The organism is Faecalibacterium tardum, from assembly GCF_040096515.1.
GTDB classification, from domain to species: Bacteria; Bacillota; Clostridia; order Oscillospirales; family Ruminococcaceae; genus Faecalibacterium; species Faecalibacterium tardum.
In genome coordinates this window covers 1-57,671 of sequence record NZ_JBBMEO010000003.1, presented here as the reverse complement: position 1 = coordinate 57,671, position 57,671 = coordinate 1, and the positions used below count along the sequence as shown (strand labels likewise).

Sequence of the window (57,671 nt, the reverse complement as noted above, 5' to 3'; positions counted from 1 at the left end):
CACGCCGGTCAGACCATGCACGGCCATATTCATCAGGCAGAGCTTGGCATTGTACTCCACCTTTTCCTGTCCGTAGAAGGTCATGGTGTTGTTGGCGATCATGCCCGCATGGTTTACAAAGTCGCCGGTCTGCACAAACATACCGCCGCTGCCGCAAGCCGGGTCCAACAGAACGCCGTGGGCAGGCTCCAGCACATTGACGATCATTTTCACCAGCGATTTCGGCGTAAAGAACACGCCGTCATCCTGTGCCACGTTCTTGGCAAACTTATTCAAAAAGTACTCGTAGATACGGCCGATCACATCGCCGCCCACATCGTCCAACGCATCATTGTTGAAGATGCGCAGCAGTTCCCCCAGCAGTTCATCCGAGAAGATGGTGTAGTCCTTCGGCAGAACGCCCTGCAGCTGCTCGCTCTGCTGCTCCACCAGTTCCATGGCGTTGTTCACCACTTCGCCCAGACTGTTCAGCGGGTTACCCTCGATGCCGGTCAGCCCCTGCTCCGGGATGTTGGCGGGCAAATTGACCAAGTAATTGTACTGCGCCTCCTTGGGCAGAAACAGTGCACTCTTCTCGGCAAAGTCGCTTTGCTCCACCGGCAGCACCCGACCGCCGCGCACGGGACGGTCTTTCAGGATCTCCTGCTCTGCCAGTTTGAAGCGGCTGTACGCATACCGCAGAAAAATCAGTCCCAGTACCGGCATACAGTATTGGTTCGAGGTGAGTTTAGAGCCTGCACGCAGCAGATCTGCCGACTCCCACAGGTCAGCTTCCAGTTTTTTGACGTTCACATTATTTGCCACGAGGGGGTTCCTCCTGTTGTTTGGATTTTCATTTTCTATTGTATCACATTTTTCTGCAATGTTCATCTTTAATCATCGCTATTTTCTTTTTTGGCTGGAAAAGTTGTTTACCAATGGCTGACAATGTGTTAGAGCCATAAACTTTCTCATTTGGAGACGCTAATCCTGCATCCAACGGATGCAGTTCAAGGGTTTGGGTGTCCCCAACAAGTATTTTGCAACGCAAAACAAGCAGATGCATGACAAATGATCAGCGACAGTCTCCCCCTGAACTGCAATAAATCCCTGACTTCCACTTTCTCCTTTCATCTGGCTCAGAAATAAAGGCCTTCACTATGTACACCGAAATCGGGCAAAAAGGAGACACTTTTCACGTTTCTTTTACAAAATTTTAACATCCAAAGCCTTATCCAAATCTATTCACCCTACCCTTTATGTACATAGCACCTTGTGAGATAGCACGAAAAAAGCCGATAGGCTTTCGACCTACCGGCTGTTCGTCTGCTTATATTCAACTTTCGACAGTTTATATTGTAGCACCGATTCGCTTACGATGCAATGCGTTTTTTCTCCAATATAAGCCGTTTTTCTCCGTTTATAAAGTATGATTATACAAGCACATATTCGGCTGCTTTCTAAAAAGGTCTGCAAAGCAACTTTTGCGGTTTGCCATACAGAAGATACTGAATACAAACCGTCCCCTCTTCCGTTTTCACCTTCACCTGTTCTACATGTTCAAATATATCGCGCAGACGGCGGTACTCTGCCCGCTGCGCATCCGTGTAGTGGGACGGCATATCCGAGGTAAGGAACACATTGCCCAGCAGGGCATTGACCGTGGCAAGGGTGCGTTTTTGCTCTGCCGTTAGCTTGCAGTTTTCCTCCCGGAGGAAGAACACATCCGGGTCGCTGCCATAGGCACGGCCATTGAGCTGCCGCCGGAATAGCGTGTTGTTGATGGCCTGCTTTGTGGACACCCGCTCCCGGTGGAACAGGCGCATATACCACACATCGTCCCAGTCCAGCCCTACGTCACAGCTGACACGGCAGTAATCCACCAGCCCGAAAGCCGGCATCACCGGTACGCCGCAGCCGAGGATCTGCTTTTGCCCGCACCAGCTGCGCAGCAGCTCCATGGCACGGTACATTCTGCCCGCCCGGCTCTCGCGGGCGTTGCCAAAGGGGGCAGCACCGTACAGAAAATCCAGCTTGACAAGGTCGAAGCCCCAGTCGTTCAGCACCCGGTCAAACACCCGGCGCAGATAGTCCAGCACCGCCGGGTTGTCGATATCCAGCGCATAGAAACTGCTCCAGTTGCTGCCGCAGCACCACGGTTTGCCGTCCACTTTCAGCAGCCAGTCCGGGTGCTGCCGGAAAAGGGCAGAGTCCTTTTCGCACACAAAGGGTGCAAGCCATAGCCCAGCCTGAAATCCGGCGGCGTGAATTTCCTCCACCATGCCTTTCAGCCCGTGGGGGAATTTCTGTGCATCTGTTTCCAGCCAGTCGCCCACCTTCGGCTCCCAGCCATCATCGATCTGGAACAGGTCTCCCGGGCAAAGCAGGCTGCGGCAGCCGGTCAGGTCCTCCCGGATGGTATCCTCGGTGATGTTCTGATAGCGGTTGTACCAACTGGAATAGCCTGCCAGCTTCTTTTCAGTCCGGGGCTTGATGCCCATAGCCTGAAACCAGCCGTCGAACACCTCCGTCTCGCTGCCCTCGGCAAAAAACAGGTCGAACAGAGCAAAGCTGCCGCCGGGATGCTCCACCCCGGCGCAGTCACGCTCCAGCGTCAGCAGGGCTTCGCCGCTGTCGTAGCGGAGGATGGTGTAGCCCGGCTTCTCGTCCAGCGATGCCACCAGCCGGAACTGCTTGCCCTTGCGGAAATAGCAGTAGGAAAAGCCGTGGCTCTGCCCCTTTTGATGTCCGTAAGGCGCAAAATGATAATCGCCGTAGCGGTCAAAGGCATATTTTTTACGCAGAAAGCCGGGGATGTGGTCGGTGCCGCGCAGCTTGCCGTTCCGGTCCAGCTCCGGGCTGTAGGTCCATGTCTGGTAGCCGTTCATGAACAGACGCTCGTCTGCTGCCATCGTCCACGGCATCTCGGCACGCACCGACTTCAGCGTCCCGGCGGGCAGGTTTGCCGTCAGATGCAGCGCACCGCCATTCTCCGTGACCGTGCAGTTGCCTGTCTGTGCGCCGCCGGAAGTTTCCGCGTACCAGTGCAGCGTTTCAGTCATGGTTCGCTTCCTCCCCGTGGAGCTGTGCGCTGATCTCGGCAGCGCGGGCATCGGTCAGAACAAATTTGCGCTGGAACAGCACCAGCACACCCGCCAGCACCAGCATGGGCAGTACGGTCATCATCAGGCGCAGACCCAGCAGGGTCCCGGCGCTTTGTACTGCCACCGGGCCGGTCTCCTCCGTGTTGCCCACAAGACCGATGAGGTCCAGCCCGATGCCGGTGAGGAACACCGCCACACCGGAGGCTGCCTTGACCACAAAGGTCTGCATGGAAAAGATGACGCTCTCCTCCCGGCGTCCGGTCTTGAGCTGGCCGTAATCCACACTGTTGGAAAGGAACAGGGTGGTCAGCACGGTCAGCATCCCGTTGCAGGCAAACACGACAACGCCCGGGATGCACAGCAGGGCAAGGCTATGGGAAAGCCCGGTCAGGCAGAACACCAGCAGCGTGCCGTAGCCGCACAGTGCCAGCACAAGGCTCAGGTGAAATACCTGCGTGCTGCTGAACTTTTTGCGCAGCAAGGGGTAAAGCACCATCATGCCAAGGATCTGCGCCGCACCGCCCACGGTGGAAAACAGGGTGTAGGTGGCTTTCCAGCCTGCACCGCCAAGGTCGTATTTGAAGAAATAGATGATGAAGTTGGAGGTAAGGTACAGCGCCGAGTTGATCAGCACGATGCTGCCCACCACTACCATAGCCTGATCGTTGCGGAACAGGGCGGAGAACATCTCCTTTACGGTGGCGGTCTTCATCTCACTGGGGGTGGTTTCTTTCATGGAAATGCAGCACACCAGCTCTGTCATTGCAAAAATTACCGCTACGATCAATGCCACCCAGCGGAAGCCAGCGCGCTCGCTGTCGCCGCCAAGGGCTCCCACCAGCAGCATGGTGAACATGGCAATGAGTGCCGAACCAACGCCTGCACAGGTGCGCCCCACCATAGAAAGGTTCTCCCGGTCTTTTGGGGTGCGGGTCACGGCGGGGATCATGGACCAATACGGAATATCCATCATGGTATAGGTAACGCCCCACAGGATGTACACCACGCTGAAATAGACCATCAGCGCTGCTTCGTCCAGCACAGGGGCGGCAAACAGGGCGTAGAGCACCAGCGCATTGAGCAGCGTACCGGAAAAGATCCACGGACGGAAACGTCCCCAGCGAGTGCGGGTCTTTGCCACCAGAACGCCCATAAAGGGGTCGTTGAAGGCATCGAAGAACCGGGCAGCCATGAGCACCAGTCCCACAAAGCTTGCCGAAAGTCCCAGCACGTCCTGATAATAATACATGACATAAGAAGCCGACAGGGCGTATACCATATCCTTGCCCACGGCACCAATGCCGAATGCGGTTTTTTGTTTCAGGGTCAGTTCCATACAGCGTCCTCCTTTTCAATGGTGAACCGCACCGCAACGGGCTGGGTCTGCGGGGCAGAAACGGTCAGCAGGGCTTCTCCGGCAGCGCCCACGGTGCGCAGATAGGTTCCGGTCATGCCGCCTTCGGCCACCGCCGTCTGCGGGCCCACAAGGGCGGCGCTGCCCTCCACCGCAAACTGCACCGGGAACTGTGCGTAGGGAGCAGGAGTGCCGTTCTCGTCCAGAATGCGCACCCGGACAGCGGGCATATCGTAGGTATCCTGCTCCCGCAGGGTCGTCCTGCTGACTTTGACTTCCAAGTGCAGCTTTGCACTGGGGCAAAGGGTCACGCTGCGCACCACGCTGCCGTCCTGCACGGCATCGAACCGCCAGCGGGTGGCTTCGCCGCCCCAGTTGCCAACGTACTTGCCGTAGAGCGCCACGCCATCTTCAAAGCTCATTTTGTAGCGCAGCATACACCAGCCGAATTTGACCTTGTAGACCAGTGGCAGCCCTGCCAAGCCGTATTTCCCGGTGGCCAGCAGGCAGTCCCGCACAGCGGCTGCCTTGGAGGGAGAAAAGTGTTCCTGCGTTTCCAGCAGCTCGCCGATGGTATCGTCCATCACAAAGGGCGGGTGGGGCAGCGCTGTCCACTGGCTGCGGCGCAGGGCGGTGACGAACACATCGTTTTTGTAAAGCTTTACCTGCTGGGCATTGCTGAAAACGTAGGCCGTGCCCAGCTGCCCGGCGGGGTTATCGCCGATGTCCATAGAGGAGCTGACCGCCAGCACCGGGTCAGTATCGCCCTGACTGGCATAGACCGCCGCCGCCAATTTGGGGTTGCGGAAGCTGTCCAGCACGCCGTGGTAGCAGATGCGGTCCCCAGAGCCGAAGTCCTTGTGGGTCTGGTAATCGAACATACACCAGCCAAAGCACCCGGCGTGCTCCCCACTAGCATAGGCGGCGTTCTGTACCCGGACGTGCCGCAGGGCGTGTTCCTGTCGATGGGGACCATCGTCAAAGGCTTTGGTTGGGTACATATGGCCGTTGCACTCCGAGATGAGCAGCGCCTTGCCCATATCCGGGGTCACGTCCTTTTTGGGCTTTGCGCCGGGCGTTACGCCGTTGTGGGAAAAATCGTTGTAGGCGTAGACGTCCTCCAGCAGATGGCTCTTTTCCAGATACCGCACGCCGGAGGTGGCACGGCTGGGGTCCAGCTGATGGGCGATTTGATTGGTGCGGGTGTAGAAGGCATCGTCGTCCACGCTCTCGTTGATGCGCACGCCCCACAGGATGATGCTGGGGTGATTGCGGTTCTGCAAGAGCATCTCCTGCAGCATCTCGCAGGCGGCGTTCTTCCAGTTGTCGTCCCCGATGTGCTGCCAGCCCGGCAATTCAGTGAACACCAGCAGGCCCCGGCGGTCGCACTCGTCCAGAAAATATTGGCTTTGGGGATAGTGGCTGGTGCGCACGGCGGTGCAGTGCAGCTCCTCCTGCAAAATGCGGGCATCCTCCCGCTGCAGGCTTTCCGGTGCGGCGTAACCGATGTAAGGAAAGCTCTGGTGCCGGTTCAACCCCCGCAGAAAGGTCTTTTTGCCGTTGAGGTAGAAGCCATCCGCCTTGAATTCCGCTGTGCGGAAGCCAAAAGTCACCTGTTTGCGGTCGATGGCTTGTCCGGCTGCGTTCAAAAGCTCTGCAATGGCATGATGCAAAACCGGATGTTCTGTATCCCACGGCTGTGCATCCGGCACAGAAAGCTGGATCTTCCCGGTTTCTGCTGCCTGCGCGGTCTGCTCTGCCAGCAGGGCGCCGTCTGCGGTCTCCAGCCGGATGCGGACCGCCGCGGCTGCGGGCGCAAGCTCTGCCGTCCACTGCACCACAGCGTCATGCAGGGTGGGCGTGTAGACGAACAAATCGGTCAGGCGGCTTTCGGCGGTCGCTTCCAGCCAGACCTCCCGGTACAGCCCACCGTAGGTCAGGTAGTCGATGACAAAGCCAAAGGGCGGGATAGCGGGGGCCTCCCGGGTGTCCAGCTGCACGGTCAACAGATTTTCACCCTCCCGATCTACAAGGTCGGTAATCTCCACCGTAAAGCCGGTATAGCCGCCCCGATGCTGCCCGGCAACCCTGCCGTTGACCCGCACCACCGCCTGATGGGCAGCGCCGTCAAAGCGGACAAACAGCCGGGGCGCAGCCTGTACCGGCGGCACCCGGAACCGTTTGCGGTAGCCGCAGACCATCTCGTAATCGGCCGGAGAGGCATAGTGCAGCGGCACCTCCCGGCAGGTATGGGGCAAGCGGACGGCTTGTTGTTTTGGTACAGGTAACCCCTTGCCAAAGGCTTCCGTCCAGTGTCGTGTAAACTCCCAGTCCTCGCAAAAGCTGTGTTTCATCGGGGCAGCACTCCTTCCAGTAGAATCGAGATCATTTCCTCCAGTACAGCCACATACTGCACCCCGCTTTCTGCCAGACTGCGGTCTGCCAGAAAGCTCTCAATGGATGCGGTAATCATCTGCCGCAGCACCGGCAGGGACACCGGACGCATGACCCCCTCAGCCACAGCCTGCTCCAGCAGCGCCATGGTGGGCTCCCACCCGTTTTCCAATTGACTGCGCACCCGCGCCGCCACCACCGGGTATTTCTCGTCCAGCTCCTTCATCTGCCGCAGGTCCAGCGCAGCATATTCCGTCGGCATGGCAATGATGACTGCCCGCAGCTTTTCCTGCAAAGTACCGCTGCCTGCCAGAATCTCCTGCTTGCAGCGGTGGATGTCCGCAAAGGCGTGGTCTACCATGTCCAGCAGAAGGGCCTCCTTGGAGGGGTAAACGGTGTAGATGGTTTTTTTGCTGATATGCAGCGGCTCTGCCACCTGCTGCATGGTGAAATGCAGCCCCTGTTGACGGAACAACTGCATCGCCTGCGTGCGCACAAGGGCGCTGAGATCCTCCTGCATGAGCATCCTCCTTCTGGAAACCGAAGTTTTCTTTCCGGTTTCCATTCTAGTACGGAAACCCATGCAAATCAAGTGGTTTCCGCATTTTCTGCGTTTTGGCGAAGAATCAGAGAAAAATTGCAGCAAAGTGACAATCATTCGCCCGTCTGGTTTTCAGGCGGGCATTTTCTTTTGCCGGAATATGGTGTTTCTACTTTTATCGTGGTACAATATCTTAAAGACTTTTTGATTTTGGAGGGAGCAGCTATGATCGATCATGCAAAGCTGGAGCCTGTTTTGCGCGGATACCAGGCCTATTTTTCGCAGCACTGGCTTCATGGAGAAGATTTCAAATGGGAAGCTGCACAACAATTCCACGACCACTGGAATATTGACGCGGCAGATTTTGGCGGAATGTTCAAGGAAGCCACTGCAAAGGTCTTTTCGCTTTTGGACACCGGCTATGCCTATCCCCGCGCGATGATCCTAGATTTCGCAGCAGCAGACTGTGAAGCTACCCGCACTATGTTCCGCAGTCTGTTTGATGAATCCATCGGGCTTTCTCAGCGCATCGCCGCATTTCAAGCTGCTGCCGAATCCCTGCGCATAAAATACAACGACGGCAGCTGGAACAACCACTACCAGAACACCAGTGCTATCAGCGTCTATCTGTGGCTTCAGTTCCCGGATAAATATTATGCCTATCGGTATGCCGTATCCCGTGATATCGCAAAAGAATTAAACTTTGACGCACCACCCAAACGGGATGGTTCCATCGACTCTCTGCTGAACAGCTATCGTCTTTATGATGAACTGCGGACGGCGCTGAGCCAAAATACTGCCGTCACCCAGATGATCCGCAGCGCCATTGATGCAGCCCCTGCCGGGAAATACTGGCCCGACACACACTGGAATATTGCTGCCATTGATCTGGGCTTTTATCTGAGCCGCTATTATCTTCAGGAACAGACAGTCGCTCAGAAGGAATCCGAGTGGTTTCCCAGCAAAGCAGACTATGATCCGGGCATTACTACAGAGCAGTGGATCAGTCTGCTGAACGACCCGTCTGTCTTTACACAGAATGCGCTCCGCATTATGAAATGTATGCTGGATTATGGTGGTCAAGCCACCTGCAAGCAGCTTGCGATCAAGTACGGTGAAGCTGCCGGCTTCTACAATATGGGTTCTTCCAGCCTTGCACGAAGGGTCGTTGAAAAGACAAATTGTCCCCTCATGCCGCGCGACAGCGAAAACTCCCGCTGGTGGCCTGTTCTGTATACCGGCAAAAGCGCAGATTCCAAAGAAGACGGCTCTTATATTTGGCGTTTGCGGGATGAGCTTATTCAAGCCCTGAAAAAAACTGACCTTTCTCATATTCCCCTTTATTCTGTTTCTTCTGAAAAAGACTCTACTTCTCCCCGCCACTACTGGTGGCTGACCGCAAGTCCAAAAATCTGGCAGTTTTCCGATCTCAAAGTCGGTGAAGAACAATCGTATACATTATACAACGAAAGCGGTCATAAGCGGCGGATCTTTCAGAACATTCTGGATGCTAAGGCAGGTGATCCCGTCATCTGCTACGAGGCCAACCCCGTTAAAAAAGTAGTTGCTCTTGCAAAAATCACACAAGAAAATAACGGAAAAGAACTTTATTTTGAAAAGATCGAAAATCTAATATCCCCCATTGAATACTCCACTCTGAAAGATTGTCCGGAACTGGAAAAGATGGAGTTTTTTGTACAACAGAATGGAAGCCTGTTCAAGCTTTCGGAAGGAGAATACAACTTTATTTTGGACCTCATCCGGGAAGAAAATCCAGCACCTGTCCGTTCGATAGCATCGAACGCTTATACAAAATCAGATTTTCTGAACAGCGTATTTCTGAGCGAACCGCGCTATGACGTTTTGGTCTCTCTACTGCGCCGCAAAAAGAACGTTATTCTGCAAGGCGCACCCGGCGTTGGAAAGACCTACGCCGCCAAACGGCTGGCGTACTCCATGATGGGCCAAGCCGATTCTTCCCGGGTGGAGTTCGTACAGTTCCATCAGAATTACTCTTACGAGGATTTCATGCTGGGCTACCGGCCGGATGGCTCCGGCTTCAAACTGACCGAGGGTGTATTTTACCGCTTCTGCCAGAAGGCTTCCAACGACCCTGACCGGGAGTACTTTTTCCTCATCGATGAGATCAACCGGGGCAACCTGAGCAAGATCTTCGGCGAGCTGATGATGCTGATTGAAAGCGACCACCGGGGTGAAAAGATCACTCTGGCCTATAATGGGATGCCCTTCTATGTCCCGGAAAATCTCTACATCATTGGCATGATGAATACTGCCGACCGGAGTCTCGCTATGATCGACTATGCGCTGCGCAGACGGTTCAGTTTCTTTGAAATGGAACCGGCGTTCACCTCCGAGGGATTCCAGAACTATCAATCTGCGCTTGACAACGAAACCTTCAATGCTCTGGTGGAACAGGTCAAGGCATTGAACCGGGAGATCACTGCAGATGCCTCCCTTGGTTCCGGCTTCCGTATTGGTCACAGCTACTTCTGTCTGGCCGACCCTGCCGCCTGCACCGCTGATTGGATGCGCTCCGTGGTGGAATTTGACCTTCTCCCTACGCTGGCAGAATACTGGTTCGATGCGCCCGACAAGCTGCATCGTTGGGAAGAAAATCTGCGTGGTGTTTTCAATGACGACTGACAAAGGGATCTTTATCCAGAACATCTACTATATGCTCTCTTACGCCTATCAGGTGCTGCAGCAGCAGGATTATCAGTGCATTGCCTCGGAAAAGTTTGAGCACATCGACGATTTGTTTGCCGCTATCCTTGCAAAGGGCGTTTCCCGGCAGCTGAAGCAGGGGCTTTATCGGGAATATGTTTCCCGAAGTGAGACCCGGTCGGTTTTGCGGGGAAAGCTGGATCTTCCGCAGACCATTAAGACCCTCATCCAGCACAAGCCGCAAGTCGCCTGTACCTTTGACGAGCTTTCGGAAGACAACCTGTATAACCAGATCCTGAAAACCACCCTGCAAGTGCTGCTTCGGGACGAGAATGTTTCTGCTGCGCGCAAAGTGGAATTGAAGAAAGTGCTTCTGTTTCTGGACACGGTTTCTGTACTGCTTCCCTCTCAAATCCCATGGAAGCAGTTACATTATCAGCGGAGCAATCAGAATTACGAGATGCTACTGAATCTCTGCTATTTCGTGCTGCACGATATGCTGCAGACCACCGAAAACGGCAGCTATAAAATGACAGCATTTTTGGATGAACGCATGGCAAAGCTGTACGAACGCTTTATTCTGGAATATTACCGAAAGCACCACACCTATCTTACCGAAGTTAAAGCTGCACAGGTCAAATGGGATCTTGTAGGAGAGCACGATGCTGCCATGCTGCGGTTTCTCCCCGCCATGCAAACCGATATTTTTCTGCGTTTCCATGAAAAAATTCTGATTTTGGATGCCAAGTATTACAGCCAGACATTGCATCAGCGTTTCAACAAAGAGACCTTGCATTCTGCCAACCTCTACCAGATCTACACCTACGTCAAAAATCAGGACGCTGCCCATACCGGAAACGTTTCCGGGCTGCTGGTCTACGCCAAAACGCAGGAAACCATCACCCCGGATTGCCTGTTCAACTTGGGCGGCAACCAGATCGGTGCACGCACCTTGGATCTCAATCAGGACTTCCGGCAGATCACCGCACAACTGGATGGAATTGCCCAGCAGTTTTTCGGGAAGTATCCGCTTTGATCTTTTCCATGTCGATTTACCGCACGTCTGGTCTTCAGGCGGGCATTTTCTTTTGCGGAGATCCTAAGAATTGCAAAAAACTGTCCCCGAAGCAGCGCGGTCTTACGCGATCTGCTTCGGGGGCAGTCTGTTTTTGTTTTATGATAAGGTTACTGCTTTGCGCTTTCCGGGGCGACCTCAAAGTCGATCTTGCCCAGATTGACGTCTGCGCGCACGATGGTGATCATCATGGTATCGCCCAGATTCCAGTTCTTGCCGGAAACAGGGTCGGAAAGGCGCACGCCCTCGGTAAGCATGGTGCCGGTAGCGGTCAGGCTGGAAGCGGGCACAAAGCCCTCCACGCCGTTTTCCAGCTCGATGAACAGGCCGCGCTGGGTCACGCCGGAGATGCGGCCCTCGTAGCACTCGCCCAAATGGCGGCGGGCATACTCGGCCTTGTAGCAGTCCTCGGCCTTGCGCTCGATCTGCATGGCGATGACTTCGCGCTCGCTGGCCTGCTTGCTGACGTCCTCGGCAAACTCGCTGTAACGCAGGATCATGGTGTCCTTGTCCGTGCCCTTGAGCTGGGCGGTCATGATGCGGTGGATGGCCAAGTCCGGGTAGCGGCGGATGGGGCTGGTGAAGTGGGCATAGTCCTGCAACACCAGACCGTAGTGTCCCTTGGGTTTTTCCTCGTACACAGCCTTGGACATGCAGCGCAGCATACCAACATTGATGATCTGCTCGTAGGCCGTGCCGCGCACACCCTCCAGAATGGCGCTCAGCTCCTTGGGAGTGGGCACATCCTTGGCAAAGTGGTCGTTGACGCCGCAGGCCTGCAGCAACCCGTGCAAGCGCTCCAGCTTTTCGGCGTTGGGCTCCTCGTGCACACGGTACACAAAGGGAATCTGCTTTACGCGGGCAAAGTGGGCAGCGCACTGGTTTGCCAGCAGCATGAACTCTTCGATCATAGCTTCGCTCTCGCCGGAGGTGCGCTTTTTTACGTCGATGCAGTGGCCGTCCTCGTCCAGGATCAGCTTTACCTCGCCGCTCTCGATATCCATGCAGCCGCGCTCCTTGCGCAGACGGGCACGGTGGCCGTACAGCTCCTTCATGGCAGGCAGCTGCGCCAGTACCTCGTGGTACTTACCGGTCAATTCGTCATCGGTGCTGCCGGCCAGCAGGGCGTTGATCTCGGAATACACGCCCTTGACCCGGCTGCGGATGACGGACTTGACAAAGCGGTAGTCGGTCAGGTTGCCGTCCTTATCCAGCCGCATCAAACAGGAGAAGGCCAGCCGCAGCACGCCCTCGTTCAGGCTGCAAATGCCGTTGGACAGCTGCTTGGGCAGCATGGGCACCACCTGATCGGCATAGTAGACGCTGGTAGCGCGGTTAAAGGCCTCGTTGTCCAGCTCGGAGCCGGGCTTGACGTAGTTGGAAACATCCGCAATGTGCACGCCCAGCTCAAAGCCGCCGTCCGGGGTCTTGGTCAGACTGATAGCATCGTCGATGTCCTTGGTCTCGGCGCTGTCGATGGTAAAGATCGGCAGGGCGCGCAGGTCCATGCGGCCCTCGCAGTCCGCAGCAGACACCTCGGCGTTGTCCAGCTTTTTGGCCTCGTCCCGCACCTTGTCCGGGAAGCGGTTGCGGATATCCTGCGCGTAGAGCAGTGCCTTTGCGCAGCGCTTGGCCTCATCGCAGCTGCCAAAGCGCATGGCCACACCTACGCGGTGATCCTCCTGACGGTTGCCGCGCAGCAGAATCTCCACTGCCACCTTGTCGCCGTCCTTGGCGCTGCCTTCGCAGTCCCGCATGACCTGCATGGAGATGGCGGGGCAATCGTCCGGCACGAACTTCAGGCGGCCCTCCATGCGGTGCATGGTGCCCACCAGAGAATTTTTCTCTTCCAGAACAGCAAGGATCTCGCCTTCATCACTGCCCTCTACCCGGGGATGTGCAAACTTTTCCACCAGCACCTTGTCGCCGGGCATTGCGCCGCGGGTGAACCGACCAGGGATAAAGATATCGCTGGTGCCGTCCTCCAGCATGACGAAGGCAAAATTCTTGCCCAGCTTTACCACCTTGCACAGCAGTGCCTTATCGGCACGGCCGCTGCGCACGGTGAAGAACACGCCCTGCCGCTGGCAGATGACAGCCTCGTGCACCAGCTGGTCCACAGCCTCCATCACCTTGCGGTCAGCGCCGCGATCCCCGCCGAACTTATTCTTCAGATCTTTTACGGTGCACGGCTGATTCTGGATCGCGTGCTCAATTTTATCGCGCATTGCCATAAAATATTTTCTCCTTCACTTCCGTGGCCGTGCATCTCCTGCGGAGCACAGCCCTGCCTTGGGACGGGCACTTTTCCCCTGTCCCCTCTTTGCGGCAGCCCGCAGAACCGGCTGCCCGCACTTTTTTCTGCACAGAAAAACAGCCCCGTCCGTTCACGGGGCTGCAACGCCTTCTCAGCCTGCCAGACGGCCTGCAAACAGGCAAGCCAGAATAGCAACCACAAAGAACACCACGCCTGCAATGCGGGTGACCTTAGCCAGCATCTGATCTGCCGGGGTCAGTCGCGCATTGTTGGCACCGCCCACACTGCCGTTGATGGCACCGGACAGACCCTGACCGTGGGTGTGCTGCATGAGGGTGAGGAAAACGATGACCAGCGAAGCCACCAGCAGAATGGCGCCGCCAACAATTTCGATAACAGACATGAATCGTAACGCTCCTTTTATTTGTAAATACGGAAAACTACGCAAAAATACAACTATATAGTAACATAATAAAGCCAAAATTGCAAGTAGAATCCGCGCATTTACCCCGCCGCTTCCAGCGCGTTGCAGACCTGCGCAAAGATATCTGCACCGGAGTACGCGGTGTGCACTGCGCCGTCCTGCAATACCACAATGGTATAGCGGGGCTTTTCTGCCGGCCAGAACCCCGCAAACCACAGGTTGCAGCGCTCGGCGCCCTCCGGGGTGAACTGCCCGGTCTGGGCGGTGCCGGTCTTACCGCCCGCCCCACCGGAAAGCCCGGCGGCATCCTGCGCGGTGCCCTGCTGCACCACCTGTACCAGCATGGCGCGCAAAAGCGCTGCGCTCTGTGCTGGAATCACCCGCCGTCCCCGAGGGTGGCTGAGGTTCTCCACCGGCTGTCCTGTGGTCTCGTCCAGCGTGGCTTGCAGCACATAGGGAGCGCGGTATACGCCGTCCGCCGCAAAGGTGTTGAACAGCGCCGCCACCTGCATAGGTGTTGCCAGCAGACTGCCCTGCCCAAAGCTGAAATTAGCCAGCTGCCCGCTTTGCGCTAACTCCTGCGGGGCGGGCAGCTGCCCGGCCTCGGCGGCAAGCCCCTCTGCCAGCGGCAGGCTCTTCCCAAAGCCAAAGGCTTTAGCGGCGTCCAGCAGGCTTTCTGCGCCCAGCTGCTGCCCCAGACGGATAAAATAGCCGTTACAGCTTTTTTCTAGCGCAGCTGCAAGGTCAACCTGCCCGTGCGGCACCCCGCCCGCGCAGCGAAAAATTTGTCCATCCACTACCACTGCGCCGGTGCACTCGAAAACCGGCTGCAAGCCCGCTTCCATTGCAGCCGCCGCCAGCACCGGCTTGAACACTGACCCCACCGCGTAGCATTGCAGCGCCCGGTTCAAAAAGGGGCTGTTCTCTGCCTGTAAGCTGTCAGCCAGGTGCTCCGGGTCGTAGCCCGGCACACTGACGCTGGCGCGCACCGCCGCTGTGGCGGTATCCAACACCAGAATGCAACCGTTTGTCATGGTACTTGCTGCCACTGCCTCCACCGCCCGCTGCACCGGGCGGGAGATGGTCAGCTGCACGCCCAGCGCCCCGCTGTCGGCTTGCAAAAGCTTAGGTGTTTCTCCGGTGCGCAGCGTGCCCTGCGCCGTCACGGCGCAGACAAGACTGCTGTGCTCCCCTGTGCCGGAAAGCACGCCGTCCAATGCCTTTTCCAGCCCGGCAGCGCCATGACCCGTGCCATCCAGATAGCCCAGCAGATGCTGACACAGCGGCACTGCGGCATACCGTCGGGCGGTGAGGTAACCGCTCAGACCAAGACGAGTAGGGTCGCAGTTCACCTCCAGCAAAAACGGGGCGGCGCGGCTGCGGCTACGGTACAAAAGCGCCTGTCCGGCGGCATCGGTGCAGGCATACAGGCGGTCGTAGTTTCCCTGCCCGGGAAAGCACACCACCTGCCAGCGCTCCTCAAGACCGGTGAGCAGCCTCCCCTGCGCATCATAAAAGTTGCCCCGCCGGGCGGGCAGTTGCAGGGTGACCGTGCTCTGCGCCGCCGCCCGTGCAGCATAGGCGGGGTGCAGCGCCAGCAGATACAACCGGCACAGCACCACCGCAAACCCCAGCAGCAAGGCGGCATACACCGCCAATACCCGTTTGCCGGACATCCCCGCGCCCCCTTTCCGTATGGTTAGGGTGGGCAGCAGGGGTGCAGGGTATACATAAAAAGAGGTGGAACCTCTCCGAAGAGAAATTCTACCTCTCTGGCGTATCTTATTAAGAAAGACTGGTACGGATTAGTACATGCCGCCCTTCCAAACCACACTTTTGGAGCCGAATCACGAATATCGGGAAACGTAGACTTCTGTAGAATTATCAAGGCCACAAGCCGATTTTTCCAGATTCTCCGTTTTTGCACGATCCACGTTTTTCTACGCAAATCTACGCCACTTACCGGGTGATTGGCGTAAGTTTTGGCGTAAGCAATTCTGTTTCATACATCGAAAATCACAGGTTTCCGACAATCTGTTCAAAGGCCTTCTCAACCGATTCAAAACTGCTGTGCGTGTAGACATCCAGCGTCACACTGGCATTGGAGTGCCCCATCAGGTATTGCAGGCTCTTCACATCCAACCCGGCCTGCTGGACATTGGTGCAGAAGGTGTGTCGCAGCACGTGAGGTGTAATGCGCGGAACAGGTTTACTGTACGCCTTCTCAAACTTTCCCTGCACGCCACGCATATAGTTTTCCAAGTGCATTGCCACCTTCGGCATTCCGGACTTGTCCAGAAAGAGGAATCCGCTGCAACCATCCACCAGCGCTTCCACTTTCGTGGACGCTCTGACTTTTACTACACGCCGCAACGCTGCACAAACGGTATTTGTCATGGGAACATTGCGGATACCGCTTTTTGTTTTCGGCGGTGTGACAAAGTAGGGCTTTTCAGCCGTCCGGCAAAGCTGCCGCCGGACATGGATACAGTGCCGTTCAAAGTCGATATCTGCTCGTGTCAGGCCATACAACTCACTCACACGCAAGCCGGTTCCCATAAGAATGACGATATCATCATAATAGTTGCCGCCATAGTCCTGAACGAATTGCAGATATTTCTCCTGCTGCTCTCTGGTCAGTGCATCACGCACATAAGCGTCCTTCGGCACAACGTCCGACAGCTTGAACTTGAATGGATTCTTGCGGATGATGTCATCCTCCACCGCCATCTCAAACGCCGGTCTGACAACGCTTTGCAGGATTCCTATGGTGTTTTGCTTGAAACCGCTGTCCATCAGAAGGAAAATCCCAGTTGTTGGGCTTCCGCATCCGTCATTTCGGAGAAATCTTCAGCCCCGGTTTCGGGGCTGGTTACATATAAATTAGAGTACAAGAAAACACCCTGCAAGATTTTTAGTCTTGTAGGGTGTTTCATATATAGCATCTCGTGAATCACGGATTGCGGCATTAGTATTTTGATAATGTGTAGGTATAGCAGGTGTTAATAATCAAAAGAACTGCTACAATGCTCATTGTCCACCAAAAGCAAGAAAAGCCTTTCGTCAAAAAGCATACTATGATTATAATAATACCTCCCACGATAAACGAAATACCTCCAAAGCGTTGGCTTTTTTTCCACGCTGTTTCATTTTTTATACTCCATACGGTTCTCAGCCCTACAACTGAGTTCATTCGCAGTTTTGGCATAATGTTACCCAATAGAACCATTGAAACTCCAAGCAGTCCGAATAAAAGTTGATTTATATCAAGTGCAATGGAAGACAGATTTTCAATCGAATTGAAATCAGCATACAAAAAATAGAATGTCATAGCGTTAAAAAGCGCAAGAGATGCTATTCCAGTCACAATACATACATTTTTGTTATTACTTCCATTTTCTTCTTGTTTTGAGGATAACTTAGCCATGGCAAGCATAAAATAGCCAAATAAAACTGTAATTATAGGGAAAATTAGTGTTTCATATTTGCTACCCCAACGTGTCACTTGATTATTCATATCATAATGAGCCGGGATTTGCTCTGGCAAGAACTGTAAGGCAATCAGGACAACTACCAATGGTAAAAACATGAGACTGTAAAAAACGACCATTTTCTTTTTCATTGTTGACCTCCACGCAAATTACTGATCCACATAATTGTTTCATCAAGGATAGATAAATTCAATTCGTAATAAATATAATTTTTATATCGAGTTTCATAAATCAAGTCTGCCTTTTTTAGCTTCGATAAATGGTATGACAATGCCTGTGGTGTCATATCCAATGAGATTGCTAAATCTCCTGAACTTATTTTACCTTCCTGTAACTTTAGCAGAATTTTTCGACGTGTATCGTCTGCTAAAGCAGCTAACACTTCATTTATAGCCAAGCGATCACGCTCCAATCTATTTCAAACAATCTTTAAATAGATTATATCACACACATACTCTTTATACAAGGTTATTTCAAAATATTTTTAAATAGTAAAAAGATACCGTCAATGGTCACGATAAACATTTCCTTGCCCCTATTTATTATATGTAAATAATCTAACTATAAATGATTTTTCTAATCTCCGTTTTGCGCCAGATAATACCCAGTAGGATATGACGCACAGCATCATATCACTGGGCAAGGTTTTCACCCTTGCCCAGTGCAAAGAGCTGGTCTCGCCTGTCGGCTCGGTCGGTGCTTCAAAATGCCTGCGGCCTTTTGAGGTCGCCACTGGCGACCCGCACCTCTCTGCACTCTTGCCCAGCTCCGATGTAACGAGAACAGACAAATTCGTTCGTTTTCGTAATCGTATAGCACAAAAAGGCAGCCATCTGCACCCATGCAGACAGCCGCCTTTGGTTTTATGCCGTATTCTATTTCTCAGTCTCTGAAAATCTTATCCAGTTCCCTTTCCATGGTGCCCGCCTTGGCAAATTCCAGCGTATCGGCCTGACGGATATGGTGGGCGGTGATGCCGTGATCCTTTGCAAAGCCCAGAATGTAGCTGATAGCAATGCGGTAGATGATCTCGGTGGGCGCAAGCCCATAGACCTGCTTGGCAAAGATATGTTCCAGCCGGGCGTTATCGTCCGGGAAAGTTTGCCGCATCTTCTCGCTGCGGTAAAGGCGCTTTACGATTTCCGTAATGTACAGGCCGGACTTCATGTAGGGATCCAGGAAGGTCTTGCCGGGGTCATCGAAGCAGCCGGGGTTTTCCTTTTCTAACAAGTCCACCATCTTTTTCACCACCCACTTGGGGGTGAAGATCTGGTTGGTTTTCTGAGGTGGGATGTAATCGAAGATATCCTCGGTGCGGCTCTCGTCAAAGTAATCTGCCAGCTTGACCTTCAGGTTCAGAAATTCCTTCACCGAATCGTCAAACACCACTGGGTCGAACAGGCGGCCTGCAAAGTGCTCCTCCTGTCCGGTGGCTTGGTTGATGTACGGTCCGCCGTCCCGCAAAAAGCGGAACTGTTCCAGCGTAATGCTGGTGACCTCCTGAAAGACCTTGTCCGGGATGATTTGGTCAAAGTTTGCCAGTGTCACGGTCTCGTCGCCGTAGGCCATGAGGAAGGACGGGATGGTGCGGGAAAAGCCCCGGAGATGGTCACGGACGGTGTCCTCGTAGCCTTTTTTCTCCTGCTCCTTCTGGTTGGTCTCCACGGTGCGCACGATGGTCTGCTGCATTTCCTGCGCCGTCTGCTGGATGGTGGTTTGCAGGGTCTCCATCAGGGCGGCGGTGCTCTGCTGCTGCTTTGCGTCAAACTCCCGGTTCACCTGCTGGCGCTGCTGGGCAGTGGTGCAGCCTTGCAGCTGCTGGGTGCGCTGGGTCTCCAGCTGGCTCTGGTCGATGCGGTAGTTGTCCACCACCTTGTTCACCGCCACGTCCATCTTGGCTTTTGCGGCGCTCTCAAACCGCTTCTGGTCGGACAGCTTCAGGTCCCGCCCATACTCCTGCTTTGCCTGCTCCACCATGGGGGTGATGATCTCCTTGGTGATGCTCTTTTTCAGAGGTTCCAGATGCTCTTCTTTGGCAGGAGCCGGAGCATCGGTCAGGTCTTGCAGGGCGGTGTCCAGCGCCGGGGTGCTCTCGTAAATTTTTTCCCCGAACACATCCGCTGCCTTGCCGATGACGTAGCCCTCGTCCAAATCCACCTCGCCCTTGTCGTTCAGGGAGAGGTCTGCGCCGGTCTCCGGGGTGATCTGGATGGGCTTTGCCTTGGCTTCGCTTATGGGCTGGAAGTTTTGCAGAATGTCCAGCACCTCCTGCGGGGCACTGAATACGTTGGAAATGTTCTGGAACAGGAAGTTGCTCTGGAAGCCCATCCGCACCACTTCTTTGGACTTGATCTTCCGGGGGATGCTGAGGACTTTTTCTGCATCCAGCGGGATCATCTCCCCTTCCTCGTCCTCACCAATGACCGGGAAGAAGTTGAGCAGATTCTGGATGTGCGCCTTGCGCTCCTCGGTGTCGCCCTTGCCGCTGGCGGTGTCCTGAGAAAGGTCGTTGGCGAACTGCTCGTAGATCAGCAGGGTGCGTGCAGGGTCAAAATCGAACACATAGGCGTTCTCTTTGCGGCGGAAGGTGCCGTTTTCGTGGAAAAGACAGGGGTTCTGGGCACGGAACGCCGCCTGCATATAAAGCGCCGGGCTTTTCAGGTTGGAGAGCATCAGCACCGCCGACCACTCCGGGATGGTCACGCCGGTGGTCAGCTGCCCCACCGACAGGGTAATGGTCTTTTCGTGGTGTGCAATGGCGGCTTTTACCCGGTCAAAGCTCTTCTGGTTCTCGTCCGTGTCGTCCAGCTTGCCGTCACCGGCGGCAAGGATCACCTCATAGTCCCGGAATACCGGGTGCGCCTGCAGCTTTTTCGCCAGCGCTCTGGCACTGTCCACCCGGTTCAGCAACCAGAAGGTGTGCTTCAGTTCGGCACGCAGTTCCGGGGTGGAAAACGGAAATTTGTTCTGGGTGGTCATGGCATCCAGAAAACGGTCCACCTCAGCTTCGTGCTCAAAGCTGCCGCTGGGCTTCACCTTGAAGAACTCGTTCAGGTCAAAGGCAAATTCCTGCGTTTCGCCGTCGATCTCCACGCCCTGCCGGATCTCGTCTCGGATGATCTCGGACATCTGGTAGGTGTAGAGGTTGAGCATGGGGAGGTTTGCGTAGGGGTTCTGCTGCCCCGGTGCGCCCTGCCAGTTCCGCTTGGCGGCCTGCTCATCGGCGTAGGTCCAGTTGAAGATGGCATCCCCGGCAAACTTGTCGTTCGCCAGCGCCTTGAAAGGCGTGCCGGACAGGTGCAGCGTGAAGCGGCGGCGGATACGGTCAAAGGCAAGGTCGGTCTTGTAGGTGTCCACGCCCTCGTGGGCTTCGTCGATGACCAGCACATCCCAGTTCAACTCGGTCAGGTGGCGCAGCTTGTCGTACTCGCCGCCGAAATACTTGGAGCCTTTCATGTCCTGCAAGCTGACGAACTCAATGCGCTTATACAGTTTCTCGCCCTGCGCGGCGGCATCCAGATAGCCTTGCTCGTCCAGCACATGGGGCTGCCCGGCAAGGGCATCCACATGGCTGACGAACAGATAGCCGGACTCCCTGCCCAGAAAGCGCACATAGTCGCTGTACCAGCTGTTGGCGATGGCTGGACGGTTGGTGACGATAAGCACCGTCTGTGCATCGACCTGCTTGCAGAAGTCGTAGACGGAAAGGGTCTTGCCAAAGCGGGGCTTGGCGTTCCAGAGGTATTCTCCGCCGGGGTGGCTCCGGTAATAGGTTTTAGTGTCGCGGACAGCCCTTGCCTGCTCCTCCCGCAGGGTGTAGGCGATGGCGGCATCCAGCTGCACCCTGCCCCGGTTCATGCGGAAATCCTGAAAATACCGCCGGGACTGCTGCCCATCCAGATGGAACCACTCGTTTTTGCGGTCGTTCTCCACGTTCAGCTTGCGGAGGTAGGCGTGGAAATCGTGGTCGGTGAACACCTCACCGCTGCCGTCATCGTAGACGGCATTGCCCCGCCACTCCTCGTGGAACAGCACATCGGCGGTGTGGGTCTGCTGTTTCAGGCGTTTGTCCACCGACTGCTCGGTGTAGCCGATCTTCGTCCAGCCGTTGTGCCGGGCAATTTCCGGGGTGGTATAGGCGTAGATCATGGGCACCACCTGCCGGGCAGTGCGCAGGGTTATGCCAGCCATTATGCCATCTCCTTTACATGGGTCTCGATAAATTCGATTTCGTCGGCGGTCAGGTCATACTTGCGGTAAAGCTGCCGGTCAATTTCCGCCACCGACTTGCTCCAATCAATGTCGGAATGGGCGGTAAAGTCTTGAAGGGGGACGTATTTCCATGTAGAAGGTGGATTATGTTGCGTAGCCTTCAGTATACCCAGCATAGTTCGTGCAAATTTAGACTTCACATATTTTAAGCAATGCTCAGCTTCTTGTAGTGTTTCAAACTTACCAATGCTTAAGAAAGTATCTGTATGCCCGGTTGCAGCTAGCCCAATTACAGGCGTGGACAGTGTCTCGCCTATCGTGCCAGAGCCATTCGCTTCAGGAACGAACACATTGTATGTGTCAATAAAATCATTATCTAGCACATATTTTCGCGCAATATAGCGGTATGCTCTAGCGTTGTTCGCTCTTCCCAAAAGCTTAATGTAAATTTCACCATCTTCTGGTTTCTTTTCAAAAAATGCTTCGGGGATCTTCTCAAAGATATTGGAGACAACCATGTTCCCTGAACCTGCTCCCATTTTCTTTGAAGCGCTCGGAAAATCCCTGAAAAATCGCTCTGAAAAACGATAACAACCTCTTTGTGAAATAATATCGTCCAAATAACTATCGCAGACTGCTGTTACCTTTTTCAAAATGTTATTAAGTTCCGGGTATGAAGTAAACGCTTTGATTGCACCAAAGTTTTTTGTTTTATCGTGATATGTAATCACAATACCGCCCTTTATATCCGTGTTTGGAAAAATTTTAGAACCATCCTGCTCAAAATAAAGCGCTTTCAAATGCTCATCATTCAGCATCTTCTTATTCCATGCTTTTGGTGTTTGTCCAGCATCAAACAGAAACCGTGCCGGTGTAATCAGTTCCACTTTATCTGCAAGCGGATAGGTAGCATCCATAAAAAGGTTATATACCGGAGGTTTTCTAGTTGATGCCGATTCACCGTCCTGATACGGCGGGTTTCCGATGACATAATCAAACTTCATGCTGGTACTCCCTTCCTGAATGGTTTCAAAGTTCTGCGTTTTGTTGGAACGCCAATTTTTCACTTTGCACGATACTGCCGGGGTCTGCTCTTCCACCGTGCCAAACATTGAGAAGAGGTCAAGCTGTTCTGTCTCCGGCTGGGGCTTGCCGCCGGGCACAGACAGGTGCAGGCCGTCCATCTGCCACAGGTTCCAGCTGATGATGTTGGCGATAGGCTGTAACTCTTCTTTTGTGGGTTTGCACTGCCAGCGGGCTTGCAAGTGCTCTGCATAGGTCAGCAGGAGGTTGACCCGCGCCAACAAAAGATTATCGCCCTGATACTCGTAGCCGTAGGTGGACTGCACCGCATGGGTGGCATATTTGCGCCACTCGTCCTCTGTGGCGGCGTTCTCGCTCACCACACGCAGCTTGCGGTCCAGAATGCCAATGCGCCGGGCTACCGGGATCATCTCGCCGGTGGCGGCATCGTAGCGGGACGCCAGAAAGGGTGCTTCGCCGCAGGTCACCTCCAAGCGGCGGCTCTGCACATACTGTACCCATGCCGGGGTCCTGCCCTTGCACGCCGGGAACTGCACCGGCGTTTCCACCGTCTGCCAGCCTTGGGGCAGCTCCACCGTGAACTGCCCGGCGTTCTCCTCTGCCCCCAGCCCACGGAACCAGTCGGCGTCCAGTGCGTTGTTCATCTTGTTGCAGACCCATGCGGGGCTGAACACCTCGCCTTTTTTGCGGGTGCGCTGCTGCTGGGTGTCGGTCTGCTTCATCATCCGGGGCAGCACCACCTCGTAGTGGGTCAGTCTGAGCTGCTGGGTGGTGATCTGGGATCTATCCGTGACAGGCTCGTACATCACCGTTTGCAATTCTTCCGGCGGGTCGGTGGCCCAGATGATGTTTTTGCCGGTAGATTTATCTTTTAGTAGCGTATCCAGCACCGCCTGTACTTCCGGTGCGTGAAAGTCGATCAGTTGTTCCAACGGGGATTCCCTCGCTTTGCCTTAGCGTTGCGGCGGAAGTGATAATGTTCTTAGCGCTTCCTGCCAATACTAACAATAATATTATCACTTTTATGGCCAATTCACAAGAATTTCGGCGCTTTTTGCCAAAAGTAATAAGATTCTCTATACTTGAAAGCAAAGAAGGGTGGTGCGCTAGATGATTGGTGAGCGGCTGGCAGAATTACGAAAGCTGAATGGTGAAAAGCAACAAGTGTTAGCAAAAGCTCTTAGTGTTTCGGTTTCTACTGTCCGCAGTTGGGAGCACGACAAAAGTTCTCCTGACCATTCAACACTGGTTGCAATTTGCAGACGCTATCATACTTCTTCTGATTTTCTGTTAGGTTTGTCCGATTACGATCCCTCCGACAAAGCCCGCCTCCAGCGCCAGCGCCTGACCGAAGAAGAACAGAACGAGATGCACCGCTACGAAGAATATTTGCTCTGGAAACGCAAAAAATAAGCCGCCCAGCGAGACCGTAAGGTCGCTGGGCGGCTGTTTTTGCCCTCTTGACAAATACGTAAAATACGTATATGATACAATAAATGAGGTCACATTATGAACGCTATTTTCTATCCTGCAATTTTTCACCCGGAAGAAACCGGGTACTCTGTTGAGATTCCCGATATTGAGGGTTGCTTCACCCAAGGCGATACCATGGACGAAGCCGTCCGCATGGCACAGGATGCCATCGGCCTTATGCTGGAAGATTGCAAAGTCTGCCCGGAGCCTTCTGTCCCTTCTGCACTCCATGTTGACCCGGAAGATTTTGTGGTGATGGTGCCCTTTGATATGGAAGAGTACGAAAAGCGGTACAGACCCGTAAAGAAAACCCTTTCCATTCCCGGCTGGCTCAACGATGCCGCCGAATCGGCACACATCAACTTTTCCGGCGTCCTTCAGGATGCGCTGAAAGAGAAACTCCATCTGGCGTAAGTATAAGTACAACAACAGCCGCCCAGCAGTTGACCGTTATGGTCATGCTGGGCGGCTGGTTGTTTCTATAATAAGCTATCCGTAAAATGGTTTGGCTGCCATTTCTGAATAAAAGATTGGCTTATTCAACCCATACTTTTCTGTAATATCACGCACTACATCTTCAAACCATTTAGGTGCATACGGTGAAATATAGATTCCAGTAATCAATTTCTCAATATCGACATCTTTTTCAATGCCGCAGCAAGCAGCTTTTCTTACATGCGTAACTGCCCTTACTTCTTGTTCATACTCAAACGATTTTCGTTTATACCAATATGCGCCATTTATGGGAGCAAACTGCTTTGTATAGTCAATGTACCGTACTTTTCCGATTTCTACTGATGGGTCTTTTCCAAGTGCTTCAAATAATTGTCGCCCTGTTGTCTGAATTGCAAGTGCGTTTTTCACATTTGCAGAGTATAATTTCCACATAGCATCAGATTCATACTGATTGCAATGCCAACAACTTACAAACACATTTTTTCTTTCCAGTTCGCCCATCGCACCCCATTCAGACAATAGCCTCATAGAATTCTTCTCTATATATTCATCTGTCAAATCTTCACGATTCATTCCGGGGACCGTTTGTATTGCTTTTTTGAAAAAATCTGAATAAAACCCATCCCATATTCCCTTACGATTTACTGTTCCTTTCGCTCCTTCAAATATATCCTCAAATGATTCTAGTGATGCAAAATACAACTTCTTCTTTCCAATCAAAGAAATGAACTTAGCTAAATCCATATAACGCCAAAGTTTGGCCGTTGGTGAAACTTCTTCATACCAAATAATTTCTTCTGACATATTATCAGCCTCTTTTTGATTATTTCTATTCTTATCCGCCAATGTTGTCACTGGCTTTGCGATACTGCTCGTCGATCTCCTTCATGTTATAGTCCATCAGACCGGGGATTCCCATTTCGCCGCCGCATTTGTTGCAGAAAGCAGCCGTGATTTCAAAAGTATACTCCTTTTCCCAGATGGTCTGGTTGATTTTGATTTTCTTCAGGGTGTAGTTTGTTTCTCTGCGGCATTCTGTGCAGAAGTCTCTCTGGTTTTCCACAGCGGCACACTCCCTTCCGGTTTTACGTTTTTATTATTGTATCCCTACCTTTGTTTTTCGTCAACAATAAAGCCTCTGACAGTCTGCCGCTCGCAGAATCCTCCAGCAGGCTCACGATTCTTCAATACTCCCAGACGCAAAAAATCGGCACCCGCTTTTCAGCGAGTGCCGATTTTGTTACCCTATAGTGCGCTTTGATTTTTGGCGTAAGTGGCGTAAGTTTGGCGTAAATCCGCTTTTGCACGCTCCAAAAATCAAGGATTCATGCGGTTTTTAGGCAGTTATTAGTACATGCCGCCCATGTCACCGCCGGCAGGTGCGGCGGGAGCCGGGGGTTCCGGCAGGTCAGCCACAAGGCTCTCGGTGGTCAGCACCATCTCAGCGACGGAGGCTGCGTTCTCCAGAGCGGAACGGGTAACCTTGGTCGGATCCACGATGCCTGCGGCGATCATATCCTCGACAAAGACCTCGTTCTGAGCATCGAAGCCGTAGTTGGGCTTGTTGGCAGAGACGATCTTGTCGATGATGACACTGCCCTCCAGACCGGCGTTCTTGGCGATCTGGCGCAGAGGAGCCTCCAAAGCCTTCAGCACGATCTTGGCACCGGTGCGCTCGTCGCCTTCCAGCGTATCGCACAGAGCGCGCACAGCGGGGATGGCGTTGATGGGAGCGGTACCGCCGCCGGCCACAACACCCTCCTGCACAGCTGCCTTGGTGGCGTTCAGAGCATCCTCGATGCGCAGCTTCTTGTCCTTCATCTCAACTTCGGTAGCAGCACCGACCTTGATGACAGCCACGCCGCCGGCCAGCTTAGCCAGACGCTCCTGCAGCTTCTCGCGGTCAAAGTCGCTGGTAGCGGCCTCGATCTGGCTGCGGATCTGAGCAATGCGGGCTGCAATAGCGTCCTTATCGCCTGCGCCGCCCACGATGGTGGTGTTCTCCTTGGTCACCTTGACCTGACGGGCATGGCCCAGCATCTGGACGGTAGCGTCCTTCAGCTCATAGCCCAGATCAGAGGAGATCACGGTGCCGCCGGTCAGGGTAGCGATATCCTGCAGCATCTCCTTGCGGCGATCACCGAAGCCAGGAGCCTTGACGGCCACAACGTTCAGGGTGCCGCGCAGACGGTTGACGATCAGGGTGGACAGAGCCTCGCCCTCAATATCCTCAGCCACGATCAGCAACTTCATGCCGTTCTGCATCACCTGCTCCAGCAGGGGAACCAGATCCTGAATGACGCTGATCTTCTTATCGGTGATCAGGATAGCAGCGTTGTCCAGATCGGCCACCATCTTGTCGGTATCGGTGACCATATAGGGGGTCAGGTAGCCGCGGTCAAACTGCATACCTTCCACGATCTCGTTGTAGGTCTCGGCTGTGGTCTTGTTCTCCTCGATGGTGATAACGCCGTCAGAGGTGACCTTCTCCATAGCCTCGGCGATCAGACGGCCGATCTCGGGGTCGCCGGCAGAGATGGTGCCGACGCGGGCGATATCGTTGCTGTCCTTCACCTTCTGGCTGTGTGCCTTGATGGTCTCCACAGCGGTGGTAACGGCCTTGCTCATGCCGCGGCGGATATCCATGGGATTTGCACCGGCGGTAACATTCTTCATGCCCTCGTTGACCATGGCCTGTGCCAGCACGGTAGCGGTGGTGGTGCCATCGCCTGCGGCGTCGTTGGTCTTGGTTGCAACCTCACGCACCAGCTGTGCGCCCATGTTCTCGAACTCGTCCTTCAGCTCGATTTCCTTAGCAATGGTCACGCCATCGTTGGTGATGACCGGTGCGCCAAACTTTTTGCCCAGCACCACATTGCGGCCCTTGGGGCCGAGGGTGATCTTGACGGTGTTAGCCAGGGTATCAATACCAGCGCACAGTGCCTTGCGGGCGTCCTCGCCCTGCTTGATCTGCTTTGCCATAATAAATCGCTCCTTTATAATGCAAACTCAATTGAAAAGGGAAAGCTTAGTCTTCCACAACAGCCAAAATATCGCTCTGGCGCACGATGGTGCACTCTTCGCCGTCCACCTTGACCTCAGTGCCGGAGTACTTGCTGGTGAGGACCTTGTCGCCGACCTTAACGGTCATCTTGACTTCCTTGCCGTCCACGACACCGCCGGGGCCGACAGCCACTACCTGTGCCACCTGCGGCTTCTCTTTTGCGCTGCCGGTCAGGATCAGGCCGCCCTTGGTGGTCTCCTCGACTTCAACAGTCTTGATAACAACACGGTCTGCAAGAGGAATGATCTTCATAATTCTTGCCCTCCAATTATATTGAATTTATTTGAAACTTTGTTGTGTCCTGCGGGGCTTCGTGTATGCTCCGCAGTGGTTTAGCACTCTTTTTCTCTGAGTGCTAAGTGTATTGTACTCATCTTGCCCTGAAAAATCAAGGGGTTTTGCAATTTTTCTTTGTTAAGAATTTATGACGGCCAAAAATCGTACCCTGCCACGCAAAAAAGACGCAGCCGCTGCACAATTTTTGCACAGCGGCTGCGTTCTGTTCCGATGGTAAGGTTTGCGGCAGTGCTTTTTATCTTATGCCTGCTTTTTTGGCGGTAAAGCGCTGGTAGGCGGGCAGCGGCAGCAGCACGCGGCCCGCCAGCGGCTGCACCTGTACCGACACCTGCTTGCAGGGAGCGCACTCGCCGTCTACGGTGGCAATGATGGGCCCACGGTCATCTGCTGCCCGCAGGCTGACCGATTTTGCGCGGCGGTAGATAAAGTAGGGCTTTGCGGCCTCGGTGAGCTGGCCATTTTTAAAGTGCTGGCCGTTTTTGTACAGCATCAGCAGCTTTGCAATGACCCGGCGGCTGACCTTGCGCACGATGAACACATCCAGCCAGCCGTCATCCGGCTGTGCTTCCGGCCCGGCCATAAAGCCGCCGCCGTAGGCGCGGCCGTTGCACACTGCGCACATCAGGCAGTCCACGGTCAGCACCTCGCCGTCAATGACATACTCCACCCTGCGGCCAATATGCCCGCACAGCTGCTGGACAATGGACAGCGCATAGGCTGCTTCACCGCCGCACAGCGGGATGCGCCGGAACTTGGGGATGCCGTAGGCCACCTGTGCGTCCAGACCGGCAGCGCAGATGGTGGCAGAAAGTCCCAGACTGGTGCGCATCAGGTCGATGGGCACTGCCCCGCCGGCCAGCTGGGCGTCCAGATCCAGAAACTCTTCCTTTGTACCGTAGGTGCGCAGAAAGTCGTTGCCGCTGCCATAGGGCAGGCAGCCCACGGCGGTCTTATCAAAGCCGTGGGCACCGGTGAGCGCCTCGTTGAAGGTGCCATCACCACCGGCGGTAAAAATGCGCAGTTCCACCCCGGCCTTCTGGGCGGCAGCGGCGGCTGCGCGGGACAGTTCCCGGGCGTGGCCAGCGTGGGTGGTGACGCGGATGGTGTAGTCCTCCGGGGCAAGCCCGGCACCGGCAGCCGCTGCCGCGATCTGCTGCGGCAGGGTGCGGGTACAGTCGGCCTTTCCGGCTGCGGGGTTCAGAAGAAACAGCGTGTGCATCGGGGTCCTCCCTGTTGTAACTCTATTTCCTCTATAATAGTCGAAAACCGTGCCGGTTGCAAGCAAAAACGCTATTTTCTTATAGGGTTATGGTCTCATCCTCCCGCAAAACAATGCTGCCATCGGCGGCGCAGTCTGCTGTCCAGTGCTGCCCTACGCAGGCAGTCCCGGCGGCAATGCGGTTTGCAAGCGCCTGCTCCACCGCCCTGTCCACCTGACGGCGCAGCTCCCGCGCACCGTAGGCCGATTGCGCCCGGGCAGCCAGTGCCGCCCCCACCTGCGGGGTATGGCGCAGCCGGTAACCGCTGCGGGCGGCGCGCTGCTCCAGCTGGCAGAGCATTTTTTCTGCAATGGCGCAGAGGTTTTCCTCTTCCAGCGGGCGGAACACGATCACTTCATCCAGCCGCCCGAGCAGCTCCGGCCGGAACCACTTTTTGGCTTCCTCCACAGCCTGTGCGGACTGCTTTTCAAACACCGCTTCTGCCCCGGCGGCAAAGCCCAGCGGCGCGTTCTGCCCCGCTAAGAAACGTGCGCCCAAGTTGGAGGTGAGCAGCACGATGGTGTTGCGGAAATCTGCCTTGCGCCCCATGGCATCGGTCAGCTGACCGTCCTCCAAAATTTGCAACAGGATATTCTGGATATCCGGGTGTGCCTTTTCGATCTCGTCAAACAGCACAACGCTGTACGGGCGGCGGCGCACGGCCTCAGTCAGTTGACCGCCCTCGTCGTGACCGAGGTAGCCCGGCGGCGCACCCAGCAGCCGGGCGGCGGTGTGCTGCTCCTGATACTCCGACATATCAAATTTGAGCAGCGCTTTCTCGCTGCCGAACCAGCTGACCGCCAGTGCCCGCGCCAGTGCGGTCTTTCCCACGCCGGTAGGCCCTAAAAACAGCATAGCACCGATGGGCCGCCCCGGCTCGCCCAGACCGGTGCGGCTGCGCCGGATAGCCCCCGCCACGGCAGCCACTGCCCGCTGCTGGCCGACAATTTCCGCATTCAGGCGGCTTTCCAGCTTGTCCAGACGCTCCCGCTCTTGCTCGCCCACTCGCTGGGCGGGCACGCCGCTGGCTGCTGCCACCACCCGGGCGATATCCTCCGGGCTGAGCACCGGCTGGGTGCGCTGCTCCTTTTCGGCAAGGATCCGCGCCGCCGCACAGGCTTCGTCCACAAGGTCGATGGCCTTATCCGGCAGGCAGCGCCCGGGCAGATACCGCACCGAAAGCTCCACCGCCGCCTGCAGGGTCTGCGGCGGCAGTCGCACGCCATGATACCGCTCGTAACGGGGCGCAAGGCCGTTGAGGATCTCCACCGCCTGCGCGGGGGTGGGTTCTTCCACCTGCACCCGGCCAAAGCGGCGCTCCAGCGCGGCATCCTTCTGGATGTGGGTGCGAAACTCCTGGTTGGTAGTCGCGCCGATGAGCTGCAACTCGCCCCGGGCAAGCACCGGTTTTAAGATGCTGGCAGCGTCAATAGCACCCTCGGCGGCACCGGCTCCCACGATGGTGTGGAACTCGTCGATGAACAGGATGGCAGTGCCGTCCCGCACCAGCTCTTCCAGCAGGTTTTTCAGCCGCTCCTCAAAATCGCCCCGGTATTTGGTGCCCGCTACAAGACTTGCCATATCCAGCGCCAGCAGCCGCCGCCCTTGCAGCGCTCTGGGCACCTGCCCGGCGGCAATGCGCAGCGCCAGACCCTCGGCCAGCGCCGTTTTGCCCACGCCCGGCTCGCCAATCAGACAGGGGTCGTTTTTCTGGCGGCGGCACAGGATTTCCACCATGCGGTCCAGCTCCGCTTCCCGGCAGAACACCGGGTCCAGCTCCCCCTCGGCGGCGCGGCGGGTCAGATCGCGGCAATATTTATCGCTGGCGCGGCTGCCCCGGGGGATGCTGGCCGACACCCGGGGCTGGGCGGGCAGCACGAACTGTCCGCTCAGCTGACGGCACTCCCGCACTGCCTCGGTGAGCGAAAGCCCCATCTCCGCCAGCAGCAGCCCGGCGGCGCAGCCGTCATCCTCCAGCATAGCGCAGAGCAGGTGCTCCGGCTCTGCTCGGCTGACGTGGGCGTTCTGCGCCCCAATGAGCGCGTAGTCCATGGTGCGGCGCAGGTCCGGTGCCATGGACTGCCGGGTCAGCCGCTGTACCGGGGCGCTGCGCCGCTGCGCCAGCTGGCGGCGCACCTCTGGCTCGGTGATGTTTTTCCGGGTGAGATACTGCGCCGCAGCGCCCTGCTGCCGCAGCATTGCCAGCAAAAGGTGGCTGGTATCTGCCTGCTCACAGCCCAAATCCCCCGCCAGCTGCACCGCCTGCTGCAACAGCCGCGCCGCCGGGCGCGAAAAGCCCCGGTAACCGCCTATACCCAGATTTTCCCAAATGCCCATGTGTCTGCTCCTTGCTGCATATAAAATCGTCTGCACTGGAAGTATAGCCCAAAAGGCGCAGAAAAAATCAGTTGTTTGTGTCGGGCGGCAGAAAAGTAAAAAACGATCCGCAGTGGTTGCCGGGGGCGCGGATGCGTCCGGCTGCTGCGGATCGTTTTTTGAGATTTTATCTTGCGGGGAACGTTATCAGAACGAGCCGCCTCCGCCGCCGTGGGTAGTGCCGCTGGAAGAGGTGTGGGTGGAACTGCCACCGGAATCGCTGGAGCTGGACTCCTTTGGCCGCTCGGTGCGGTGCACGTCACGGTACAGGAACAGATCCCGCTGGTTGGTCAGCTTCATACTGCCCTGCCGCACATAGCTGGTTGCGTCCCGCTGCGGTGCCACGCTCTTGAGCTGGCTCTTCATCACGCCGGTCACGATCAGTGCCGTGATCAGGCCAATGACCAGCGCCACGCCCAGATACACGATCGAGAACGGCTCCTTGGGCATATTGTCCACATCGTAGGGGTGGCCTTCGCGGGCGGCGGTGATATATGCGTCCGTCCACTGGATAAAGGTGCGGAAGGCGGCGGCGTAATCGCCGTCTGCCATGTCAGGGGTCATCTGCTCGCCAAGGTACTGGATACCGGCATCCGTAAAGGCGGTAATGCCGTAGCCGCAGGTGGAGATATGCCACTTACGGTCGCCTGTGCTTACCACCAGCAGCACGCCGTCCCGGTTTTCACCGTAGCCGAACTGGCAGTAATCATACAGGTCATCGGCGCATTCTTCCATACTGGTGTAGCCCTCGTCTTCCAGCGAGTCGATGGTGGCAACGACCACATCAAAACTCTGGCGGACGCTCAGCTCCTCCAACGAAGCTTCCAGCTCGCTGTCCTCATCCTCGGTCAGGACTTCTGCGCTGTCGTTCATGCGGTAATACAGGTCGGCAAAGCCGTCTGCGGCAAAGGCCGGTACGGCCAGCGCCAGCAAAAGCACCAGTGCGGCCAGCGCAGCACAGAGGGAGCGCAGTCGGGTAGCAGTGTTTTTCATCTTCCGTCCCTCCTTTACAGAATCCCGGCCAGCCACAGCAGCCACATCACCGCATAGGATGCGGCACCAACGGCTGCTGTAAGGCCCAGCGTCCACTTGCGGGCGGCGGCCTTATCCACCGGCAGGTTGCCCACAAACTTGCCGGTCTGGCCGTTCATGGCAAAAATGTAGTTGTTGCCCTGCCAGCTGGTGCTCAGCACCCACACCGGGAACAGGGCATACTTTGCCTTGCCGCCGTGCAGCTGGATGCTGCTGTTCTCCATTTTCACGGAGTCGTAGCCGGTAACGGTCTGGGTAAAGGCGTCCTCGGTAGACTGACGGATACGCTCGTTGGCGCGCTTGATGCTCTTTTGGGCGTCCACATCGTACTTATCGGCCACATAGCCTGCCAGATACGCCGTCTTGAAGGGCACGGCATCGCTCATGGTAAACGGCTCGATGGATTCCATCAGGTCATCTGCCATCTTGGAGGAGCCGTCCACCGGAACCGCGTCAAAGCCCAGCACGCCGTCCCGGCGCACGGAGTAGTAGCTGGTCTCGGTGTAATCGTAGTCGTCATCCGACCAAAAGCGGGTGCGGGTGGCGGTAAAGCGCAGCTGGGCGTCGGCATCGCTGTCGTACAGCCAGAAGGGCACATACACGCCCTTGATCTCGTCGATATGGTTCTGGCTGCGGAACACCTTGGGCAGCAGGGTCTTGCCCTTGAGGTGCTCCTGCAATTTGGCCTTGGCGGCCTTTTTGTCCAACTTGAAGGGGATGATGAGGTCGGGGCGCAGGTCTCCGGCAAATTGTCCGGTCAGCACGATGGGGTTGCCGCAGAAGGGGCAGGCCGAAGCGGCCATGGTGTCATCGCCCACGATCTCACCGCCACAGCTCTTGCAGACGTAAGTATGCAGACCGGCGGTCTCGCCCTCTGCCCAGCTGCCGCCGGGGGTGGTCCAGTTCATCTTGCTGGGCTTTTGGTCTTTCAGATCCTCATCGTAGCCCTTCAGCGCGTCCACCTCAAACTCGGTATCGCAATAGGGACATTTCATCTTCTGGGTGGTGCTGTCAAACTGGATGGCACCACCACAGCAGGGGCACTTATATTCCAGCATTCCTGCCATAGCGTTTCCTCCTATGATCTGCGGGGCAGGAGTTTATTTGCTTTCCTGCCCCGCAGTGTGATCGGTTATTGTGCGGCTGGCTGTGCGCCGGACTTAGCTGCGGTCGTTCTCGTCAAAGGGGTCACCGCACTCCGGGCAGAACTTGGGCGGGTGTGCGGGGTCGGCCGGTTCCCAGCCGCACTTGTCGCACTTATACTTGGGCGTACCGGCGGGCTTGGGTTTGCCGCACTCAGAGCAGAACTTGCCCTTGTTCACTGCGCCGCAGCTGCAGGTCCAGCCTTCTGCTGCCGCCGGGCGGGGCTTGCCGCACTCCGGGCAGAACTTGCCAGTAACGGTAGCACCGCAGCTGCAAGTCCAGCTGTTAGCAGCAGGCTCCGGCTTTTTTCTGCCGCATTCCGGGCAGAACTTGCCGGTGGCGATAGCGCCGCAACTGCACTTCCAGCTGTCGGTGGCAGAAGTCTGCTGCTGGGGTACTGCGGGCTGCTGCCCCATGGCGAACAGACTCTGGGCGTTCATGCCGTTTGCACCGGCTGCCATACCCATGCCCATAAAGCCGGTCATGGCACCGGCGGTGTTGCCGGCGGCGGTCTTCATGGCGTCGATCTGACCGCCCACCAGACGGGCTGCGGCGGTGGTGGGGTCGGTGGTCATGGCGTTCTCTTCCCACTCGGTGATCTTCTTCTGTTGCTCCTCCGGGATGGACAGGGAGTTGATGTTGAAGGAGAACACCTCAATGCCGCGCTTTTTGCGCCAGATATTGGACAGCTGCTCGTTGAGCGCGTCCGAGATTTCCAGCGTGTGGGCGGGGATCTCGTAATACTGCACCTTGTTGGCCGAAAGGGTGGCCAGCGCCGGCTGCAAAGCGTTCATCAGCTCACTCTTCAGGCGGGGAGCCAGCTCCGAGGCATCGTACTGGTTGGAAACGTTGCTGCACACGTTGGTGTAGAACAGCAGCGGGTCGCAGATGCGGTAAGTAAAGCTGCCGTTGCAGCGGATATTCACCGAGAGCTTATAGCCCCGCTCCTCGCTGACCACCACCCGGAACGGGATGGGCGTCGCGGTGCCGTACAGGATCTCGCCCAGTTCCTTGGTGTTGATATAGTACACCCGCTGATCCTTGCCGGTGTCACCACCATAGGTAAAGCGCTTGGCCACGGTCTGGAAGGTAGCTGCCAGACTATCGCCAAAGTTGCCGGTGAACACGCTGGGCTCGGTGGAAGAATCAAAGGTATACTCGCCCGGCTCGGCGCACACTTCCACCACCTTGCCCTGCTCCACGATGAGCATACACTGGCCATCGGCCACAGCAATGCCGCTGCCGTTGGTGATAATGTTGTCCTCGCCGTGGTTGGAACTGCGGCGGGAGGTGCGCTTCTGGCCCTTTACCATCAGCACATCTTTGTCCAGAGAATCGCAATAGAAAAATTCCTTCCACTGGTCTGCAAGCGTTCCGCCCAGTGCGCTCATGCCTGCTTTGATCAAACCCATAGTAATTTCCTCCTGTACGTTTTATTGTTTTGCTTTCTTCTTTTTTATCATGCAGAACGATTTCGTTTGTAAAAAGGTTCTGCCTGCTCAGGGGTAAGGGTCAGATAATTGATATTATAATCATACTGCAATGCGGCACTGAACGCAAGGCATTTCTAACCGTTGCCACCTGCCTTTGCAGCTTCTTTCATAAAAAAGAACACCGGAGCGTCCATAGAGACTCCGGTGTTCCGAAACAATATTTTTATGCTTGTCCCGTACCCCAAAAGGCTTAGAACCGCCGCCATGTATCCGGCATAAACAGCACCAGCATGGGGAAGATCTCCAGACGGCCGGCCAGCATATCGAAGATGAGCACCAGCTTTGCGGGGTCTGCAAAGCAGCCGAAGTTCTGCATTGGGCCTGCCATTTCCAAGCCCGGGCCGATGTTGTTCAGAGTAGCCGCCACGGCGGTAAAGTTCGTCACCATATCAAAGCCGTTCAGGCTGATCAGGAAGAAGGAGGCCGCAAAAATAAAGATATACGCTGCAATGAACACATTGGTGGTGCGGATGGTCTCGTGGTTCAGCAGCTTGCCGTCCATGCGGGCGGGTGCCACCACCTGCGGGTGCAGGGCGGTCTTGAGCTCCTTGGCCAAGGTCTTGCCCAGAATGAGGAAACGGCTCACTTTGATGCCGCCGCCGGTGCTGCCCGCACAGGCACCAATAAACATGAGCATGACCAGGATCTCTTTGGAGAGGGTCGGCCACAGGTCAAAATCGCAGCTGGAGAAGCCAGTGGTGGTGATGATGGAGCCCACCTGAAAAGCGGCCTGCCGCAGCGCCTCGCCAAAGCTGTTGTACATACTATAAATATTGGCAGTGATGATACCCACTGCCACTGCGATGACCACAAAGTAGCCCCGCACCTCCTCGCTGGCAGCAGCGCGGCGGAACTTGCGCATGAGCAGCAGGAAGTAGGCGTTGAAGTTGACGCCGAACAGGATCATGAAGATGGTCACGACCCACTGGATGTAGGGCGAAAAGCTGGCAAAACTGTCGTTGCGGAACCCGAAGCCACCGGTGCCCGCCGTACCAAAGGCAGTGAGCATGGCTTCGAACAGGGGCATTCTGCCCACCAGCAGGAACACCAGCTCCAGCACGGTGAGGGCAAAGTAGATGCCGTACAGGATCTTAGCGGTAGACTGTACCTTGGGCACAAGCTTGTCCACCTGCGGGCCGGGGCTTTCCGCCTTCATCAGGTTGACGTGGGAGCCGCCGGTCAGCGGCAGCAGCGAGAGCAGGAACACCAGAACGCCCATGCCGCCGATCCAGTGGGTGAAGCTGCGCCAGAACAGAATGCCGTTGGGCAGCCCCTCCACGGCGGGCAGAATGCTGGCACCGGTGGTGGTAAAGCCGGAGACCGTCTCAAACAGAGCGTCCACGGGGTTTGGGATGCAGCCGGTGAGCACAAAGGGCACCGCGCCTATCACCGAGATGAACACCCAGCACAGCGAGGTAGCCGCAAAGCCTTCGCGCATATAGAACACCTTACTGCGGGCTTTGATGGTGTGCAGAGCGTAGCCGATGCCGGCGCTGACCGCAGCTGTGAGCAGAAACACGCCCAGCACCATCCACTCGCCATACACTAAGCTGGCGGCGGCTGGCAGCAGCAGCAACGCGCCCTCGATCATCAGCACATAGCCCAGCAGACGGAAAACGATCGCATAATTCATAGTCCGCCTCCGTCAGTGCTCCACAATATCGCGCAGATCGTGCAGACCATGCTCCAGCGTGACCACGATGACGTTATCGCCCACCTGGATCTGGTCGCCGCCGCGGGGGATCAAAATCTTGCTGCCGCGGGTAATGCAGCACAGCAGCAGGTTCTTTTTCAGGTGCAGCTGGCTCAGGGGCACACCGGTAGCGGCGCTCTCCTCGTGCACCGTAAACTCCAGTGCCTCCACGCGGTCGTCCAGGATGCGGTACAGCGTCTTGATGTTGTTGCCCGCCTCGTTTTGCAGGGCGCGGACGTACTGCACGATGTAGTCACAGGTCATGTACTTGGGGTAGACCACGCTGCCCAGATCCAGCCCGGCCAGAATATCGTCAAATTCCAGACGGTTGACCTTTGTCACCAGCTTGCCGTTGGAGTGCTTTTTGGCAAACAGGGTCAGCAGCACATTCTCCTCGTCGATGTTGGTCAGCGCCACAAAGGCCTCGGTAGATTCCAGACCCTCGGAAAGCAAAAACTCGCGGTTAGAGCCGTCCTCGTTCAAGATCTGTGCGCCGGGCAGCTGCTCGGCCAGTTCCACGCAGCGGGCGGCGTCCCGCTCCACGATGCGCACCCGCACATGGTTTTCCAGCAGTTCCTGACTGAGGTAGTAGGCAATGGCACCGCCGCCCACGATGAGGGCGTTGCGCACCGGCTGCACCGGCAGATGCAGCTGCTGGAAGAAGGCGTGGGCCTTTTCCTGCGTAGCAAGGAAGGTGACCTGATCGCCCTTTTGCAGCACAAAGTTACCGTTGGGGATGATGACCCCGCCCTCACGCTCCACCGCGCACACCAGAATATCGCTCTTGAGCCGGGTGGGGATCTCGCGAATGGCTACGCCGTCCAGTGCATCGGGCAGCGCAAACTTGATCAGCCGCACACGGCCGTCCGCAAAGGTATCGATCTTGCTGGCACCGGGGAACCGCAGCAGATGGGAGATCTCCTTTGCCGCTGCCATTTCCGGGTTGATGATGGCGGAAATGCCGATCTGCTTTTTGATAAAGTCCAGCTCGTGGCTGTAGGACGGGTTGCGCACGCGGGCAATACCGTGGCAGTGACCCGCCTTTTTGGCAAACATGCAGCAAAGCAGGTTCAGTTCGTCCGAGCCGGTGACCGCAATGAACACATCCGCATCCTCAATGCCTGCCTCGGACAGGGTGGTGATGGACGAGCCATTGCCCACGATGCCCAGCACGTCGTAGCTTTCGGTCAGGTGCTCCACGCGCGCTTTGTTGGTGTCCACCACAGTCACGTTGTGGCCTTCCTCGCTGAGCTGGCGCGCCAGAGCCGTGCCGACCTTGCCGCCGCCCACCAGAATGATCTTCATAAAAAGTCCTTTCTCCTTTGGCAGCCCCTTTTTCCGGGGCATACAAGTACAGCATAGTATATCATATCCCGATGCAAAGTTCTACCGTTTGCCCCGCAAATACAGCGAATTGCTTAAAAAACGACAGTTCTTTTGTGCAAAAGGCCAATTGCAGCGCGAAAACGCAAAAAGGGACTGCCACACAGCTTTGTGCAGCAGTCCCTTGGGGCAAAACGATTTAGAATGCCCACCGCGTACGCTTTGGACATCCTCAGCGGATTATTTTTTGCTATAAGGACAGGCCTTCCTTTACGCCAAAGGCTCCCTCTGGGAGGGAGCTGGCAAAACCGTCAGGTTTTGACTGAGGGAGTTCGTTCCAAACCCCTCCTGTGAAAATAGCGTTTGGAGCGCTCCGCAGAGCGCGACAAACGCGAAAATATAAATATTATTTCCGCTGAACATGGCTAGAGCGAAGCGGAAGCCATTTTAAATCGTCCGCCCTGCCCCTTGTCCCGGGGCGGGGTTTGTGCTATGCTAAGGGGTACAAGCGATTTTTTGCGCTGAGAGGAGGAACCCCATGGCCGCCGTAAAAACACGGAATACCGCTACCCTTATGACCGAGGGCAGCATTGTAAAAAGCCTGCTGTTGTTTGCCCTGCCGCTGATCTTCGGCAACCTGCTGCAGCAGATGTACAACACCGCTGACAGTATCATCGTGGGCAATTTTGTGGGCAGTAATGCCCTTGCCGCCGTGGGCTCCAGTGGTTCGCCCATCTATCTGCTCATCGGCTTCAGTCAGGGACTGGCCGTGGGTGCGGGCGTGGTAGTCTCGCAGTATCTGGGCGCGGGCGACCACAAGGAGACCCGCGAGGCGGTGCACACCTCCCTTGCCATTGCAGTGGTCATGGGGCTTTTGCTGACCGTGGGCGGCGTTGCCTGCGGGCGCGCTTTGCTGGTAGCCATGAACACCCCCGCCGAGGTGCTGGCCGACGCCGTGACCTATATCCGCATCTACTTTGGCGGCGTGCTGTTCAGCGTGGTGTATAACATGACCGCCGGCATCCTGAACGCCGCCGGCAACTCCCGGCGCTCGCTGGTGTATCTGGCATGGGCATCGGTGACCAACATCGTGCTGGATCTTTTGTTCATCGTGGGGCTGCGGATGGGGGTGGCAGGCGCTGCCATCGCCACAGACCTGAGCCAGCTGGTGTCCTGCGTGCTGAGCCTGCGTTTTCTGATGAAAAGCGAGGACGCCTGCCGGGTGGAGCTTTCCGCCATCCGGCTGCACCGCAAAATGGCAGGCCGCATCATCCGGGTGGGTCTGCCCACCGGCATCCAGAACATGGTCATCTCCTTTTCCAACGTGCTGGTGCAGGCCAGCGTGAACAGCTACGGTGCCGCCGCCATGGCGGGCTTTGCAGCCTATATGAAGATCGATGGCTTCAACATTCTGCCGGTGAGCAGCATCAGCATGGCTGCCACCACCTTTGTGGGGCAGAACTACGGCGCGGGGCGTCTGGACCGGGTAAAGCGCTCGGTGTGGGTCACCCTTGCTATCGGGGTCATCTACACCCTTTGCACCGGCGCGGCACTATTGGCCGGACAGGACGCCATTCTGCACCTGTTCACCGCCGATGAGGCCGTGGTCACCTACGGCAAGCTGGCCATGCGGTGGTTCTGTCCATTCTACTTCCTGCTCAGCATTCTGCACGGCCTTGCCGGTGCCGTGCGCGGCACGGGTGCCAGCATCCCGCCCATGGTGGTGCTGCTGGTCTCGCTGTGCCTGTTCCGTGTGGTATGGATCCAGTTTCTGCTGCCCTTTTTCTCCGGCATCGAGGGCGTGTTCATCCTCTACCCCGTCAGCTGGGGTCTGGGCGCTGTGCTCATGATCCTGTATGCATGGAAGGGTAAGTGGATGGAGTATCATACATAACATTATTTTACAAAAAAGGACTGCCGTGCAGCGCACGGCAGTCCTTTTTTATCTTATTACAGCTTTTCAAACACCAGAAAGCGGAAGGCGATGGTTGTGGTGAGCTGCGGCAGAGCCGCAAGGCGGGCAGCACCGTCGCGGGGCGTCTTCCAGTAGTAGGGGGTCATGGCAAACAGGGCTTCCAGCTGGGCGGCGGGCACGGTGATGGTTCCCTGCACCTCCCGCTCATCAATGGCACGGAAACCCGGGTACTCCACCTGCTGCACCGGGTTCTTATAGGGCTTTTCATAGAGCACAGCCTTCATTTGGTACAGATGCTCTGCCCCCGGCACAACGTAGATCATGCGCCCGCCCGGGCGCAGCACCCGGCTGAACTCCTCCTGCGCAAAGGGCGAAAAGCAGTTCAGCAGCACATCTGCCCAGCCGGTGCGCACCGGCTGGCTGAAGCTGGACGCCACTGCATACTGCGCAGCAGGCAGCGCCTTTGCAGCCAAGCGCACGGCGGGCTTTGCGATATCGAACCCTGCCAGCTGCAACGGTTTTTCCGCCGCCGCGAACTGCTGCGCGATGCAGCGGTCGTACCAGCCCTCGCCGCAGCCCGCATCCAGCAGATGCAGCGGGGCGTCCTTCGCGGCGGGTACGCCGTGGGCAAGGCACAGCTCCCCCAGCGCCTGCCCGAAAATGCCGTAGTATCCGGCGTTCAGGAAGGCGCGGCGGGCGGCAACCATCTCCTTGCTGTCCCCGGGGGCTTTGGTGCGCATACTCTGCACCGGCAAAAGATGCCAGTAGCCCTCCCGGGCGCGGTCAAAGCAGTGGCCTTTTTCACATTTCAGGTCGGTTTCCCCTTGCAGTACGCCGCCGCACAGGGGGCACTGCCACGGGGCAAAGGCTTCGTTCCGGCTCATACTTCTTCGCTGTGGTCCTCAATGGGTGCGGTGGCACCGCCGTGGGCGTCCATATACTCCTCAAAGCTGGTGTACTTCTGCTGGGGCGGGCGGCGGCTGATGAGCATCAGCCCCGGGTCCTCGTCCCGGGCGGCAGCATTGCGGCCACGGCGGGCAGGCTCGGCCTTGGGAGCGCGGGGTGCGCTGCCGGTGCGGTTCTGATTGCCTGCGCTGCCGCGCTCGTTACGGGCAGGGCGGGCGTTGCTGCTCTGGGCAGCGCGCTGCTCGCTGCGGTCGTTGCGGCGGCTGCCGCTGCGGCTTGCGTTCTGATTATTCTGGGGCTCCTGTGCGCTGCGGATGGCAGGTGCTGCCGGTGCAGCAGGAGTCTTGCGTGCCGGGCGCAGCGGAGTAGCCTCCGGGGCGCTGACAAAATGGGGGTCAAACTTGGGCTGGGCGTTGCTGCCCCGGGCGGGGGCGGCATTCTCGCGGCGGGCGCGGGGCGCTGCCGCCTCCTTAGGGGCGTTTGCGCCCCGGTTGTTGGCGCGGCGGTCGTTGCGGACCCCGCGCTTTGCGTTGCTGTCTTGCATCAATGTTTCCTCTTTTTTCGGTTTTGCAGGCACCGTGTTCTTTGCGGCCTTCGGCTCCTGCTTTGGCGCGGGCGCAGCTGCCTTTGCAGCTTTTGCGGGCGCAGTTTCGGCCTGTTTTTTCGGCGCTTCGGCCGATTTATCCGCTTCGGGGCGGGGCTTTTTGCCGCGCACAGGCAGCACGGGGCGCACCGGGGCGGGCACGCCGTCCCACGGATGACCGGATACCACCGGGATCTTGCGGCGGTTCAGCTTTTCAATGCCTGCCAGATACTCCTGCTCCTCCGGGGCGCAAAAGCTGACGGCGGTGCCGTCCGCACCGGCGCGGGCAGTGCGCCCAATGCGGTGCACATAGGTCTCCGGCACCTCGGGCAGGTCGTAGTTGAACACATGGGAAAGCTCGCTGATATCAATGCCGCGTGCGGCGATATCGGTCGCCACCAGCACCCGGGTCTTGCCGGACTTGAAATCCTCCAGCGCGGTCACGCGGGCAGTCTGGCTCTTGTTGCCGTGGATGGCGGCGGCGGGGATGCCCTGCTTTGTCAGGTCTTTTGCGATCTTATCCGCGCCGTGCTTGGTGCGGCTGAACACCAGTGCGTTGACCACCGGCGGCTGCAAATTTTTGATGAGCCACGGCAGCAAGAGCTTTTTGTTGCCCTTTTCCACATAGTACAGGCTCTGCTGGATGCGGTCCACGGTGCTGGACACCGGGTCCACCTTGACAAAGGCGGGGTCGTGCAGGATGCCGGCAGCCAGCTGCTCGATCTCGGCGGGCATGGTGGCGCTGAACATCAGGTTCTGGCGCTGGGCGGGCAGCTTTGCAATGACCTTTTTCACGTCATGGACAAAACCCATGTCCAGCATCCGGTCGGCCTCGTCCAGCACAAAAATTTCCAGTGCGGACAGGTCGATAAAGCCCTGCCCGATCAGGTCGTTCAGCCGTCCCGGGCAGGCGATGAGGATGTCCACGCCCTTTTTCAGCGCTTCCACCTGCGGTGCCTGTCCCACGCCGCCAAAGATGACAGTGCTGCGCAGTTTCAGGTACTTGCCGTAGGCTTCAAAGCTTTCGCCGATCTGCAAAGCCAGCTCCCGGGTGGGGGTCAAAATCAGGGCGCGGACAGCGCCCTTGCGGCGGGGCGCATTGGCGGTGAGCCGGTCCAGCATGGGCAGCGCAAAAGCCGCCGTCTTGCCGGTGCCGGTCTGGGCGCAGCCCATCAGATCCCGGCCTGCCAGCACCGGCGGGATGGCCGCTGCCTGAATGGGCGAGGGGGTCTCGTAGCCCGCTTCCTGCACAGCGCGCAGCAGCGGGGCGGACAGATTCAGTTCTTTAAATGTCATGGTTCTCCTATTATTCTGTGATCTTCCGGCACTCGATGTAGTAGCGCTTTTCCTCCGCGTGTCCCATGCTGAAGGTCTTGCGGGGCAGCACGCCGCCCATCACAACGCCGCGGAACAGGTCGCTCTTGGCGAAGGGCGGCATCAAAAACGCCACCGCGCCCTGCTTGCACAAAGCGCGCACAGCCGGCTCGTCATGCACATAGTCCACCTTTGCTTCCGGGTGGCGCTCGATATAATCCGAAATAAAATCGTCGATGGTGCCCACAGTCAGCGGCTCGGTGGGGTCCTCAAAGCTGAGCACATTGGCCATGTGGGGGCCCGCCAGCGTAAAGGGCTGCTTTTTGCTGCCGCCAAAGCAGCAGCCGGCCATGTTGGCATCGCTCCATGTAATGAGGCTCAGCAGCACGGTGGCGCAGTCCACGTTGAACAGTACCCGGTGGATGGGCTCGATCTCAATAGCCGGGGAGTGCACGTTGCACACCTCTGCCAGACACCAGCGGGCGGGGTGGTTTTCTGCCTGCTCCGGGGTCAGGGTCTTTTTCAGCTCCTCCCAGCAGGCTTTTGCAGTGGCCAGCGAGTGGTTGCCGTCGCCCACAGCCAGCGTCAGCGGGTCGCGGCGGGTGGCATCGGGGTATTTCTTGTCAAATTCTTCCTGACTGCCCAGCACGGTCAGAGCATTTTCAATCTGTGCAATGAGGGCGGGGTCCTCCACCGCCCAGCCTGCCACATGGCCGCCGCCCAGCATCAACTCGCCCTCGTACACCTTGGGCAGGCTGTCTTTGTGGGCGGCAATGGGCTCGATGAGGGTGCAGTCCGGGTCGTCCGCCAGCATCATGATATGGGGCGTTTCCAGCGCAGCGCCGGTGCGCACCTTCATGCGGGGCGGGATGCGGCTTTCCACCGTGCACTCGCTGGGGCGCACGGCACATTTTTCGCCCCGGCGGTAGCTGTAAGCCTCCAAGTCCACACGCCCTACAAGACCCTGCCGCACCCGGCCGCTCTGCTCGGTGCGCTCTACATAGATAAAGCCGTCCACCGCCCGGGTGAGCACGTTTTGGGCATAATCCTGCATGGTGGCGTGGATCTTTTCCACCCGCGCGTCGGCGTCTCCGTCCTCCAGATACACCTCCGGTAGGATCAGGTTCAGGGTGCTGGGCGCACCCGCAGCGGTCTTTTCTGCCCGCTGCCAGTAGCTGCGGTCACTGGTAAACTGGTCACAGGCGATGCAGCCCCACTGCTCCAGCGGCACCTGCTCCGAAGGCAGCAGGATGTGTGCGGGTGCAAAACAGGTAGTCGGTTTCATAGTCGTTTCCTCCCCTCTTTATTGCAATTCAACTTTTTTAATGCAACAGCAACAACGTTGAATTGCATATCGCAAATATGCTGTTTGAATGTTGCGCTAATTTTTGACTTGCGATAAAAGCCGCTTCTCAGCGGAATGCTGCGGTGTCGTGCACCACAAGGTGCTGCACACCGGCGTCGGCAGCGGCCTGCTCCAGCGCAGCGCGGCTGTCCGCATCCAGTTCGGTACTGCTGGTGACCAGCAGATTTTCCATGCCAAGGGACGTACCGGTGGTGCCAAGGGCATCGGTGGCAGCGGTGCACAGTGCGTCAGGGTAGCTGACCCACAGGGTCACGCTGCCTGCAAAGCGGGTCTGCCATGCGGCGATATCAGCGGTCAGCTGGGCGGCGCGTCCCTCCCGGCTCTTGCCGCCGGAAGCGCCGAAGTCCTGCTTGCGGGTGATGATGTTGGGGAACTGCACCCCGGTAAGCACCACCTGCTCGTAGCCCATGCCCTGCACCTCCTCAATGAGGTCGCCGATATACTGCACCGCACTTGCGGCAAAGGGGTTCATCCATGCCTTGCCGCCCTTGGCTGCGCTGACGTTGTCCAGCCAGAGGCTGTTGCCGTCGTAGTGCACGCCCATGCTGCGGTCGGTGTACACCGACACCGGGTCGGTAAAGGCGGCAAGCTGCGCCGCCGGGATGATGCCCTCTTCCCGCAGGATGGCGGCGATATTGGCCGCATCCACCGGGTTCTCCGTGATGCTTTGCGCAGCAGCTGCCACCCCGGAAGCGTAGTACACCGTGCCAGCGGCGTCCTTCAGGGTGACAAGGGCGTAGTCTGCGCCCTGCTGCTTCAGCTGCCGGGCGGCGGCGCGGATGGCGGCATCATCGGTCAGGGCGGTCACATCCAGCTCTGCCCAGCTGCCGCCGGTAATGGCCTTGCCGTCCAGCGGCTTTTCCTCCTCCGGCTCCGGTTCAGACGCTGCCTGCGAGGCGGCAGCGCTGCTTGCCGCCGCAGAGGAGGCGGCTGCCTCGGCGCGGGAAGCGCTTTCGGCCTCGAGGTCCCGGTCCTTGACCACGGTATACCATGTGTGGGTGGCCCAATCCAGCACATGGGGTGCGGCAAACCATGCTGCTGCCAGCACTGCCACTACCAGCACCGCAATGCCGATGCCGCGCTTGACGCGCATTTCCCGGCTGTAAAAGCTGCGGTGATAATGCTTGACCTTCTGACGTTTATACTTAGCCATGGTATTCTTTCCTCCCTGTCTGCATTACAGGATGACGGAATGTCCGGTAAAGCCATAGATTGCCAGCGCCAGCACGCCGATATACACCAGCGTGATGGGCAGGCCGCGGAATGCCTTGGGGATAGCTTTGCTGCGCAGGCGGTGGCGTGCCTCGGTGACCAGCAGTACCGCCAGCACATAGCCAAGGCCGCTGCCAAGGCCAAAGCCAAGGCTTTCGCCAAGGGTAAAGCTCTGGGTGCGCGCCACCAGCACCGTGCCCAGCACGCCGCTGTTCAGCGCGGCCAGCGGCACGATGCGCAGCAGCTGGGCGCGGCGGGGCAGGCTGCGCAGCAGCCACAGCACCAGATGCTCTGCCAGACACACCACGGCAATGCTGGCGATATACACCAGCGGGCGCAGCTGGGCGCGGTTATCCAGCGGGGCGATGAACCGCCCAGCAACGAACGCCACCGGCGCCACCAGCACCTGCGTGATGCACAGCATCATGCCGAACAACGCGCTGCTGGTGCGGTCGTCCCCCACCAGCTGCACCATGCGGGACACGCCCAGTGCACGGGTAAAGACAGCGTTCTGTGCAAAAATAGCCAGCAGTGCATAGCTGAAAAACACTGCCGAACTGCTTACAACTTCCTTCACGGTTCGCGGTCCGCCTCCTTCTGGTAGTGCACGGTCAGGGTATCCCGCGCTTCCTTTTGCAGATATTCCTTGCGCTTTGCAGCGGCAGCGCGCCAGATGGCGCACAGGATGCCCAGCACGATAAAGCCGCCCGCCGGCATCTTAGCCAGCGGCAGCAGCGCCCAGCGCCCCACCGGGGCACCAAACACGGTGCCAAGGCTGAGCCACTCGCGCACGATGCCCACCACCAGCAGCAGCGCATAGCCCACGGTGATGCGCACGCCCTTGGAAACAGCCTTATGCACCGTCTCCTGCACGCGGCCGAAGCGGTAGGTCAAAAGCGGCTCCACCACCAGCATGGGCAGGTAGATACCAAGGTTCAAAAGGCCGGTGCCGAACGCAAAGTTCAAAATGGGATACGCCGCCAGATACACCACAGCGGCGCTGGCTGCGTACAAAAGTGCACGGGGCAGCAGCTTTTTTTGCAGCTGCTCCGGGGTGGGCTCCTCATCCCGCAGGGGCACAAGGCGGCTGAGCAGGCAGGCCAGCACGCGGGAGGGCACCAGCAGCAGCGCCACCGCCGCCGCCAGCGTCAGACTGTTCTGGCCGGTGGTAGCCACGACCACCAGCGGTGCCAGACCCATGCCCTGCATGACCACCGGGTTATTCAGGAACACGCGGTCGTGATGGGCAAACTTTTCGGGATCTTTTAAAATCAGCTCCGCAGTACGCTTTTTCATTCCGCAGCCTCCTTTCGTTCGGACGGCAGACGGTGCAGCAGACGGTACAGCCGCTCCTCGGTGCGGTCAATGAGCGCGGACACACTGTTGACGGCCAGCAGTGCAAAGCAGACGCCGGTCTCGTACACGCCAAAATAGCGGAAGCCCATGGTGGCGATGCCCACCAGTGCGCCGTACAGGATGCGCCCAAGCCGGTGATGCGCACAGGTGTATGGCTCGTTGAGCAGGAACACCGCGCAGAACAGCATTGCACCCGTGTGCAGCTCGTCCCGGATGCCCTGCAAGCGGGGCATCAGGCTGCTGAAGAGGGTGCTGTCTGCCAGACCCACCTGCCGCGGGAAGAAGAAAGCGATGAGCCCGCAGGTGATGAGAAAGCTCGCTGATGCGCCGATGTGCACGTCCTTCTGGGTCCACAGCACAAGGCCGCAGGCCAGAATGACCAGCGCTGCGCCGGTGCCCATGGGGGCGGCAAACTCGCCCAGCGCAACGGCGAGAGAGTTCAGGTTCAGGATACCGCCGCTGCGCAGGGTATCCTCAATGGTGCTGCTCACCGGCACGGCAGAGGCGTTCCACAGGGGCAGCGGCGTATAGGGCTGCGGGTAGCGCACCACCTGCTCCGGCCACGATACCGCCGCCACGGCGTAGCCCACGGCAGCGGGGTTAAAGGGGTAGCTGCCGTAGCCGCCAAAGACCTCCTTGCCGATGAGCACGCCCGCCAGCACTGCCACCACCAGCACATAGATGTCCACGGTGGCGGGCATGAGCAGGGCGATAATCAGGCTGAAGCTCTCGTTGGAGAGATCTTTATTGGTGTACACCCGATGGCGCAGCAGCGCCACCAGACGGTCGCACAGGTTGCCGGTAAGCAGGGCGATGCCGCACAGCAGCAGCGGACGTGCGCCGTAGAAATAGCAGGCCATGCACAGCAGCGGCACACACAGCCAGAAAACGTGCTCGTAGTACCGGCCGGTCTTTTGCAGCTGTCGTTCCTGCTCTTGGATCAAAGCTTCATCCATATACAGCCCTCCTTACAGGCTGGCCAGTGCGCCCACAGCCGCAGCGGGGTCGGCAGCGCCGAACACGGCACTGCCCGCCACCAGCACGTCGGCACCGGCTTCTACGCACAGGGGTGCGGTGGCGGCATCCACGCCGCCGTCCACCTCCAACAGGTAGGAAAGACCGCGTGCTTCCCGCTCTGCCTTGAGCCAGCGCAGCTTATCCAGCGCCGAGGGCATGAACTTTTGCCCGCCGAAGCCGGGCTCCACGCTCATCACCAGCACCAGATCCAGCTGCTCCAGCCACGGTGCCAGCGCCTCGGCCGGGGTACCGGGCTTGATGGTCAGACCCACCTTGCAGCCCAGCGCACGCACGGCGTCAATGGTGGCCTGAATATCATCTTCGCACTCCAGATGGAAGTTATACAGGGTCGCACCGGCCTTGATGAAGGGCTCGGCGTATTGCAGCGGGTGGCTGATCATCAGATGCACGTCGTAGAAGGCATCCGGCAGCGCCTTGTGCAGGCTTTTGAGCACCGGCACGCCAAAGCTGATGTTGGGCACAAAATGCCCGTCCATCACGTCGTAGTGCAGCATCTGTGCGCCGGCGTCCAGCACCATGCGGCAGTCTGCACCCAGCTTGCCAAAATCAGCAGAAAGAATCGAAGGACTTACGATGGCCATAATATTTCATTACGCTCCGTTATTTTTAGCAATTTTTATCCCATGCGTTGCGCGTTTTGCAGGGTTCTGCCGGGCAAAAAATACGCGGGCATGGTTATCTTTTAGTTTACATGAAAACGGCCAAAAAATCAAACCCGCAGCCGTTTTTTTCACCGAAAAGTCGTAAATGGCGCAAAAAGTCCATTGCGCGGCAGCATCTCCATGTGCCGCGCAGCTGCCGCCGAAGGCTTGCCATTTTGCAGCAGCTTTCTTTGAAGCAGGACGATTTGGAATGGCCTCCGCGTTGCTCTGGCCATATTCAGCGGAAAATAGATTTTTAATTCCGCGTTTGTCGCACTCTGCGGAGTGCTCCAAACGCATTTTCACAAGAGGGGGTCACAGCGGTAAGCAGAATTTTTATTCCAACAACGCCAAAGCAGCCAGACCACCCGGGCGGGGCAGTCTGGCTGCGGGGTCTTATTCTACCGGCTTCATGCTGGCGGGGTCCTCTACTGCGCCGGGCTGACCGGCGGCGTCCGGCAGGCGCTTCATGCCGCCGGGATTAGGGGAACAGGTGGGCAGGGTGAACACAAAGCGGCACCACTCGCCCTGCTGGCTCTCCACGCGGATCTGCCCGCCGGACAGATTGACCAGCACCTTGCAGATGTTCAGTCCAAGGCCGGAGCCACGGGCGTGCAGGCCGCGGGAGCGATCCTCCTTGTAGAACCGCTCGAACACATAGGGCAGCGCCTCCGGGCTGATGCCCTGCCCGGAGTTCCAGATGGAGATCTCGGCCTCGGGGCCAAGCTTTTCCACGCTGAAGCGGATGGTGCCGCCCGCCGGGGTGAACTTGATGGCGTTGTCCAGCAGGTTATACGCCACCTGATGGATCAGGTCGGGGTCTGCGTAGACCAGCACCTTTTCGTCCATGGTCAGGCCTTCCAGCTCGATCATGCCATCATTGATGCGCTGCTCTGCCGCCAGTGCCACGCCGGTCAGGGTCTCCCAGATGTTGAACATCCGGGCGTTCACCTGATACTCTCCGCTTTCCAGTTTGGAGAGATCCAGCATATTCTGGATGAGCCGCGCAAGGCGTCCAGTCTCCTCGCTGACCAGCTGCAAATAGTGGTTCTGCATCTCGGGCGGGATGGTGCCGTCCAGAATGCCGTCCACAAAGCCCTTGATGGTGGTCATGGGGGTGCGCAGCTCGTGGGCGATGTTGCCCATGAACTGCCCCCGGGAGTTATCATTGGACTGGATATTCTCCGCCATCTGGTTAAAGGTGCGGGCAAGGTCTGCCACCTCGCCATCGCCCTCCACGCCCTCCACGCGGACGGAGAGGTCGCCGCCGCCAAAGCGCTGGGCGGCATCGGTGACCTTTTGCAGCGGGTCGGTGAGCTGACGCATCAACAGGCGGGTCAGCACGCTGGCGCACAGCAGCATCACGCAGGCAGACATGAGAAAGTTGGACCAGAACTGCTGCTTGAAATCGGTGAGCTGCGCGCCGGAGGAGCACAAAAACAGCCAGCCGCTGAACAGGCTCTGGTCGTCGATGGTCTCCACCGCCGCGATATAGCTTTTTTCGGTCAGGGCGCCGCCCAAATCGCCGAAAGCATGGTAGTGCCGGGCGTCCGGGTCAGCCACTGCATTGGCGCGCTGGCAGATATCCAGCGGCACAGTGTCGGTGGTAAGCTTTGCCGGGTCGGAGGCAATGAGCACATTGCCCTGCCGGTCGGTGAAAAACAGATACGCCTCGGCGCTCTCGCCGATGATCTCCAGCTTGGTGTTCAGCGCGTCCAGCTCTGCGCCCTGTGGCATGGTCTCGCTGTTTACCAGATACTCTGCGGTGCGCTTGGCAACGTTTACCACCTGATCCAGCGTTTCGTAGCGATCCTTCGCAAAATAATTTTTGAACAGCAACCACTCCGAGCAGCCCATCAACACGATGCCCAGCACCATCAGGGTGGACACCATGGAGAAAAAGGCCGTGGAGATACTTTTACGCATTACTGACGCACCTCGAACTTATAGCCCACGCCCCAGACGGTTTTCAGCTCCCACTTATCAGAAGCCCCGGCCAGCTTTTCGCGCAGGCGCTTGACGTGGACGTCAATGGTGCGGCTGTCGCCGTAGTACTCAAAGCCCCACACCTCGTCCAGCAGCTGGTCGCGGGTGTACACGCGGTTGGGGTGGGAGGCCAGACAATTCAGCAGTTCCAGCTCCTTGGGGGGAGCTTCCACCACCTTGCCCTTGACCCGCAGCTCGTAGCTGTTCATATCCAGACGGAGGTTGTCGAACTCGATGACGCCCTCGGTGCTCTCGGCGGCAGCGGAGGTAGTCTGGCAGCGGCGCAGCACCGCCTTGATGCGGGCCACCACTTCCTTGGCGTCAAAGGGCTTTACCATGTAATCGTCTGCGCCAAGCTCCAAGCCCAGCACCTTGTCAAAGGTCTCGCCTTTGGCGGTAAGCATCATTACCGGGGTGTTGCCCGCCTTGCGGATGCGGCGGCAGACCTCAAGACCGTCCATGCGGGGCATCATCACGTCCAGCAGCACCATGTCCGGCTTGACCGCGTTGAACTTTTCCAGTCCTTCTTCGCCATCGTTGGCCACAGTGACCTGATAGCCCTCCTTGGTCAGGTACAGCCGCAGCAGCTCGCAGATGTTGGCATCGTCATCCACCACAAGGATCTTTTCGTTTGCCATAAGTTTTCCTCCCCTTTTATGCAGGTTTTTGCTGTATCTTCAGCCCTTCCGGGCGTTTTGACAGGCTCTTTCCTTTCTATTATACGGGACAGTTATGACAAAATAAAGAAGGAAGTGTAGTTTTTTTTCACATTTCTGCCTAGGGTACACCTTACGCAGCCGCGCTATCGGCAAGAAACGCTCACAATGAAACCTCCGAAATTTGATTTCTTGCCGATAAAATGGTATAATTGTTTTACTGGGAGGTGTTTTCATGAAGTACCATTCTGTCGCTGATACGGCAAAATTATGGAATATTTCAGAACGGACTGTCCGCAACTACTGTGCTACCGGCAAGATTCCGGGCGCAGTGCTTACCGGCAAGACGTGGAACATTCCACAGGATGCAAAGCGCCCGGCGCGCACCAACAAAAAGCCGGAAGTGCCCCGTACCCTGCTGGATGTTTTGCAGAACGAGATGACCGGGCAGGTCAAGGGCGGCATCTACCACAAAATCCAGATCGACCTGACCTATAACTCCAACCATATTGAGGGCAGCCGCCTGACCCATGACCAGACACGGTATATCTACGAAACCAACACCATCGGCATGGAGAACGGTGTTGTCAATGTGGATGATGTGGTCGAAACGGCCAATCACTTCAAGTGCATTGACCTTGTCATCCGGGAGGCGAAGAAACCCATCAGCGAAGCGCTTATTAAAAAGCTGCACCTTACCCTGAAAAGCGGCACCAGCGATTCCCGCAAAGACTGGTTTGCTGTCGGTGAATATAAAAAGCTCCCGAACGAGGTCGGCGGCAGAAGCACCACCGCACCGGAACTGGTTGCCCCACAGATGAAAGAGCTCTTATCTGCGTACAATCAAAATTCTGCCAAGTCGCTGGAAGACCTGCTGGAATTCCACTATGCCTTTGAATCCATCCATCCGTTTCAGGATGGAAATGGCCGTGTTGGGCGGCTTCTACTCTTCAAGGAGTGCCTGCGGAACAACATCGTGCCGTTTATTATCACGGATGACCTCAAGCTATTCTACTATCGGGGGCTACACGAGTGGAAAACCGAACGCGGGTATCTGCTGGACACCTGCCTGACCGCGCAGGATCAGTTCAAAGCCGTCCTAGATTATTTCAGGATTCCTTATTCAAGATAGCCCCGCCCCCTTGCGCTGGCGGGGTTCATCGCGTATAATGGTAGATGTATCGTTATGCCAAAAAACGTGTAAGGAGCGTATTTTATATGAAGTTAGGTATCGTCGGCCTGCCCAACGTGGGCAAGTCCACTCTGTTCAACGCCATCACCTCCACCAAAAACGCGGAGGCTGCAAACTATCCCTTCTGCACCATCGAGCCGAACTCCGGCATCGTGGCGGTGCCGGACAAGCGGCTGGACAAGCTGGCCGAGATCTGGCAGACCAACAAAAAAACCCCCGCCATCGTGGAGTTCGTGGACATTGCCGGTCTTGTGAAGGGCGCAAGTCAGGGCGCAGGCCTTGGCAACAAGTTCCTTGGCCATATCCGCGAGTGCGACGCCATTGTGCACGTTGTGCGCTGCTTTGACGATGACAACATCATCCATGTGGTGGAGGACGTGACCAAGGCCGAGGCCGTGGACCCCATTGCCGACATTGAAGCCATCGACTACGAGCTGATTCTCTCCGACCTTGAGGTGGTGCAGAACCGCGCAGGCCGCATGGCAAAGGCTGCCAAGAGCGGCAACAACAAGGGCGCTGCCGCCGAGGCCGCATGGCTGCAGCAGCTGGCCGACCATCTGAGCACCGGCAAGCCCGCCCGCAGCTTCGATTTTGACCCCGCCGACACCGAGCAGCAGACCGTTCTGCACGAGATGGGTCTGCTGAGCGCAAAGCCGGTGCTGTACGCCTGCAACGTGGGCGAGGACGACCTGATGGAAGGCATCGAGAACAACAAGTACGTCCCGCTGGTGGCTGCCCGCGCCAAGGAGGAGGGTGCCCGCTACATCCCCATCTGCGCCAAGACCGAGGAGGATATCGCGGATTACAGCCCCGAGGAAAAGAAGGCGTTCCTTGCCGAGATGGGCATCGAGGCCAGCGGTCTGGACAACCTGATCACCGCCAGCTACGACCTGCTGGGTCTGATCTCCTTCCTGACCGACGGCAAGAAGGAGTGCCGCGCATGGACCATCCGCAAGGGCACCAAGGCTCCGCAGGCTGCCGGTAAGATCCACAGCGACTTCGAGCGCGGCTTCATCCGCGCCAGTGTCATCGGCTATAACGATCTGGAAGCCAACAACTTCGACTACGCCGCCGTCAAGGCCAAGGGCCTGCAGCGCACCGAGGGCAAGGAGTATGTTGTGCACGATGGCGATGTCATCGAGTTCCTGTTTAATGTTTAAAGTCCTTCCCGTGAAAAGTGGAACCCGAAATGCCCGCGTTTGCGCAGCAATGAAAGCCCCAGTGGGGCTTTTAAGTGGCAGAGCGGTCTGCGTAAGCAGATGGAGGGGTTTTACCCCGACAAGCTCCGCAGGCGGTTCGGGTTCCTGAATTAAAAAGAATCATTCCTCTGAATATGGCCAAAGCGCACGCGGCGGCCATTTTTGATCGTAAAAGGAGCTTACCATGATCTTGGGTATTATGGGCGCTATGCCCGATGAAGTAGACCAGCTGTGTGCAAAGCTGGAAAATGTCACCGTTGAGCCCTACGGCGGCGTGGAGTACCACAAGGGTACGCTGGCCGGCAAGCAGGTGGTGGTGTGCTGCGCCGGTATGGGCAAGGCCAACGCCGCCGCTACCACGCAGGTGCTCATTACCAAGTTCGGCGCGGAGAAGATCATCTTCTCCGGCATTGCAGGCAACATGACCAGCAAGATCGGCATCGGGGATGTGGTCATCGGCAAAACGGTGCTGTACCACGACGCCCAGCTGGATATGATCTGCCAGAACCCGCCGTTCCTGAAGGAATACTCTGGCGACCCGGAACTGATCGCCGCTGCCGAAGCTGCCTGCGCCGAAGCCGGGGTAAAGGCACTGGTGGGCAAGATCGCCACCGGCGATTTGTTCGTGGGCGACAGCGAGACGAAGGCCGCCATTGAGGCCAAGTGCGCCCCGGACTGCGTGGAGATGGAGGGCGCGGCGGTAAGCCAGATCGCCGCCAAGAACGGCGTGCCCTGCGTCATTCTGCGCGCCATGAGCGACAACGCCGACGAGGACGGCCACGAAGTTCTGGTGGTGAAGAAGTTCAGCATCAGCGAGTATGTCGCCACCGCCACCAAGATCGTGGCAGCGATGGTGGAAAAGCTGTAAAAATCATAGAAATCAGCTTTTGCAGCTTGACCCGGAGCAAAAGCCTTCACCCCTTGGGGGGAAGGTGGCGCGTAGCGCCGGATGAGGGGTATTTAAGGCGGACTGCTGCTTGCCTGCGCCCTCATCAGTCACCTGCGGTGACAGCTTCCCCCGTCCGGGGGAAGCCATTATTCGAAAAATTGATTTCCATATGTAAAACAACAGCCAGACCGGCAGTGCCGGTCTGGCTGTTTTGCATTTATGTCAGTTTTTGGTCAGGTCTTTGGTATACAGGGCACGGGTGGCGTTGAGCACGGCAATGACCATCACGCCCACGTCTGCAAAGATAGCTGCCCACATTCCGGCAATACCCAGTGCACCCAGCAGCAGGCACAGCGCCTTGATGCCCAGCGCGAACACGATGTTCTGGTGCACGATGCGCAGGGTGCGGCGGGCGATGCGCATCGCCAGCGCGATCTTGGCAGGGTCGTCATCCATCAGCACCACGTCTGCCGCCTCGATGGCGGCGTCCGAGCCCAGCGCACCCATGGCGATGCCCACGTCTGCGCGGGACAGCACCGGTGCGTCGTTGATGCCGTCACCCACAAAGGCAAGGTTTTCTTTAGGCTGCTTTGCGGCAAGCAGCTTTTCGATCTGGTCTACCTTGTCGCCGGGCAAAAGACCGGCGTGGTACTCGTCCAGACCCAGCTGCTGCGCTACCGCCTGTGCCACCGGCTGTGCATCGCCGGTCAGCATGACCGTCTTGCGCACACCGGAGGCTTTCAGGGCGCGGATGGCATCGGCGCTGTGGGGTTTTACCACGTCCGCAATCAGCAGATAGCCCGCGTAGTTGCCCTCCACGGCAACGTGCACGATGGTGCCCACGCCCTCCACGGCGGGCACGGTGATGCCCAGCTTTTCCATCAGGCGGGCGTTACCGGCGGCAACGGTCTTGCCGTCCACCTTCGCGGTCACGCCATGACCGCCAAGCTCCTGCACGTCCGTGACCCGGGCGGCGTCGATGGGCTTGCCGTAGGCGGCTTTGATGCTCAGGGAGATGGGGTGCTTGGACCAGCTTTCCGCCAGCGCAGCGGCTTCCACCAGTGCGGTGTCGGTCACGCCCTCGGCGGGGTGGATGCCGGTGACCTTAAAGGTGCCCTGCGTCAGGGTGCCGGTCTTATCGAACACCACAACGCCGGTGTTGGCAAGCTCTTCCAGATAAGTAGAGCCTTTGATCAGGATGCCGCAGGCAGAAGCACCGCCGATGCCGCCGAAAAAGCTCAGCGGGATGGAGATGACCAGCGCGCACGGGCAGCTGATGACAAGGAAGGTCAGGGCGCGGTAGACCCAGTCGCCAAAGCGGGCGGGCTGTCCCATGAGCAGCAGCACCACCGGCGGCAGAAGCGCCAGCGCCAGTGCGCCGTAGCAGACAGCGGGGGTGTACACCCGGGCAAAGCGGGTGATAAAGTTTTCTGCCCGGGCTTTTTTCATGCTGGAATTTTCCACAAGGTCGAGAATCTTAGAGACAGTGGACTCGCCAAATTCCTTGGTGGTGCGCACCTTCAGCAGGCCGGTCATGTTCACGCAGCCGCTGATGACCTCGTCCCCGGCGTTCACGTCCCGGGGCAGGCTTTCGCCGGTCAGGGCGGCGGTGTTCAGGGCAGAAGCGCCCTCCACGATGACGCCATCGATAGGCACCCGCTCGCCGGGCTGCACCACGATGACGGTGCCCACCTCGACCTCATCGGGGTCCACCTGTTCCAGCTTGCCGTCCTCGCCCTCGATGTTGGCGTAGTCCGGGCGAATGTCCATCAGGCTGGCAATGCTCTGGCGGCTTTTGCCCACGGCAACGCTCTGGAACAGCTCGCCGATCTGGTAGAAGATGATAACGGCGCAGCCCTCCACATAGTCGCCCAGCGCAAACGCGCCCACGGTGGCCACTGCCATCAGAAAGCACTCGTCAAAGGGCTGACGGTTCTTGATACCCTTCAGCGCCTTGCGCAGCACGTCCCAGCCCACCACAAGGTAGGGGATGCAGTAGAGCGCCAGCTCCACCGGCATGGGCAAGGCGGGCAAAAGCTTGAGCACGATCACCAGCGCCACGGCGATCAGGATCCGCTCAAGGGTCTTTTTTTGTTTCTTGTTCATAAGCAACGCTCCTCATTTTGCGGTGCAGCGGATGAAAAACGGGTGGTTTTCCACAAGTTTTTCGGCAAAAAATGGGTATTCCACAGTTTTACCCGGGTTTTCCACACAGTTTTCCGGCAGAAAAGCACTTTTCCACGCTTCTTTTTTGTTTTCCTCACGAAATCTGTTGAAAACCCGGTGGAAATTGTTGAAAAGTAGCGGATTTTTCCACGGAAAAACTCCCCCAGTCCGTACCGACCGGGAGAGCTTTGCCGCACATCAGATATCAAAGATCTCGCAGTCGTCCTCTACCTTCTTGCAGGCAGACAGCACATTCTCCATGGTGGCGTGGGGGTCGGCACCCTCGGCAAACTCCACCTTCATCTTCTGGGTCATAAAGCTGACGGTCGCCTTTTCCACACCGGCTACGGTGTTGGCGGCATCCTCCATCTTCTGGGCGCAGTTGGCGCAGTCCACTTCGATCTTGTAGGTCTTTTTCATAATAAGTACCAGCCTTTCTTTTTGTGCGGGCGTGTGCCCGGTCATTCTTCGATATGGTCCATCCCCATGGAAAGGATGCTGCGCACATGGTCATCGTCCAGTGCGTAGAAAACAGTTTTGCCCTCCCGCCGGAAGCGCACAAGCTTGGAGTCTTTGAGCACCCGCAGCTGGTGGCTGACGGCAGACTGGCTCAGCTGCACGGCGTCCGCGATATCCTGCACGCAAAGTTCGCTGTCGTGCAAGGCGTACAGAATTTTGATGCGGGTGGAATCGCCGAACACGCGGAACAGGTCTGCCAGTTCGTACAGCACCTCATCGTCCGGCATCTCCACCGGCTGTTTTTCCTTTTCCGGCGCGGTCTGTTCTAGCCCGGTCATGCTGTCCTCTCCCTTCGTTTCGATATATGAGCATCTGTTCATGTGTTCATGATAACACGCAGACAGCCCCCTGTCAAGCAAAATCCGCAAAGTTTTTTACATCCCCGCAAAATTGCTGAAAATCGCCGTAAAACGCAAAAAAGATGCAAATTTAATTTGCAAATGGGGTGCGGGTTGGACAGGCAAAACGATTTGGAATGGCTTCCGCTTCTTCCGGGTTGCGGCACCCAGCATCCGCATCGTGCCTTGGGCGGCACGCGCGTCTTGCTGGCCGCTGCCCCAACAA

General features: G+C 57.4%; 48 protein-coding genes (1 of these 48 running past the window's edge). 8 read left to right on the top strand and 40 right to left on the bottom strand.

All coding sequences use genetic code 11. The features are described from left to right. The 5 genes from WMO44_RS03720 to WMO44_RS03700 all read right to left on the bottom strand — a co-directional run. A protein-coding gene (locus tag WMO44_RS03720) for a type I restriction-modification system subunit M (protein ID WP_349151787.1) crosses the window boundary here: on the bottom strand, positions 1-804 show its 5' end (the start). It extends 1,029 nt beyond the left edge of the window; 804 of the gene's 1,833 nt are visible here — the first part of the coding sequence; it begins with the start codon at positions 802-804; its stop codon lies off the left edge, out of view. 635 nt (positions 805-1,439) lie between these two features. Next, complete coding sequence (locus WMO44_RS03715; protein ID WP_349151786.1) at positions 1,440-3,041, bottom strand: glycoside hydrolase family 36 protein; 1,602 nt, start codon at positions 3,039-3,041, stop codon at positions 1,440-1,442. Further along, positions 3,034-4,419, bottom strand: coding sequence for a glycoside-pentoside-hexuronide (GPH):cation symporter (locus tag WMO44_RS03710; protein WP_349151785.1), 1,386 nt, complete (start codon positions 4,417-4,419; stop codon positions 3,034-3,036). The genes WMO44_RS03715 and WMO44_RS03710 overlap by 8 nt, the downstream gene beginning before the upstream one ends. Continuing rightward, the gene (locus tag WMO44_RS03705) at positions 4,410-6,791 is read right to left on the bottom strand and encodes a glycoside hydrolase family 2 protein (protein ID WP_349151784.1); all 2,382 of its coding nucleotides are present in this window, start codon (positions 6,789-6,791) and stop codon (positions 4,410-4,412) included. Before WMO44_RS03705 ends, WMO44_RS03710 begins: the two co-directional genes overlap by 10 nt. Further along, positions 6,788-7,351, bottom strand: a complete 564-nt coding sequence (locus WMO44_RS03700) for a TetR/AcrR family transcriptional regulator (protein ID WP_349151783.1) — start codon at positions 7,349-7,351, stop codon at positions 6,788-6,790. The genes WMO44_RS03705 and WMO44_RS03700 overlap by 4 nt, the downstream gene beginning before the upstream one ends. A 246-nt stretch (positions 7,352-7,597) precedes the next feature. On the opposite strand from WMO44_RS03700, the gene WMO44_RS03695 reads away from it, so the two are divergent. Both WMO44_RS03695 and mcrC read left to right on the top strand, forming a co-directional pair. Further along, positions 7,598-10,036 carry an AAA family ATPase gene (locus WMO44_RS03695; RefSeq protein ID WP_349151782.1) on the top strand — a complete coding sequence of 813 codons (2,439 nt, stop codon included), beginning with the start codon at positions 7,598-7,600 and terminating at the stop codon, positions 10,034-10,036. Next, positions 10,026-11,093 carry a 5-methylcytosine-specific restriction endonuclease system specificity protein McrC gene (gene mcrC / locus WMO44_RS03690; RefSeq protein WP_349151781.1) on the top strand — a complete coding sequence of 356 codons (1,068 nt, stop codon included), beginning with the start codon at positions 10,026-10,028 and terminating at the stop codon, positions 11,091-11,093. Before WMO44_RS03695 ends, mcrC begins: the two co-directional genes overlap by 11 nt. 149 nt (positions 11,094-11,242) lie before the next feature. Here mcrC and rnr read toward each other — a convergent pair whose 3' ends face one another. From rnr to WMO44_RS03645, 9 genes are all read right to left on the bottom strand, one after another. Then, entirely contained in the window at positions 11,243-13,366 is a 2,124-nt protein-coding gene (gene rnr, locus WMO44_RS03685) for a ribonuclease R (RefSeq protein ID WP_055185105.1), read from the bottom strand. Positions 13,367-13,540: 174 nt separating this feature from the next. Then, entirely contained in the window at positions 13,541-13,792 is a 252-nt protein-coding gene (gene secG / locus WMO44_RS03680) for a preprotein translocase subunit SecG (RefSeq protein ID WP_005923602.1), read from the bottom strand. Positions 13,793-13,893: 101 nt separating this feature from the next. Beyond that, on the bottom strand, positions 13,894-15,489 hold the full coding sequence (locus WMO44_RS03675) for a peptidoglycan D,D-transpeptidase FtsI family protein (RefSeq protein ID WP_349151780.1): 1,596 nt from the start codon (positions 15,487-15,489) through the stop codon (positions 13,894-13,896). 340 nt (positions 15,490-15,829) lie between these two features. Then, positions 15,830-16,609 carry a site-specific integrase gene (locus WMO44_RS03670; protein ID WP_349151779.1) on the bottom strand — a complete coding sequence of 260 codons (780 nt, stop codon included), beginning with the start codon at positions 16,607-16,609 and terminating at the stop codon, positions 15,830-15,832. Continuing rightward, on the bottom strand, positions 16,609-16,749 hold the full coding sequence (locus tag WMO44_RS03665; protein ID WP_349151778.1) for a hypothetical protein: 141 nt from the start codon (positions 16,747-16,749) through the stop codon (positions 16,609-16,611). The genes WMO44_RS03670 and WMO44_RS03665 overlap by 1 nt, the downstream gene beginning before the upstream one ends. A gap of 32 nt (positions 16,750-16,781) precedes the next feature. Beyond that, positions 16,782-17,435 carry an SdpI family protein gene (locus WMO44_RS03660; protein ID WP_349151777.1) on the bottom strand — a complete coding sequence of 218 codons (654 nt, stop codon included), beginning with the start codon at positions 17,433-17,435 and terminating at the stop codon, positions 16,782-16,784. Further along, positions 17,432-17,701, bottom strand: coding sequence for a metalloregulator ArsR/SmtB family transcription factor (locus WMO44_RS03655; RefSeq protein WP_081028388.1), 270 nt, complete (start codon positions 17,699-17,701; stop codon positions 17,432-17,434). Before WMO44_RS03655 ends, WMO44_RS03660 begins: the two co-directional genes overlap by 4 nt. A 485-nt stretch (positions 17,702-18,186) precedes the next feature. Then, on the bottom strand, positions 18,187-21,495 hold the full coding sequence (locus WMO44_RS03650) for a DEAD/DEAH box helicase family protein (RefSeq protein WP_349151776.1): 3,309 nt from the start codon (positions 21,493-21,495) through the stop codon (positions 18,187-18,189). Continuing rightward, on the bottom strand, positions 21,495-23,285 hold the full coding sequence (locus tag WMO44_RS03645) for an Eco57I restriction-modification methylase domain-containing protein (RefSeq protein ID WP_349151775.1): 1,791 nt from the start codon (positions 23,283-23,285) through the stop codon (positions 21,495-21,497). Before WMO44_RS03645 ends, WMO44_RS03650 begins: the two co-directional genes overlap by 1 nt. A gap of 385 nt (positions 23,286-23,670) precedes the next feature. Here WMO44_RS03645 and WMO44_RS03640 point away from each other — a divergent pair, with 385 nt between their 5' ends. Together WMO44_RS03640 and WMO44_RS03635 are read left to right on the top strand one after the other, a co-directional pair. Further along, complete coding sequence (locus WMO44_RS03640; RefSeq protein WP_097783627.1) at positions 23,671-23,973, top strand: helix-turn-helix domain-containing protein; 303 nt, start codon at positions 23,671-23,673, stop codon at positions 23,971-23,973. 96 nt (positions 23,974-24,069) lie between these two features. Continuing rightward, positions 24,070-24,447, top strand: coding sequence for a type II toxin-antitoxin system HicB family antitoxin (locus WMO44_RS03635; protein WP_015538062.1), 378 nt, complete (start codon positions 24,070-24,072; stop codon positions 24,445-24,447). Positions 24,448-24,522: 75 nt separating this feature from the next. Here the strand turns inward: WMO44_RS03635 and WMO44_RS03630 are convergent, their stop codons facing one another. The 11 genes from WMO44_RS03630 to trkA form a co-directional block, all read right to left on the bottom strand. Beyond that, the gene (locus WMO44_RS03630) at positions 24,523-25,293 is read right to left on the bottom strand and encodes a hypothetical protein (RefSeq protein WP_349151774.1); all 771 of its coding nucleotides are present in this window, start codon (positions 25,291-25,293) and stop codon (positions 24,523-24,525) included. 31 nt (positions 25,294-25,324) lie between these two features. Further along, positions 25,325-25,552, bottom strand: coding sequence for a hypothetical protein (locus WMO44_RS03625; RefSeq protein ID WP_349151773.1), 228 nt, complete (start codon positions 25,550-25,552; stop codon positions 25,325-25,327). 284 nt (positions 25,553-25,836) lie between these two features. Further along, positions 25,837-27,471: a chaperonin GroEL gene (gene groL / locus WMO44_RS03620; RefSeq protein WP_005923596.1), complete on the bottom strand. Its 1,635-nt coding sequence runs from the start codon at positions 27,469-27,471 to the stop codon at positions 25,837-25,839. A gap of 46 nt (positions 27,472-27,517) precedes the next feature. Beyond that, complete coding sequence (locus WMO44_RS03615) at positions 27,518-27,805, bottom strand: co-chaperone GroES (RefSeq protein ID WP_055185083.1); 288 nt, start codon at positions 27,803-27,805, stop codon at positions 27,518-27,520. A 280-nt stretch (positions 27,806-28,085) separates the two neighbouring features. Then, positions 28,086-29,069 carry a diacylglycerol/lipid kinase family protein gene (locus WMO44_RS03610; protein ID WP_349151772.1) on the bottom strand — a complete coding sequence of 328 codons (984 nt, stop codon included), beginning with the start codon at positions 29,067-29,069 and terminating at the stop codon, positions 28,086-28,088. 79 nt (positions 29,070-29,148) lie between these two features. Further along, the gene (locus tag WMO44_RS03605) at positions 29,149-31,446 is read right to left on the bottom strand and encodes an ATP-dependent Clp protease ATP-binding subunit (RefSeq protein WP_349151771.1); all 2,298 of its coding nucleotides are present in this window, start codon (positions 31,444-31,446) and stop codon (positions 29,149-29,151) included. A gap of 186 nt (positions 31,447-31,632) precedes the next feature. Beyond that, entirely contained in the window at positions 31,633-32,478 is an 846-nt protein-coding gene (locus WMO44_RS03600; RefSeq protein ID WP_349151770.1) for a TPM domain-containing protein, read from the bottom strand. A 14-nt stretch (positions 32,479-32,492) separates the two neighbouring features. Then, the gene (locus WMO44_RS03595; RefSeq protein WP_349151769.1) at positions 32,493-33,584 is read right to left on the bottom strand and encodes a TFIIB-type zinc ribbon-containing protein; all 1,092 of its coding nucleotides are present in this window, start codon (positions 33,582-33,584) and stop codon (positions 32,493-32,495) included. 93 nt (positions 33,585-33,677) lie between these two features. Next, on the bottom strand, positions 33,678-35,072 hold the full coding sequence (locus WMO44_RS03590; protein WP_349151768.1) for an SPFH domain-containing protein: 1,395 nt from the start codon (positions 35,070-35,072) through the stop codon (positions 33,678-33,680). Positions 35,073-35,343: 271 nt separating this feature from the next. Then, positions 35,344-36,786 (bottom strand): TrkH family potassium uptake protein, encoded by a 1,443-nt coding sequence (locus WMO44_RS03585; protein ID WP_349151767.1) that lies wholly within the window; start codon positions 36,784-36,786, stop codon positions 35,344-35,346. 12 nt (positions 36,787-36,798) lie between these two features. Beyond that, positions 36,799-38,151, bottom strand: coding sequence for a Trk system potassium transporter TrkA (trkA, locus tag WMO44_RS03580; protein WP_055185070.1), 1,353 nt, complete (start codon positions 38,149-38,151; stop codon positions 36,799-36,801). Positions 38,152-38,707: 556 nt separating this feature from the next. On the opposite strand from trkA, the gene WMO44_RS03575 reads away from it, so the two are divergent. Continuing rightward, positions 38,708-40,063 carry an MATE family efflux transporter gene (locus WMO44_RS03575; protein ID WP_349151766.1) on the top strand — a complete coding sequence of 452 codons (1,356 nt, stop codon included), beginning with the start codon at positions 38,708-38,710 and terminating at the stop codon, positions 40,061-40,063. A 56-nt stretch (positions 40,064-40,119) separates the two neighbouring features. Here WMO44_RS03575 and WMO44_RS03570 read toward each other — a convergent pair whose 3' ends face one another. The 11 genes from WMO44_RS03570 to WMO44_RS03520 all read right to left on the bottom strand — a co-directional run bounded on the left by WMO44_RS03570 (position 40,120) and on the right by WMO44_RS03520 (position 51,124). Continuing rightward, a complete protein-coding gene (locus tag WMO44_RS03570) occupies positions 40,120-40,968 on the bottom strand; it encodes a putative RNA methyltransferase (protein ID WP_349151765.1) in 849 nt (282 codons plus the stop codon). Continuing rightward, the gene (locus tag WMO44_RS03565; protein WP_349151764.1) at positions 40,965-42,869 is read right to left on the bottom strand and encodes a DEAD/DEAH box helicase; all 1,905 of its coding nucleotides are present in this window, start codon (positions 42,867-42,869) and stop codon (positions 40,965-40,967) included. Before WMO44_RS03565 ends, WMO44_RS03570 begins: the two co-directional genes overlap by 4 nt. Before the next feature lie 10 nt (positions 42,870-42,879). Continuing rightward, positions 42,880-44,172 (bottom strand): DUF1015 domain-containing protein, encoded by a 1,293-nt coding sequence (locus WMO44_RS03560; RefSeq protein WP_055186591.1) that lies wholly within the window; start codon positions 44,170-44,172, stop codon positions 42,880-42,882. A 127-nt stretch (positions 44,173-44,299) separates the two neighbouring features. Then, positions 44,300-45,406, bottom strand: a complete 1,107-nt coding sequence (locus WMO44_RS03555; protein ID WP_349151763.1) for a putative glycoside hydrolase — start codon at positions 45,404-45,406, stop codon at positions 44,300-44,302. Between the two features lie 24 nt (positions 45,407-45,430). Then, on the bottom strand, positions 45,431-46,042 hold the full coding sequence (locus tag WMO44_RS03550; protein WP_097779367.1) for an Rnf-Nqr domain containing protein: 612 nt from the start codon (positions 46,040-46,042) through the stop codon (positions 45,431-45,433). After that, entirely contained in the window at positions 46,039-46,761 is a 723-nt protein-coding gene (locus WMO44_RS03545) for an Rnf-Nqr domain containing protein (protein ID WP_349151762.1), read from the bottom strand. Before WMO44_RS03545 ends, WMO44_RS03550 begins: the two co-directional genes overlap by 4 nt. Then, positions 46,758-47,777 (bottom strand): RnfABCDGE type electron transport complex subunit D, encoded by a 1,020-nt coding sequence (locus WMO44_RS03540; RefSeq protein ID WP_349151761.1) that lies wholly within the window; start codon positions 47,775-47,777, stop codon positions 46,758-46,760. The genes WMO44_RS03545 and WMO44_RS03540 overlap by 4 nt, the downstream gene beginning before the upstream one ends. Before the next feature lie 12 nt (positions 47,778-47,789). After that, positions 47,790-48,440: a ribulose-phosphate 3-epimerase gene (gene rpe, locus WMO44_RS03535; RefSeq protein WP_081028471.1), complete on the bottom strand. Its 651-nt coding sequence runs from the start codon at positions 48,438-48,440 to the stop codon at positions 47,790-47,792. Between the two features lie 9 nt (positions 48,441-48,449). Next, positions 48,450-48,806 carry a hypothetical protein gene (locus WMO44_RS03530; protein ID WP_154252169.1) on the bottom strand — a complete coding sequence of 119 codons (357 nt, stop codon included), beginning with the start codon at positions 48,804-48,806 and terminating at the stop codon, positions 48,450-48,452. A 90-nt stretch (positions 48,807-48,896) separates the two neighbouring features. Next, positions 48,897-50,426 carry a HAMP domain-containing sensor histidine kinase gene (locus WMO44_RS03525; RefSeq protein WP_349151760.1) on the bottom strand — a complete coding sequence of 510 codons (1,530 nt, stop codon included), beginning with the start codon at positions 50,424-50,426 and terminating at the stop codon, positions 48,897-48,899. Then, on the bottom strand, positions 50,426-51,124 hold the full coding sequence (locus WMO44_RS03520; protein ID WP_005921458.1) for a response regulator transcription factor: 699 nt from the start codon (positions 51,122-51,124) through the stop codon (positions 50,426-50,428). Before WMO44_RS03520 ends, WMO44_RS03525 begins: the two co-directional genes overlap by 1 nt. Before the next feature lie 253 nt (positions 51,125-51,377). Between WMO44_RS03520 and WMO44_RS03515 the strand changes: the two genes are divergently transcribed. From WMO44_RS03515 to WMO44_RS03505, 3 genes are all read left to right on the top strand, one after another. Further along, a complete protein-coding gene (locus WMO44_RS03515; protein ID WP_349151759.1) occupies positions 51,378-52,274 on the top strand; it encodes a Fic family protein in 897 nt (298 codons plus the stop codon). A gap of 86 nt (positions 52,275-52,360) precedes the next feature. After that, positions 52,361-53,494 (top strand): redox-regulated ATPase YchF, encoded by a 1,134-nt coding sequence (gene ychF, locus WMO44_RS03510; protein WP_349151758.1) that lies wholly within the window; start codon positions 52,361-52,363, stop codon positions 53,492-53,494. Between the two features lie 223 nt (positions 53,495-53,717). Then, positions 53,718-54,401 (top strand): 5'-methylthioadenosine/adenosylhomocysteine nucleosidase, encoded by a 684-nt coding sequence (locus WMO44_RS03505; RefSeq protein ID WP_117949508.1) that lies wholly within the window; start codon positions 53,718-53,720, stop codon positions 54,399-54,401. A 243-nt stretch (positions 54,402-54,644) separates the two neighbouring features. Here the strand turns inward: WMO44_RS03505 and WMO44_RS03500 are convergent, their stop codons facing one another. From WMO44_RS03500 to WMO44_RS03485, 4 genes are all read right to left on the bottom strand, one after another. Then, a complete protein-coding gene (locus WMO44_RS03500; protein WP_349151757.1) occupies positions 54,645-56,528 on the bottom strand; it encodes a heavy metal translocating P-type ATPase in 1,884 nt (627 codons plus the stop codon). Positions 56,529-56,786: 258 nt separating this feature from the next. Beyond that, positions 56,787-57,008, bottom strand: a complete 222-nt coding sequence (locus WMO44_RS03495) for a cation transporter (RefSeq protein ID WP_015537588.1) — start codon at positions 57,006-57,008, stop codon at positions 56,787-56,789. 41 nt (positions 57,009-57,049) lie between these two features. Next, a complete protein-coding gene (locus WMO44_RS03490) occupies positions 57,050-57,385 on the bottom strand; it encodes an ArsR/SmtB family transcription factor (protein WP_055186601.1) in 336 nt (111 codons plus the stop codon). Between the two features lie 96 nt (positions 57,386-57,481). Then, positions 57,482-57,671, bottom strand: a 190-nt coding sequence (locus WMO44_RS03485) for a hypothetical protein (RefSeq protein WP_349151756.1), incomplete at its 5' end; no start/stop codon positions are given.

What these genes read in the sequence shown, in the direction of transcription:
- WMO44_RS03500 (WP_349151757.1), bottom strand. Translation starts at nt 56,528, where the DNA reads ATGAACAAGAAACAAAAAAAGACCCTTGAGCGGATCCTGATCGCCGTG.
- WMO44_RS03650 (WP_349151776.1), bottom strand. Translation starts at nt 21,495, where the DNA reads ATGGCTGGCATAACCCTGCGCACTGCCCGGCAGGTGGTGCCCATGATC.
- rnr (WP_055185105.1), bottom strand. Translation starts at nt 13,366, where the DNA reads ATGGCAATGCGCGATAAAATTGAGCACGCGATCCAGAATCAGCCGTGC.
- rpe (WP_081028471.1), bottom strand. Translation starts at nt 48,440, where the DNA reads ATGGCCATCGTAAGTCCTTCGATTCTTTCTGCTGATTTTGGCAAGCTG.
- WMO44_RS03540 (WP_349151761.1), bottom strand. Translation starts at nt 47,777, where the DNA reads ATGGATGAAGCTTTGATCCAAGAGCAGGAACGACAGCTGCAAAAGACC.
- groL (WP_005923596.1), bottom strand. Translation starts at nt 27,471, where the DNA reads ATGGCAAAGCAGATCAAGCAGGGCGAGGACGCCCGCAAGGCACTGTGC.
- WMO44_RS03590 (WP_349151768.1), bottom strand. Translation starts at nt 35,072, where the DNA reads ATGGGTTTGATCAAAGCAGGCATGAGCGCACTGGGCGGAACGCTTGCA.
- trkA (WP_055185070.1), bottom strand. Translation starts at nt 38,151, where the DNA reads ATGAAGATCATTCTGGTGGGCGGCGGCAAGGTCGGCACGGCTCTGGCG.
- WMO44_RS03640 (WP_097783627.1), top strand. Translation starts at nt 23,671, where the DNA reads ATGATTGGTGAGCGGCTGGCAGAATTACGAAAGCTGAATGGTGAAAAG.
- mcrC (WP_349151781.1), top strand. Translation starts at nt 10,026, where the DNA reads ATGACGACTGACAAAGGGATCTTTATCCAGAACATCTACTATATGCTC.
- WMO44_RS03490 (WP_055186601.1), bottom strand. Translation starts at nt 57,385, where the DNA reads ATGACCGGGCTAGAACAGACCGCGCCGGAAAAGGAAAAACAGCCGGTG.
- WMO44_RS03495 (WP_015537588.1), bottom strand. Translation starts at nt 57,008, where the DNA reads ATGAAAAAGACCTACAAGATCGAAGTGGACTGCGCCAACTGCGCCCAG.
- WMO44_RS03615 (WP_055185083.1), bottom strand. Translation starts at nt 27,805, where the DNA reads ATGAAGATCATTCCTCTTGCAGACCGTGTTGTTATCAAGACTGTTGAA.
- WMO44_RS03710 (WP_349151785.1), bottom strand. Translation starts at nt 4,419, where the DNA reads ATGGAACTGACCCTGAAACAAAAAACCGCATTCGGCATTGGTGCCGTG.
- WMO44_RS03610 (WP_349151772.1), bottom strand. Translation starts at nt 29,069, where the DNA reads ATGCACACGCTGTTTCTTCTGAACCCCGCAGCCGGAAAGGCCGACTGT.
- WMO44_RS03555 (WP_349151763.1), bottom strand. Translation starts at nt 45,406, where the DNA reads ATGGCTAAGTATAAACGTCAGAAGGTCAAGCATTATCACCGCAGCTTT.
- WMO44_RS03695 (WP_349151782.1), top strand. Translation starts at nt 7,598, where the DNA reads ATGATCGATCATGCAAAGCTGGAGCCTGTTTTGCGCGGATACCAGGCC.
- WMO44_RS03505 (WP_117949508.1), top strand. Translation starts at nt 53,718, where the DNA reads ATGATCTTGGGTATTATGGGCGCTATGCCCGATGAAGTAGACCAGCTG.
- WMO44_RS03605 (WP_349151771.1), bottom strand. Translation starts at nt 31,446, where the DNA reads ATGGGCATTTGGGAAAATCTGGGTATAGGCGGTTACCGGGGCTTTTCG.
- WMO44_RS03575 (WP_349151766.1), top strand. Translation starts at nt 38,708, where the DNA reads ATGGCCGCCGTAAAAACACGGAATACCGCTACCCTTATGACCGAGGGC.
- WMO44_RS03635 (WP_015538062.1), top strand. Translation starts at nt 24,070, where the DNA reads ATGAACGCTATTTTCTATCCTGCAATTTTTCACCCGGAAGAAACCGGG.
- WMO44_RS03665 (WP_349151778.1), bottom strand. Translation starts at nt 16,749, where the DNA reads ATGAAACACCCTACAAGACTAAAAATCTTGCAGGGTGTTTTCTTGTAC.
- WMO44_RS03630 (WP_349151774.1), bottom strand. Translation starts at nt 25,293, where the DNA reads ATGTCAGAAGAAATTATTTGGTATGAAGAAGTTTCACCAACGGCCAAA.
- ychF (WP_349151758.1), top strand. Translation starts at nt 52,361, where the DNA reads ATGAAGTTAGGTATCGTCGGCCTGCCCAACGTGGGCAAGTCCACTCTG.
- WMO44_RS03675 (WP_349151780.1), bottom strand. Translation starts at nt 15,489, where the DNA reads ATGTCCGGCAAACGGGTATTGGCGGTGTATGCCGCCTTGCTGCTGGGG.
- WMO44_RS03570 (WP_349151765.1), bottom strand. Translation starts at nt 40,968, where the DNA reads ATGAGCCGGAACGAAGCCTTTGCCCCGTGGCAGTGCCCCCTGTGCGGC.
- WMO44_RS03660 (WP_349151777.1), bottom strand. Translation starts at nt 17,435, where the DNA reads ATGAAAAAGAAAATGGTCGTTTTTTACAGTCTCATGTTTTTACCATTG.
- WMO44_RS03525 (WP_349151760.1), bottom strand. Translation starts at nt 50,426, where the DNA reads ATGCGTAAAAGTATCTCCACGGCCTTTTTCTCCATGGTGTCCACCCTG.
- WMO44_RS03715 (WP_349151786.1), bottom strand. Translation starts at nt 3,041, where the DNA reads ATGACTGAAACGCTGCACTGGTACGCGGAAACTTCCGGCGGCGCACAG.
- secG (WP_005923602.1), bottom strand. Translation starts at nt 13,792, where the DNA reads ATGTCTGTTATCGAAATTGTTGGCGGCGCCATTCTGCTGGTGGCTTCG.
- WMO44_RS03600 (WP_349151770.1), bottom strand. Translation starts at nt 32,478, where the DNA reads ATGAAAAACACTGCTACCCGACTGCGCTCCCTCTGTGCTGCGCTGGCC.
- WMO44_RS03585 (WP_349151767.1), bottom strand. Translation starts at nt 36,786, where the DNA reads ATGAATTATGCGATCGTTTTCCGTCTGCTGGGCTATGTGCTGATGATC.
- WMO44_RS03645 (WP_349151775.1), bottom strand. Translation starts at nt 23,285, where the DNA reads ATGATGAAGCAGACCGACACCCAGCAGCAGCGCACCCGCAAAAAAGGC.
- WMO44_RS03520 (WP_005921458.1), bottom strand. Translation starts at nt 51,124, where the DNA reads ATGGCAAACGAAAAGATCCTTGTGGTGGATGACGATGCCAACATCTGC.
- WMO44_RS03595 (WP_349151769.1), bottom strand. Translation starts at nt 33,584, where the DNA reads ATGGCAGGAATGCTGGAATATAAGTGCCCCTGCTGTGGTGGTGCCATC.
- WMO44_RS03545 (WP_349151762.1), bottom strand. Translation starts at nt 46,761, where the DNA reads ATGAAAAAGCGTACTGCGGAGCTGATTTTAAAAGATCCCGAAAAGTTT.
- WMO44_RS03705 (WP_349151784.1), bottom strand. Translation starts at nt 6,791, where the DNA reads ATGAAACACAGCTTTTGCGAGGACTGGGAGTTTACACGACACTGGACG.
- WMO44_RS03700 (WP_349151783.1), bottom strand. Translation starts at nt 7,351, where the DNA reads ATGCAGGAGGATCTCAGCGCCCTTGTGCGCACGCAGGCGATGCAGTTG.
- WMO44_RS03565 (WP_349151764.1), bottom strand. Translation starts at nt 42,869, where the DNA reads ATGACATTTAAAGAACTGAATCTGTCCGCCCCGCTGCTGCGCGCTGTG.
- WMO44_RS03670 (WP_349151779.1), bottom strand. Translation starts at nt 16,609, where the DNA reads ATGGACAGCGGTTTCAAGCAAAACACCATAGGAATCCTGCAAAGCGTT.
- WMO44_RS03560 (WP_055186591.1), bottom strand. Translation starts at nt 44,172, where the DNA reads ATGAAACCGACTACCTGTTTTGCACCCGCACACATCCTGCTGCCTTCG.
- WMO44_RS03515 (WP_349151759.1), top strand. Translation starts at nt 51,378, where the DNA reads ATGAAGTACCATTCTGTCGCTGATACGGCAAAATTATGGAATATTTCA.